This is a genomic window from Flavonifractor sp. An91 (genome assembly GCF_002159225.1).
Lineage (GTDB): Bacteria > Bacillota > Clostridia > Oscillospirales > Oscillospiraceae > Flavonifractor > Flavonifractor avicola.
On record NZ_NFHA01000010.1, the window covers coordinates 1 to 56860 of the forward strand.

The window sequence follows — 56860 nt, forward strand, 5'->3', positions numbered from 1 at the left end:
AACCGTTGACTAAGCCCGCCGCCCCTCCTGCCAGAGCGGGGCGGAGCCATGTTCCATGATTCTGACGCAAAAAACATCCCTCCGTTGGCCTTAGTTTGCCGGCGGAGGGATGTTTTTATACGGTTTGCAGACCGGACAGTGTGAGTACCACATCGCCGGCTATCATGAGCCCGGCTACGGGCGGTACCCAGGCTACGCTGCCGGGGACGGAGCGGCGGCCGGGGGGAGGAGCCTCATGCTGGGTGGCTGCCTTGGGTTCCTCCGGGGACCACAGCACCCGGTGGTGGTGGATGCCTCTGGCCCGCAGCTCCTTGCGGACCACCCGAGCCAAGGGACAGCCCTCGGTTTTGGAGATGTCCCCGATGCGGAACAGGGAGGGGTCCAGCTTGTTGCCGGTCCCAAGGGCAGAGAGAATGGGGATGTTTCGGGTGATGGCGGTCTCGATCAGGTCCAGTTTGCAGGACACCAGGTCGATACAATCCACAATGTAGTCGTACTTTGTGGAAAAGAAGGACTCCCGGTTCTGGGCCTCGTACTTTTCCACCCGGACCGTGGTGCGGCAGTGGGGATTGATGTCGGCGATGCGGTCTGCCATGGCCCGGGCCTTGGGCACGCCCAGGGTGGACAGGGTGGCCTCCACCTGACGGTTCAGGTTGGTGAGTCCCACCTCGTCATGGTCGATGAGAGTGAGGGCCCCCACGCCGGAGCGGGCCAGGGCCTCGGCGCACCAGCTGCCCACGCCGCCCAGGCCGAATACCGCCACATGGGCGGCGGTCAGGCGCTCCATAGCCTGGTCGCCCAGCAGCATTTGGGTGCGTAAGAATTTTTCGTCCATAAAGCCTCCGAAAAAAGGCGGACGGGGCTGGGCTCCGTCCGCCTTTTGGTCGTTAGTCGTTTACATACTTGATGCCGTCGCCCTGGACCGCTTCCAGACCTTCGGTCAGGCCGGTGAGCCAGGTGTTCATACCGTCCTGACGCAGGGCGCTGTCGGCGTCCAGCTTCCAGACGGGATCGTTGGCACCCTGGTAGTAGACCACACACCAGCCCTGCTGGCCGGAGTTGGTGTTCTCAATGAGGGTGGTGTCGCCGGGCTGGCGGCTCTCCTCGCCAAACAGCCAGCTGTCAAAGATGGTGAAGTAGCCCTTGTAGACCTTCTCGTACAGGCCGCCGTTGGTGTTGGAGCCGGGATCATCGGAGTTGGCCTCGGCCAGAGCGCCGAAGGACTCGGCGGTCTTGTCGCCGGCGTTCCACTCATCCAGCAGGGACTGGGCCTCGGCCTTGGCGGCGTCCAGAGCCTCCTGAGTGGGAACGGTGGACTCGTCCACATCCTCGGTGGCGGGATCATCCTCCTGGGTCAGCTCAGCCTTGATGAGGATGTGGCGAATGTCGGCAGTGGGAGTCTCGTCCAGGTAACGCTCCTGGAAGAGCACCACATAGTAGCCGGTATCATATTCCACCACGCCCACGTCGCCGGTGGTGCGGGAGGCATCCAGCATCCACTCGCCGTAGGTGCGGCTGGAGACGCTGGTGCCGGAGAGAGCGGTGGTCAGGGAGTAGTCAGGATCGCTCTCATACTTCTCCTTGCTGCTCTCAGACACATAGTTGGGAGCCAGCTCGGCAAAGGTGGCCTCCTTGTCCTCGGCAGCCTCCACGGCAGCGGCGAACTCGTCGGCCTTGGCCTTGGCGGCCTGCATGGCGGCGGCGGACTCCTCTTCGGTGGGCTCCACGGTGTTGCCCTCCTCGTCGGTGCCGCTGGGAGCGGTGCCGTCGATCTGGATGGAGCGGAAGGTGAAGCTGTCCAGATCATTCTTGTGCTCGTCATAGTAGGTCTGGATGGCGTCGCCGGTGATATCCAGACCGTCCATATAGGCGTTCTTATAGCTGGAAACCAGCACATCCCGACGGACACAGTCCTCATAGGCGCCCACGGTCATATACTTGCCATAGGTGCTTCTCAGGTAGCCCTCAAAGCTGCTGGCGCCCAGCTGGGCGGCATAGCTCTTCATATAGGCGATGGAATTGTCCACGGTGGCCTGATCCTCGTCGGTAAAGGTATACCCGGCCTCCTCAGCGGCATTCTCCACAGCGGCCACTTCGGTCAGGTCGGTAATGGCCTGCTCCAGGAAGTAGTCATAGTAGGTCTGGGTCTGCTCCTCGTCCACATACTGCTCACGCAGGTCGGTCTGAGGATCAAAGGAGGCGCCGTTGGAATAGGATTCAACCATGGCCGCGTAGAAATAGTATTCCACATCGTTGACATTATAATTCCGGCCGTCCACGGTGAGGGCGGTGGCGCCGCGCTGGAAAATACCGGAGTGCCACACCAGCAGAATGACTACCAGGATGGCGATGATCACGCCGATGGCGGTATACAATACCGTTTTCTGCTTGGCGGCCTTCTGCTCCCGGAGCTCAGCCCGCTGCTTTTGGGTCAAGCCCTGCTCGGGATCGCTCCGGCGCTGCTTTTTTTCTCTGGATGCGCTCATTTGTTGCTTCAGTCCTCTCGTCAATGTTCCTGCCGTCGGCAGGGGTGGCTGTACATCCAAATCTGTATAGACAAGCCTGTATTATACAGGAAAAGGGCCTGTCTTTCAAGCCTAAAAACCAGTTTTACACTTTGTTCAGATTTGCGGATATAAGAAAACCCCACGAAACCACAGTTTCGTGGGGGCCCCGCTCTGGCCGTGCGGATCCATTTAAAACCTGCACGAAATGGCAGGTGGGTCGCCTCCATGATGTTTCGTTGCTTCCAACTTCCAGCCGTCCCTCGAAGGGGCGCCGGGAGGCCTGCAGTCCGCACCATGAGGGGGCGTCCCGTTTAAGAGATGTGGGTTTAAATAAAACCCGTCACGCACCGAGCAGGAATCATGTTCAGGAATGTTCCTCGTCTTCGTCAGCGAAGAGAGCTTCCATAAACTGCTGATAGACCAGTTCCAGCTCCTCGTCGCTGTCCAGGGTGGAGAGCTGGTCCTCGCCGTCCACATGGACCACCTTCAGGATGATGAGGCCGTTTTCCTCGTCGTCCAGGTCCACCTCTTCCACGCCGTCCTCCTGTTCCTCGCCCTGAATGGCGGGGAAAAAGGCCATATAGGTCTGACCGTTGTAGTCCAGGGTATCAACGTGCTCCAGCTCAAACTCGTTGCCCTCTTCATCGGTAACGGTGATGAAATCAGGGCCAAATTCTTCACTCATAGATGGCACCATACCTTCCTTAGTGTCGTCTCTATTGTAGCTTGTAGTTGAGTAAAATGCAAGAGCAGGACGTGCTAAAATTTTTTTAGATCACGGAATGGATACAAAAAAGCCGGGAAAGAGGGTGGACAACAGGTGAGAACGTGATATAATAACATCGATTCTCTGTAAGCTTTAGTTGCAGATAGCAGTACCAAAAGCCTGCTTACCCAATACGGAGGTGTCATTTTGCCGTCAAGATCCAATCAAAGTCCCCGGCCGCCCAGGCGCCGGAGCGAAAAGACCTACAGTCCCGCGATGCATATCCTGGGAATCGTGGGCAAGGTGGTGGGGACCTTCCTGCTGGTCATGCTGATCACCGGGATCATCCTCGTCTGCTTCGCCATGGTCTATATCAAAACAGTCATCCTGCCTCAGGCCCATCTGGACGCCAATTTTGATATGAACCTGACCAGCACCATCTATTATATGAACCAGGAGACGGGAGAATACGAGGAACATCTTTCCCTTCACGGTACAGAGAACCGTAAGAAAGTGACCTACGATCAGATCCCGGAAAATCTGGTCAACGCCACCATTGCCATTGAGGATGAGCGATTTTTGACCCACAATGGCGTGGACTGGAAGCGTACCCTCAACGGCGTGCTGCTCATGTTCACCGGAAAGGATATCCAGGGCGGCTCCACCATTACCCAGCAGCTCATTAAGAACGCCACCCAGTATGACGACGTCACCGTCAAGCGTAAGATCCTGGAGATCTTTACCGCCCTTGACTTTGATGCCACCTACTCCAAGGAGCAGATCATGGAGTGGTATCTGAATCTGATCTATCTGGGCGACAACTGTTACGGTGTGGCAACCGCCGCCGAAAACTACTTTGGCAAGGACGTGTCCGAGCTGAGTCTGGCCGAGTGCGCCAGCCTCATCAGCATCACCAATAACCCCACCCTGTATGGCCCCAACTCCAACATTCGTATCACCAATGAGGAGACCGGCGAGGTCACCACCGGCCGGGAGCGCAACAAGCAGCGCCAGGAGCTGGTGCTGTGGAAGATGCTGGACCTGGGCATGATCTCCCAGGAGGAGTACGATGAAGCTGTGGCGGAGGAACTGGTGTTCACCCGCAGCGAAGATGAAAAGAAGCCCAGTACCATTTACAACTGGTACGACGAGCAGGTCATCACCGATGTGATCAACGACCTGATGGAGGAATATGGCTACTCCGAGCAGCTGGCGGAGAACATGGTGTACTCCGGCGGCCTGAAGATCTACACCTGTGTGGATACCCGCATCCAGTCCATTGTGGAATCGGTCTATTACGATCAGAACAGTCTGGTGCTTACCTCCTCCAAGGGACAGGATATCCAATCCTCCATTGTCATCATTGACCCCGAGGGCAATGTGGTGGGCCTGGCGGGCGCCCTAGGCGAAAAGACGGCCAACCGGGTGCTCAATATGGCCAGCGGCACTGTCCGTCAGCCCGGTTCCTCCATCAAGCCCCTGTCGGTCTATGCGCCGGCCATTGAGCTGGGTATGATTACGCCGGCCTCGGTCTATGCCGATGAACCGGTGCGTGTGCTCAACGGAAAGAACTGGCCTCTGAACAATCCTCAGACCTACCGCGGCGATATCACCGTAAATACCGCCGTGGAGGTGTCCTCCAACCCTGTGGCGGTGCGTATTCTGGAGGAGATGGGGGCGGAAACTTCCTTTGACTTTGTGGAGCAGAATTTCCACATTGACCTGGAGGAGTCCTATCTGAGCAACGGTGAGGTCAAGAATGACTACGGCTCCAGCCAGATGGCTCTGGGCGGTCTGACCCACGGTGTCAGCGTGATGGATATGGCGGCTGCCTACTCGGTGTTCCCCCGGGACGGCGTGTATATCGAGCCCCGGACCTACACCAAGGTTACCCGTGAGGTGGACGGTGTGGAAGAGGTGCTGCTGGATAACACGGAAACGGAAGAAGAAGTCATTCTCTCCACCAAGACCACCTATTATATGAATGAGATGCTCAAGAACGTGGTAAGCAACGGTACCGGTACCGCCGCCCGTATCTCGGGCATGACGGTGGCCGGTAAGACCGGTTCCACCACCGCCAACAACGACCGCTGGTTTGTGGGCTATACGCCCTATTATACTGCGGCTGTGTGGGTGGGTTATAAGACCCCTGAGCGGATCTATGCCAGCAATAACCCGGCGGCGGTGCTGTGGCAGAAGGTCATGAGTCAGGTCCATGAAGGCCTGGATAACAAGAACTTCACTCAGGCCAGCGGACTGACGCCGGTACAGCTGTGTAAGGACAGCGGGCTGCGGGCCACCGAGGCCTGTCTCAGCGATCCCAGAGGGGACCGGGTCTACCAGATGTACCTCTTCGCGGAGGATGTGCCGGTAGAGAACTGCGACCAGCACACGATGGTGGACGTCTGTACCGGCTCTCCCATTCTGGATGCCGACGGCAATCCCATCGAGGGCCTGTACCATCTGGCCGGCGACTATTGTCCCAGAGAGGCAAACGAGGCGCTGGGGATCACCGAGGGTACAGTGAAGTCTATCGGCGTACTGGCCAGCGGAGACAGCAGCAACCAGTATACCAAGGCGTATCTGGAGTCCCAGGGCAGCTGTACGGTCCACACCTCGGAGCCGGAGCCGCCGGAGCCGGATGAGTATGATCCCTCTACCTTCCGGTTGGAGGACCAATCTACCTGGCCTACCCAGGAGCAGTGGCCTGGCTTTGATCCCGCCAACCCGGCCACCTATCCCACGGTTCCGCCGGAGCCTACAGATTCGGGCGGGTCCGGTGGAGAGACGGCGGAGCCCAGCGTAACACCGTCTCCCGCGCCTACGCCGGAGACACCGCCGGAGGAACCATACGTTCCCGCCGGATGAGCCAATCAGTATGAAAGCGGAGGAGCTGCCTTTGGGTGGCTCCTCCTCTTTTAACATTGCGGTCTATCACAAAATCGTAAGAAATATGTCGGAGAAGGGCAAAGCCGTTGAGCCGCAACGATGTTAAAGCGCGCATCCGTATCATTGTGGAAGAAAAGGAAAATAGAGCAAAAAGAATCTTCCTGTTTCTCTGGACGGAACCTGAAAAATCTGATACACTGAAGCCAAATCACAGCAGGAGGGAACATTATGCTGATCCAACAGGTGGTCGCATTTTTATTGGCTGGGGCACTGATGACCGGCGGATCGTCCGGGGTCACCATTCAGGATGTTTCACAGGATCATTGGTCCTACCCCTATGTGTCCTATATGGTGGAACATGATGTGATGTACACCACCAAGACTGGAAACTTCCTGGGGGAGGTCCAGATCAATCGGGGTGACTTTGTGCTCAGCCTGTGGCGGGCGGCGGGAAGCCCGTCCGGAGCCACGCCCAATTTTACCGATGTGCGCCCGGAGGACGCCTGCTATCAGGCGGTGGGCTGGGCGGTAGAGCAGGGGATCTCTCAGGGTACCTCTGAGACGAAATTCTCCCCGGCGGCCTCATTGGACCGGGAGCAGGCCTTTACCTTCCTGTGGAGGGCCCTGCCGGTATTCGGTGTGGAGCAGAAAGAGGGCTTGTCAGGCGGACTGGCTGATTTCCAGGACGTGGACACGGTGAGCGACTGGGCCCTGGCGGCCATTGGTGATCTGTACGCCAGGGGGATCGTCAGCGGCACCGGGGACGGACTTCTGGCGCCCCACCAGCCGGTGACTCGCAGCGAGACCGCCACGCTCCTCTATAAAACACTGGATCTGGCCGGCAAGATCGAAGGGGGCGACACCCCCACGGTTTCCACGGCAGTACCTGAAGATGAGTGGGCCTGGTTTGACGACGTGGTCTTTGTAGGCGACTCGGTATCCCTGAAGCTGACCGGATATGTGACCAAGATGCGCCAGAGCGATCCGGACTATCTGGGCAAGGCCCAGTTCCTTACCGCCGGCAGCCTGGGCAGCGGAAATGCGCTGTGGGAGGTCAGCGACGAGTCGGTGCATCCCCTCTACCAGGGCACCAAGATGCGTCTGGAGGACTCGGTCCACGCCTGCGGCGCCAAGAAACTCTATATCCTGCTGGGTATGAATGATGTGGGCCTGTATGGCGTGGACGGCTCGGTGGCCAATATGGAGACGCTGCTCAAGCTTATCAAGGAAAAGACCCCCGATCTGCAGATCTTTGTCCAGTCGGCCACTCCCATCCACAAGGGCAATGAGAAAAAGGTGCTGAACAACGCCAACCTGCGGCTGTACAATGAGAAGCTGAAGGAGATGTGTGACCGCAACGGCTACTACTATGTGGACATCGCCTCGGTGCTTACCGACGCGGAAGGCTATCTGCCCGATTCCTATTGCAGCGATGCCTCCGGTATGGGGATGCACTTCACCGATGAGGCCTGCCGGATCTGGGTGGATTATTTGAAGCAGGATGCAGCCGCCCGTCAGAACAGCTGACCGGATGGAAAAACAGTGCGGTAGAAACCGCGGAAAGGTGATCGTATGAAAAAGAAAGTACGCAGCATACTGCTGCTGGCATTGGCTGTCATGATGGCGGTTAGCGCCGCTGGCTGCAGCGGCGGGACAAAGACCGCCGATATGGATGTGGCGAAAGTGATGGACGCCATGCTGGAGAAAGCCCCGATTGAGGGTGGCATTGAGCTGAGTCAGGACGATATGCTCAACTTCTACGGCATCCAGAGTGAGGATATGGAGGCTTTTGCCGCCAACCTTGCAGCAGATGGCATCACCGCCAAGGAGATCGTGCTGGTGAAGGCCAAGGACGAGGACAGCGCCAAGACGGTGGAGAGCAAGCTGCAGAGTCGGCTGGACGCCCGCCGCAACGAGTTCAACAACTATCTGCCCGATCAGTACGCCATCGTGGAAAAGAGCGAGGTCAAGCGGGACGGCGTGTATGTGCGGCTCATCATCTCTCCCCAGCAGGACGAGTTGGTGGAGCTGTACAACAGCTACCTGAACGGCTGATTTAGTTAGTAGTTAGAAAAACAAAAGCTCCGCTGCCATAGCAGCGGAGCTTTTGCGTTCTTATTTTTGATTGTGAGAACTATCGCGGAGTCGTTCGTGATCTTCCAGCAGGGCCTGAGCGGCCAAATCGAAGGCGGCAGCGTCTTCATAGCGGTTGACCAGCTCGCTCTCCTGCAGGTCGCTGTAGTCCTTTTCTTTGCCGCGGTAGACAAGCTTAAGCAAAATGGGGGTGAGGATGGTGGTTGCGATAACCATCAGTACCACGGGACCAAAGAAGTCATCGTTCATCAGCCCCGCCGCAATGCCGTTGTTGGCCACGATCAGGGCAACCTCGCCGCGGGAGATCATGCCCACGCCGATGCGGAGGGAATCCTGATTGGAGTAGCGGCACAGTTTGGCGCCCAGCCCGCAGCCCACCACCTTGGAGACTACAGCCAAGAGGATCAGCAGGACGGAGAAAAGAACGATGGAGCCGCTCATATCCGGCAGTACCACCTTCAGACCCAGGCTGGCGAAGAAGATGGGGGAGAGCAGCGTGTAAGACAGGGTATCGAAGCGATCCTGCAAGTAAGCTACCCGGGGGGTCTTGGCGAAGATCAGACCGGCGATATAGGCGCCGGTGATGTCGGCCACGCCGAATACTTCCTCGGCAAAGTAGGCGTACAGCAGGCAGAACGCAAAGGAAATGACAACAAACCGGCGTTTATCCCGGTCATATCGCTTGAACCACCACTCCACGATCCGGTGAAGCACGATCCATACCACCACGCTGATGGCGAAAAAGGCTGCGATCTTCAGCAGGACCATCAGCACATTGGCGCCGGTGCCCGACATACTGGTGATGATGGTGAGCGCCACGATGCCCAGCACATCGTCAATGATGGCGGCGCCCAGAATGGCGTTGCCCGAACGGGTGGACAGCTTCCCAATCTCCTTCAGAGTCTCTACCGTGATGCTGACGGAGGTGGCGGTCAGAATCACGCCGATAAAAACGTTTTGCAGGAAGGTGTCGGCGCCGGCATTAAAGAAGCAGGCCAGTGCGAAGCCGCCTGCCAGCGGGACCAGAACACCAATGAGGGCAATGATGAATGCAGATGCGCCTGCCTTCTTCAGTTCGCCCAGGTCAGTCTCCAGACCGGCGTTAAACATGAGGACAATAACACCCAATTCCGCCAGCTGGTCCATCAGCGTGGTTTCCTGAAGCACGCCCAGCATAGCGGGGCCCAGCAGCAGTCCGGCCAACAGTGCGCCGACGACCTGGGGCAGCGCAAACCGCTTGGTTACAATTCCCATGACCTTGGTGCTCAACAGGATGACCGCGATCTCAAATAAAAAGTGATAACTCGTATCCCACACCCCTCTCTCTAGTGTAGTAAAAATGCACTATAAATGGTAGTTTATTTTGGCCAAAAAATCAACTGGCAACCTGGATAGAATTTCAGGCTGCTGTCATAATTCAACTCAAAAAACTGACAAGAAAATTCCCTGGGAAGAACTGTCTGAGACAATTCCTACCGGGGTGATACATATATGGATAAATCAGGATGGCTGAGGGGGTGAGGAAAAACGCTGAGCCACCCGCCGGAATTCATCCTCCAGCAAAAAGCTGATGCGGGCAGCCAGTTCCGAGGGCTCCTCCTTCATGTCGTCGGCCAGCCAGCCCAGCATGGTACCGGCCAGGGCGTACATATAGAAATCAATGAGAAATTCCCGGTCTCTCTCCGCCAGGACAAGACCTTCGGCGGCAGTATCCAGCAGCTTGGCAGTCAAGGCGTGGGACATGGTGAAGAACTGGCAGTCCAGGTGCTCACGGCCGCTGGAGCGGTAGATGTGATAGATGATGACGTGGTTCTCCTGTATGTAGTGGAAGGTGGCCATCAAAGCCTCCTGCCAGGAGGTGCAGGGCTGCAGGACCTCGGCGGTCTCATGCTCCAGAAACCAGTGGAGCAGATCATAGATATCCTGGAAATGATAATAGAAGGTCTGCCGGTTGACTTCGCAGTCCTCTACGATCTCCTTGACGGTAATATCGTCCAAGAACTTCTTCTGCAGCAGTCGCCGCAAAGAATTGGCAAGCGCCAGTTTGGTGCTGGGAGCCAATGGGCACACCTCCTCTCATTCAGACTGGTGTAACAGGCGCAGCCTACCCTTTATAGCACAAAGGGCGGGTGTATAAATGTACAGCCGCGCATCTGCGGCTTTTGCGCTTATTATACCACAGTGGTATAAAGAATTGCAATCCTGTCCAAAGTATGGTATGATTTGCCCCGTTAAACGGGAACATCAAAGGAGAGAGAAATATGACCATTGATTATCATCCCAGGGGCGTTTGCTCCAACCGCATGGTGGTGGATGTGGAGAACGGTGTAATCCGCTCCCTGCAGGTCCAGGGCGGGTGCAACGGCAACCTTCAGGGGATCTCCCGTCTGGTGGAGGGCATGAAGGTGGAGGAGGCCATCCGGCGGCTGGAGGGAATCCGCTGCGGATTCAAAGCCACCTCCTGCCCGGACCAGCTGGCCCAGGCGCTGAAACAGGCAGCACAGGCTTGAATAAAAAAGCTGGGGCGTGCATATGCACGCCCCAGCTTTTTGGTACACACGGGAGTAAGCCTCAGGCAGCGGGCTCTTCGGCGGTCAGGGCGCCGAAATTGGACAGAACCTGAGCAAACTCCACCCGGGTCAGCTGACCGGCGGGCATCAGCTGGCCGGCCTCGTTGCCGGTCATGATGCCGGCGTAGTAGCAGAAGGTCATGCCGTCCAGAGACTCAGCGGGGATGGAGGCATAGTCGGGAGCCTTCTCCATGGAGCCGTCGGCGGCAGGGGCCTGGATGCCCTTGTACTCGGCATAGGCGGCGATCAGATCGGCGATCTCAGCGCGGGTGATAGTCTGATCCTCGCCGAAGGTGGTGCCTTCAAACAGACCCACGGAAGCGGCCCAGTTGATGCAGTCGGAGTACCACTTGCCCTCGGTGTCGGTAACAGTGGTCTTCTCCACGGCGGGAGCACCCTCCATGTTGTACAGCACCTGATACACGGTGGCGCGGCTCACCTGTCCGAAGGGAGTAAAGCTGAAGCCGTTGGTGGTGCTCATCATATCATTGTTCACCACATAGCGGACAGCCTCGCCGTACCAGGCGGAGAAGTCAGCATCGGCGTACAGAACGGTGATGCGGCCGTCGCCTCTGGGATTGGCGTACTGCTCGCCTACCACGCCGCCCAGCTCGTCCTTGATGTAGTTGATGAGGACCTCGTTGTCCACCATGACCTCATCCTTCAGGATCTTCACGTTGTCAGCGCCGAACATGGCATAGCCATCGCCGCCGTCCTTGAGCATATAGTTGTGGGAGGCCAGGGTGTAGGTGGCCTCGGGGTCAATGGCGGTGTACTCGCCGGTCTCGCTGTTCAGAACCTGAACATCCTTGACCCGGCGGTCGCCGGCCACCTTCACGAAGTTACCAGCGTCGTCCAGCTCCACGGAGGTGGGGATGGAGGTGTCCACGGTGTACTTGATGCCGGAGACCTGCAGGAAGCCGCCGCTCTCAGACACGCCGGCCTGCATGGAGCCCAGCTCCAGAGCATCCAGGATCTGCTGGCCGGAGACCTCAACCAGGCAGGCCAGGTTGCCGAAGGGATGGACGGCGATGATGTTGCCGTAGGTGATGTCGCCGGCAGCGATGTTGTCGCGGACGCCGCCGCCGTTGACAAAGCCGATGTCAGCGCCCAGCAGCACGCGGTAGGCGTCGGCGCACAGGTCGCCCAGGTTGGTCTCGGCGGAGCGGACAGCACGCTCACCGGTGTAGGGATCGTTGATGGTCAGGTCCACGGAGGAAGTAGCCACCACTTCTTCGGACATGGCCTTGTACTCAGCCTGGATACCCTCGATGAAGGTCTTGGCGGTGGTGTAGGCCTGAGAGGTGGTATCCACGTCAGCCAGGGCAACCAGCTCGGTGGTCATAGTGCCGTCGGGAGCGATGACCAGCTTGCCCACGGACTCGGCCTTGGTGCCGGTCTGGCTCAGGAGCACGTCCTCACCGTCGGCGTTCTTCACGGTCTTGGAGGGCTCGGTGGTGTGGGAGTGGCCGTCCAGCACCACGTCGATGCCGGTGGTATTGGCAATGACTTCGGTGGACATCCAGGGAGAGCTCTGGGCGTCCTCACCCAGGTGAGCCAGGGCCACCACATAGTCAGCGCCGGCCTTGCGGGCGGCATCCACAGTATCCTGGACCTGGTCGTACAGGGCCTTGCCGTCCTTATCCTGGCAGAAGCCGTAGATGTACTCGCCCTTGTCGTTCTGGAAGTAGGCGGGGGCGGACTTGGTCAGGGTCTCGGGAGTGGAGATACCCACATAGGCCACGTCCACGTCGCCGTAGGTGACCATGGTGTAGGGCTCCAGCACGGCCTTGCCGTCGGCGTCCACGAAGTTGCAGCTGACATAGGTGTACTCAGCCTGGTTCTTGGCGATGTCCAGGAAGGTATCCATGCCGAAATCGAACTCGTGGTTGCCGGGGATGGCAATGTCGTAGCCCACATTGTTCATGATGTCCACGATCCAGCTGCCCTTGGACAGGGAGCCCAGGATGCCGCCCTGGATGGCGTCGCCGTTGTCCACCAGGGTAACGTTGTCGGCGCCGTAGCTGGCTTCCATCTCGGCCTTATAGGCGGCGATGGCGGCATAGGACATACCGTCGTCGCTGGTGCAGTGGACGTCGTTGGTGTACAGCACCACAATACCGTCATCCGTAGCAGCGGTGGTGTCCCCCTCGGCAGCCATGGCGGGGATGCAGAAGCTGCTGGCCATGGACAGGGAGAGGAACAGGGACAGGAACTTGCGTGTGTGTTTTCTCATGAAACATTCCACCTTTCCTTCCGGGCCCTACCGGAGGGGACCTTTTCGGCTGGCTGGATGGAGCCTGAACGCATCCGCGGCACATAAAGATTTCCTCTGGATGTGGGCAAATCGGATATCATAATGGTAACAAAACGGAAACAAAAATACAAGGGGTCCGGTGTAGAAAGCAGGTAAATTTTATGTGGTTTTGGTAAAACAGGCAGAAAGGTGGAAAAGACAACAAGTCCCCGGAGAAACGCTCCGGGGACTTGCTTCAGCAGGGCAGGGTGACCCAGGTGGGAGTGCCGGACAGATCGGTAAAGAGAAGACCGTTGGGAGGCAGAAAGGTGAACAGAAGTGTGGCGATTCCCAGCACCAGTACCAGCAGGACCAGCACTTCCCGGAAGTTTTGCCAGAAGGGCTGGTGGAGCAGATAGGGCAGCAGGAAAAATACTGCCATCATCAACAGATAGAGGACGATATCAAAGATAAGGGAGTCCCCCTGAAAAGGAATGTGGTAAAGGTAGCCGATTCCCAGCATTCCGGCCGTGGCCGCCAGCAGGGCAAAGGCACGCTGTCCCAGCAGCTCAGGCTGCCGGCGGCGCAGAGCCAGCCCGGCAATGAGGCAGGGCCAGTAGAGCAGTTTGACGTGCTCCCACAGGCTCTCCCGCACCGGAGCCACCAGAGCGGTGGCAGGACAGGGAAGCAGGGTATAGAGGAAATGCAGACAGGCGCCGGCCACTGTGGCGGCAACAAAAGCGATCCACTCGGTCTTGCTCAGGCGCGGCATGGCGGACACATCCTTTCGTCTTATATGCCGTAACATATGCAAACAAAAGAAAAAATACCACAGAGCCTCCAGGTAAAAAGCAGGAAACAGGGGGAGAAAAGAACAGGGGCAAAGCGCCAACAATCTGCCGGGCGGCAGTTGGAAAAAAGTACCAAGCCAAAGGAACATTTCATTGCCAGCGTGGTTCGTCCATTTGAAAACCATATTAGTAACAGGCGTACAAAACGCCAATGATTTTGGGAAGGAGCGTGGACAGCGAAATGGGAAAAGAAGAACCAAAGATCAGGCCCTGGGTGGGCGCGGTGCTGACAGCAGTGCTGCTGCTTGCCTGGGCGGCCTGGTTCCAGCCCGTCAGGGCGGCGGAAACCAGAGAAGTGATCCCCATGGGCCGTACCGTAGGGATTAAACTGTTTTCCGACGGCGTGATGGTGGTTGGTTTTGGTGAGGTGACGGCGGCTGACGGCAGTCACACCCCGGCCCGGGACTGTGGGCTGAAGGAAGGGGATATCATCACCCACATCAACCGGGAAGAAGTGGACAGCATTGAAGAGGTCCAGGCCGTGCTGCAGCAGGTGGGGGACCAGACCATGAGCATCCGTGCGGTGCGGGACGACAAAGAGGTCCAGTTTACCGCCCAGGCGGTCCAGTGCAGTGCCGACGGGCAGTATAAACTGGGCGCCTGGATCAGAGACTCCATGGCAGGTATCGGCACCATGACCTTCTGCGATCCTGAGACTGGTACCTTCGGCGCTCTGGGCCACGGTATCAACGATGTGGATACGGCAAAGCTGATGCCTATGCAGTCTGGGTCCATCCTCTATTCCAAAGTCACCGATGTGCAGAAGGGCGTGAAGGGAACGCCGGGGGAACTCCACGGAGCCTTTCAGACCGACCGTGATCTGGGGGTACTGTGGTCCAACACCTGCAGCGGCGTCTTTGGCCAGATCAGTGATGAGACCATGACTGACGGCATGGAGCCGGTACCAGTGGCGGAACGCAGCCAGGTCCAGGTGGGCCCGGCGGTCATTTTGTCCAATGTGGCCGGCGATCAGGTGGAGGAGTATGAGGTGGAGATCACCCGTATTTTTCCCGAAAAAGAGGGAGATACCCGCAATCTGATGCTGAGAGTCACCGACGCCCGACTGCTGGATACCACCGGCGGCATTGTGCAGGGAATGAGCGGCTCGCCCATCCTCCAGAACGGCAGACTGGTGGGAGCCGTGACCCATGTACTGGTCAATGATCCCACCCAGGGCTACGGCATCCTGGCAGAGCATATGCTGGAGCAGGCGGAAACTGGGAAAACGGAAGTCTGATACGCCTAAAACGCCGGGAGCGGCTCGCCGCTCCCGGCGTCTCTTTTGGAGGAACGGCGGGGGATCTTGCAGAGAAAAGGAGGCCGCTGTCGGATTTCTGCGGAAAAGTCGAACGAAGTCGAAGAGAAATAACCATAAATTACCAGCAAAACCCTTGCGCTTGCTGTCTGATTATGGTAAATTATAGCCAACCGGTAATCAGTCTTGGCCAGGCGGCAAATGTGGAGCAGGAGGAGCCTGCTGGAAAGGGTGTCAATATTGGAACGGAGAATCAAAGTCCTGGTAGCGGATGCAAGCGAAGAATTTCGCCGTATTCTGGTGGAACAGCTGGAAGGGGAAGCGGGCATGCAGGTGGTGGGAGCCACAGGAGATGGAGAAGAGGCGCTTCAGCTTTCAGAGCGTCTGGCGCCGGATGTGCTGGTGATGGATCTGGTGCTGACCCAGATGGATGGGGTGGAGGTCTTGCAGGCGCTGTCCAAGGCCGAAGCCAGACCCCGGGTGCTGGTGCTCTCCGGATTTGCCCGGGGCAGCGTGGCTGAGCTGGCTGCATCCACCGGCGCGGATTACTATATGCTCAAGCCCTGCCGGCTGACGGCGGTGGCCGAGCGGGTCCGCCAGCTGGCCGCCCTTCAGGAGACGGAGGAAGGGGATGACGGCGAAGAGCGGGCCAGACGGCTGGAAAATGTGGTGACGGGAATCATCCATGAGATCGGTGTGCCCGCCCACATCAAGGGTTACCAGTATCTGCGGGAGGCTATTATCATCGCCGTGGGGGATATGGATGTGATCAACGCGGTCACAAAAATTCTCTACCCCGAGGTGGCCAAACGCTTTGGCACCACTGCCTCCCGGGTGGAGCGGGCCATCCGCCACGCCATCGAGGTGGCCTGGGACCGGGGCGATCTGGAGACACTGCAAAAATACTTCGGCTACACGGTCTCCAACGCCAAGGGAAAGCCTACGAATTCGGAATTTATTGCCATGATCGCCGATCGGCTCCAACTGCAGCAGAAGGAGCGGTGAAGGCTGTGATGTGCCCGGCAGACGGGGAACTCCCCGGAGCCGGGCGCGTTTTTCTCTACACAGCCGGACAAAAAAGGAGTATAACATAAGCAGACAGGATGCGCCCCGCTGCCGGGGCGTATCCCCTAGGAGGCGTGACCATCATGCTGGTGCAGCAATTACATTGGGCCAGAACCGAAGAGCGGGACCTGGAGGATCTGGCCATTGAACAGGAACAGCTTGTGGGACTGGATCTGTCCCACTTGGAGTATACCCGGATCCGGTTCTATAAATGCCGTTTTGAGCGGTGCGATTTTTCCAAAGCGGCTTTTTATCAGTCGGAATTTGACGGCTGTGATTTTTCCAACTGCAGCTTTCTGGATACGGTGTGGAACAAGTGCCGGGTGTCCGGGTGCAAGGGAGACGGCGTGAAGATGATCTCCAGCCGCTGGAAGGATTGCTCGGTGACCGACAGCAGCTTTCGCTATGGGAATTTTTCCAAATCCCTGTGGAACCGGGTTAGTCTGACCGGCTGCGATTTGCGGGAGGCTTCCATGGCGGAGGCCCGGGTAAGCGGCCTGGAGCCCCATGGGTCCAACTTTCAGAGGGTGGACTTTTTTCGGACTCCGCTGAAGGGTCTGGATCTGTCCGACTGCCAGATCCAGGGCATTACCGTGTCGGAGAGCCTGCAGGAGCTGCGGGGGCTGAAGATCAACCCAGCACAGGCGGTGGATCTGGCCCCTTTGCTGGGGGTACAACTGCTCTGAGCATTCCGGCTTCGGACAAGATACAGGCATGGAACCGCCCCTGTCCGCATACCTCTGGGACAAGGGGGTGGGGCTATGACCGGATTAGAGCGGCTGGCCGATCTGATCTGGAAGCCGTGGCTGCTGGGCCTGTTTCTGGTGACGGGCCTGTATCTGTCGGTGCGGACCGGTTTTTTTCAGGTAATTCATTGCAGGCTGTGGCTCAGGACCACGGCAGGGGCACTGGGCAAAAAAGCCAGAAAAGGTACCGGGCGGGGGCTGACTCAGCTTCAAGCCATGTCCACCGCTTTGGCGGCCACCATTGGCACAGGCTCCATCGCCGGAGTGGCCACCGCCATCTTTTACGGCGGGCCGGGAGCGGTATTCTGGATGTGGGTATCTGCTTTCCTGGGCATGATGACCGGCTGTGTGGAAAAGATCCTGGCGGTGCGCTACCGGGAAAAGGACGAGAAGGGCTGCTGGCAGGGCGGACCCATGTGCTACATGGAAAAGGGGCTTGGGAGCCCCGCCTTGGCCACCCTGTTTGCCCTGTGCTGTGTGGCCGCCTCCCTGGGGGGCGGCAATATGGTGCAGGCCAACTCCATCTCAGCTGCCCTTCATGCCGGTTTTGGGCTGGACCCGCTGGCAGTGGGCATCGTGGTGGCTCTGCTCACCGGGGCGGTGGTGGTAGGGGGCATTGGCCGCATCGGCAAGGTGAGCGAGACCCTGGTGCCCTGTATGGCCCTCCTCTTTGTGGGCGGCGGGATGGTGGTACTCTGCTGCCATGCCCAGGCCCTGCCCGGGGCGCTGAGGCAGATCGTGGAGGGGGCATTTACCCCCAAGGCGGCCCTGGGGGGCGGCGCGGGCTACTCCATGGCGGCGGCGCTGCGGTACGGTGTGGCCCGAGGGGTATTTACCAATGAGGCGGGCATGGGCTCCTCTTCCATTGCCCACGCCGCCGCCGACACCAGAGAACCGGCGGAGCAGGGGATGTGGGGCATTTTTGAGGTGTTTGTGGCCACCAGTGTGGTGTGCTCCATTACCGCGCTGGTGATCCTTACTACCGGAGTTTATCAACCGGAGGAGGCTTTGGCCGCCATCCAAAAGGGGCAGGTGACGCCGGAGATGCTGGGCGCCCCCCTGTCGGCGGCGGGGTTTTCCACCGTATTCGGTCCCTTTGGGGAAATTTTTGTGTCGGTATGCCTGCTGCTGTTCGCCTTCACCTCCCTCCTGGGGTGCTGCTACTATGGCGAGCGGGGGCTGGCCTACCTGAGCGGCTCCAACCGCTGGCGGTGGATCTACCGGCTGGTATTTTTGTGGGCGCTGGTGTGGGGCAGTGTAGCCGACGTAACAGCGGTGTGGCAGCTGGCGGATATTTTCAACGGGCTCATGGCACTGCCCAACCTGTTCGCCCTGCTGCTGCTGTCCCCGGAGGCTTTGGCCCTGCTGCGGGAGTGGAAAAACAAACAGAGATGAAAAAGCGCACGCTGCTGATGCAGCGTGCGCTTTTTGTAGAAATCTTATTCCGCCGGAGCAGGGGAGGGAGAAGCTTCCCCGGTATCGGTCTCCTCCTGGGGTGCGGGAGTGACGATTGGCGAGGGAGCGGGCTGGGCCGCTCCGTCCAGAGTGATGGTGGAACCATCCAGAATGGAGGAGGTCTCTCCATCGATAGCGGGGGTGTGCTGGATGGTCACCTGGTCGCCCACATTGAGAATGACAGCCAGGGGATTCTGAGCGGCAGAGATGGCGTAGTAGGTGGGATCGCCCTCCAGCTGAATGAAGTAGTAGGAGTTGCCCTCCATGACTGCCGAGCGGATGTCGCTGATCACGCCGGAGACCTCGGTGCGTGGGGTCTCATCCGGGGTGGTGATGCCCTTATTGTTGAGCAGCTTGATATACTCCTGCTCACAGGCCGATACGGTGGAGCCGGTGGCCACCACCTGATACTGGGCCACGTTGACCATGGCGTAGCTCTTCACCAGATTGGTGGCGTCCTTCAGGGGAATGAAATAGGTGGGCTCCCCGGCGATGTTAAGCAGCAGCGGGAAGGTGGCGGTGTACTTCAGGTCCTGGACCACACCTTCCGCGGAGGACATGGCCGCCGCTTCAGTGGCGCCGGGGGCGGAGTAGAACTTGGTCTCCTTGGTACGCTGATTGGACAGCAGGAAGCCCAGGTTGGACTGGTCGGCATTGGCGGAGGTAACGCCGGTGTACATATACACGTCGTCGTTGAGGGCAATATAGTTGGAGCCGCTGGTGGTGATGGTCACGTCCCGCTGGCCGAAGATGGAGTTGATGAAGCCGTTGACCAGGGTGCCATGATAGTCATACTGCTGCATGATCAGCTCAGGGGTAAACACGTTGTCCACCCAGCTGGGGATATCGGCCAGCTCATAGTAGGTGCATTCACCGGTGATGGCGTCCACCAGCACCGCACCCTGGATATCGTCACCGCCGAACAGGCCGATGGTCTTGACAATGCGGGGGGCGATCCAGTAGGGGTGGCCCTCCTCGTCGATCTCAAACTGAGGCGTGCCAAAGATAAAGGTAGGGTAGTTGAAGCGCAGGTGGCGCTCGATGTTGCGGTTAAGGGGCTCAGAGAAGGAGTATTTCATGCCCTCCTCCAGCCGGACCACCGTGGCCTCCTGGGTAACCATGTCCACCATCACATAGGCGGGCAGACCGGTACCTCGATTGGTAAACCATTTGAACAAGTCGGCGTAGGCGATGGGAGCCACACGGACGGGCCGGCCCTGGTAGTTGATCTGGGTGGAGTCAAAGGAATATTCAAACTGACTCACCATATCGCTGAGGGTACCCATCTGGCGGTCGCTGAGGTATTCGGCGGAGGACTCGTCCAGGGTGGGAATCTCGTTGAAGGAGATCTCGGCGATGTCGGTGGCAAAGTTGCCGTCCTCCACGGTGAGCAGATCCCGGTAGGCCCCGGCCCGGAAGATAGGCAGGGAAATGAGGGTGCCCACGATGCCGATGGCGATGAGAACCAGCAGCAGGATGCCGGCCGGCAGACAGCGGGATTTGATGAAGCGCAGGTAGTCCTTGGGCCCACTGCCGTCCCGGATCAGGTCCATGCCGGAGGTGAGAATGGAGGTGACCACAAATACGATACACAACACGGCGATAAAGACATAAAAATCGCCGGACTGGGGATTGATAGGGGGCAGAGCCACATAGAAATAGACCAAGCCGATCAAAATGGTGAGTACAATACAGAGCACCAGTTTTCCGGACTTGCTTTTGGGCCCGTGAGCCTTTTTGGCCGGTTGCTGTTCCATGAACGTTTCTCCTTTAGGCAATTTCGACATTTTTTTCAGTATCAGAAGGGACTGATAAAGGTAGTATAGCCCATAGTGGTGGAAAAGGCAACTGAACAGGCATTAAATTTCCATAAAATGAGTGGAAAAACCTGCCGGAGCAGAGGGAGAAAGGGAGCAAAACTTCGTACAAAATCCCATTGACGACAAACTTTACATTCGATATACTTAGACAGGACATTGTAAAGAAACTGAAAAAGAAATATAAAAAAGAGGAGAAAAAACGTGGGAAACATAAGCATCCTTCTGGGGCTGCTGGGCGGCCTGGCCTTGTTCCTCTACGGTATGCAGATGATGAGTTCCGGCCTGGAGGCCGCAGCTGGCAACCGTATGAAGCGCATCCTTGAGCGACTGACTTCCAACCGTTTCCTTGGCGTCCTGGTGGGCGCGGTGATCACTGCGGTGATCCAATCTTCTTCCGCCACAACAGTCATGGTGGTGGGCTTCGTTAACTCCGGCATGATGACCCTGCGGCAGGCCGTGTGGATCATTATGGGTGCCAATATCGGTACCACCATTACCGGCCAGCTCATCGCCCTGGACGTGGGCGCCATGGCACCCCTGTTTGCCTTTGTGGGTGTGGCCATGGTGGTGTTCCTGAAGAAACCCCAGATCCACCACTACGGCAACATCCTGGCCGGTCTGGGCGTACTCTTCATCGGCATGGAGATGATGAGCTCCTCCATGGAGCCCCTGCAGGAGTGGCCCGCCTTCGTGGATGTGGTCAGCACCTTCTCCAATCCCCTGATCGGTATTCTGGTGGGCACCCTCTTCACCGCCCTCATCCAGTCCTCCTCTGCTTCGGTGGGTATTCTGCAGGCCCTGGCGGTCAGCGGTGTGATTGGTCTGGACAGCGCGGTATTCGTCCTGTTCGGGCAGAACATCGGCACCTGCATCACCGCCGTGCTGGCCTCCATCGGCACCAGCCGCAACGCCAAGCGCACCACGGTGATCCACCTGATGTTCAATGTGTTTGGCACCATACTCTTTACCGCCGTCTGCATTCTTACCCCCCTGACCGATTTTATGGTGAGTCTGACCCCCAACTATCCGGCGGCCCAGATCGCCAATATGCACACACTCTTTAACGTTGTCACCACCATTCTGCTGTTGCCCCTCGGCAACGGGCTGGTGAAGCTGGCCATGTTCATCCTGCCCGACCGGAGTGAGAGCGGCGAGGAGGGAATGCACCTGGCCTATCTGGTGCCCAACCCCACCCACACCAAGCAGGAGCACCCCATCGGCTTCTCCGCCATGTATATCACCCAGCTGCGGCAGGAGCTGAACCGGATGCTGGGGATGGCCCGGGAAAACATCGCCACCTGCTTCCAGGCGGTGCTGGATGTGGACCCCAAGAAAATGGAAGGTGCCGAGGCCACCGAGGACTATCTGGACTACCTGAATAAGGAGATCTCCCAGTATATCTCCCAGGTTATCGTCCATGAGACCAACGAGCAGGATTCCACCGCCGTCAGCGCCTACTTCAAGATCACCGGCAACATTGAGCGCATCGGCGACCATGCCATGAACATCTGCGAGTATACCCAGATGATGCATGATAAGAACATCCAATTCTCTCCCGAGGCCCGGGAAGAGATTAAGCGGATGGAGCAGGTCAGCCTGGAGGCCCTGGATCTCCTGGGACAGGAGGTTACCGATCCCACTAAGTGGCTGACCAAGGTGTCCGCCCTGGAGCAGCGGATGGACGACATGACTGAGGAATACCGCCGCAACCAGCTCAAGCGGATGCGGAAGGGTTCTTGCTCCGACGAGGCCTGCATCATCTTCTCCGAGCTGCTCACCGACTTTGAGCGGATTGGCGATCACGCCCTGAACATTGCTCAGGAGCGGGCCTCCATTTCCTCCGACGCCACCGGCGTTTAAACCAAACCAAAACTCCCCCCGGTTCAACCTTTGAGCTGAACCGGGGGGAGTTTGTTTTATTAAGATAGTGGGGTGCGAAGAACCCTGCGGCTGGCGCCAAGAGCCAGAAAGAGGGTAAGCAGCTCTGTGACCGGGAAAGCCAGCCAGATCCCGGTGACGCCCAGCAGCCATGCCAGCAAAAGTACCAGCGCGGCAATGCCTACACCGCCCCGGAACAGGGACAGGAGAAAGGAGGCACGGGGCTGCTCCACAGCACCCAGGAAGGAGGCGGCAATGATGTTGGGCCCGGCAAAGAGAAAGCCCCAGAAATAGATCCGCAGCCCGCTTACTGCCAGCCGGGCCAGTTCCGGGTCGCCATCCCGGTTGAACAGGGATGCCAGGGGTTCGGCCCCGAATTGAGCGATGAGGGCCAAGGCCAGACCCACCAGACAGGAGACCAGCAGGGCCAGACGGCAAAGCTGACGGACGGTGTGATGGTCTCCCCGACCGTAGGACTGACTGATGAGAGGCTGGGCCCCCTGGGACAGGCCGGTAAACAGAGCCAGAGCCATGAGCGCCAGATTGGCCACCACGCCGTAGGCTGCCACCCCAACCGTACCGGCAGCCCGGAGCATCAGGGCGTTATAGAGAGCCAGCACCATGCAGGAGGTAAACTCATTGAGAAAGGCGGCGCTGCCCAGGCCTGCCACGTCGGCCAGGGACCGGGCCGGGTTGGCGGGCCGGCTCAGCCGGTACTGATTCCGACCAGTGAGGCTGTGGAGAGAGGAGAGACACAGCCCGATTACCGGAGCGGTGCCGGTGGCCAGAGCTGCCCCGAAAATACCCATATTTAAAGGATAGAGGAAGAGGTAGTCCAGGGCGATGTTGGCCAGACTGCCGGTGAGCATGGCGGTCATGGCCAGCTTGGGATTGCCGTCATTGCGGACAAAGCACACCATCACATGGTTAAGCAGAAAACAGGGAGAGAAGAGGAGTACCGTGCGCAGATAGACAGTGCACAGAGGCAGTGTGTCGGTATTAGCCCCCAGCAGCAGAGCGATGGGCCGGGCACAGAAGGCTCCCAGCAGAGCCAGGATGATCCCCAGCCCCAGCCCGGTGAGCAGGGACAAGGTAAAGGTGCGGTTGGCCCGATCTTTATCCCCCTGATACCGGCAGATGGAGTAGCGGGTGGCGCCCCCGATACCCAGCAGGATGCCCAGTCCGTTGATGAGCCCGAAAATGGGAATAGCCAGATTGAGGGCCGCCAGCCCGTCGGAGCCCAGCCGGTTGGCCACAAAAAAGGTGTCCGCCATAATGTAGCCGGACAGCCCAAGGGCTCCCAGCATATTTAAGGAGATGTACTTGAAAAAGGTCCGCCGCATATTCCGTCCTCCTGCGTGCAAATGAAAAACGTGCCTGAGTATATTCCTTCAAAGACCTACGGAATATACTCAGGCACGTTGCCTCGCCCATCCGGTGACGGGCGTCATGCACATGGTTTACTTGTGGATAAGAGCATACCAGAAGAGCGGAATCCTGTCAAGCTTGGGAAAGGTTACTGGGACAGCTTTTCCCGCAGCACCTGGTTGACCACCGCCGGGGCGGCCTGGCCCTTGAGCTGCCGCATGACCTGGCCCACCAGGAAGCCGAAGGCCTTCTCCTTGCCGGATTTGAAGTCCTCCACCGACTTCTGGTTGGCGGCCAGCACCTGTTCCACCACGGCGGTCACCAGCCCGGCGTCGGACACCTGGGCCAGACCATGTTCCTTAATATAAGCATCCACGTCGCCGTTGTCGGCAAAGACCGCTTCAAAGACCTTGACGGCGGTGTTGCGGTTGAGCTTGCCATCTTGAACCAGAGCGATGAGCTTGGCCAGAGTGGCGGGGGTTAGCTTCATGTCCTTGGCCTCCAGGCCGTGGGCGGACAGTTGGCCCATAACCTGACCCATGACCCAGTTGGAGGCCTGCTTGGCATCGGCTCCCAGGGCAACTACTTCTTCAAAAAAGTCAGCCAGAGCCTTCTGGGAGGTGAGCATCTCAGCGTCGTAGGCGGGCAGTCCCCAGTCGGCCTGATAGCGGGCCCGCTTGGCCTCGGCCAGCTCGGGCTGGGCGGCCCGGAGTCCTTCGATATATTTGTCGGACAGCTCCAGCGGCGGAATGTCCGGCTCGGGGAAGTAACGGTAATCCTGGGCGTTCTCCTTGGAGCGCATAGCGTAAGTGGCGTCCTTGTTCTCGTCCCAGCGGCGGGTCTCCTGGACCACCCGCTTGCCTTCCTCAATGAGCTCGATCTGCCGCCGGGCCTCGTAGGCGATGGCCCGGGAGATGGCCTTGAAGGAGTTCAGGTTCTTCATCTCGGTGCGGGTGCCGAACTCTGTGGACCCGGCGGGACGCACCGACAGGTTCACGTCGCACCGCAGGGAGCCCTCCTGCATCTTGCAGTCGGACACACCCAGGTATTGCAGGGTGGAGCGCAGCTTCTCCAGGTAGGCGATGACCTCCTCAGCCGAGCGAAAGTCGGGCTCGGTGACAATCTCAATGAGGGGCACGCCGCAGCGGTTGTAGTCCGCCCGGGTCTGGTCCAGCCAGGGGTCGTGGACCAGCTTGCCCGCGTCCTCTTCCATGTGTAGCTCGTGGATGCGGATGGTCTTGCCTTCCCCGATGTCCACTTTGCCGTCGTGGCAGATGGGCAGGTAGAGCTGGGAGATCTGGTAGGCCTTGGGCAGGTCGGGGTAGAAGTAGTTCTTCCGGTCAAACCGGCTGAAACGGCTGATCTCACAGTTCAGAGCCAGACCGGCCTTTACCGCAAACTCCAGTACCTTTTCGTTGAGCACCGGCAGTGTGCCCGGCATACCGGTACACACCGGGCAGCAGTGGGTGTTGGGCGCGCCGCCGAATTGGGTGGTGCAGGAGCAAAAGATCTTGGTCTTGGTGGCCAGCTCCACATGGGTCTCCAGACCGATCACGGTTTCCCAAGTCATTGGGCGTCACCTCCTTTGGGGCTTTTCTTGTGCCAGCCGGTGTCCAGCTGGAAGGCGTGGGCGGCGTTGAGCACCCCGCCGTCGCCCAGGGCGGGACCGATGAGCTGGGCGCCGATGGGCATACCCTTGCCGTCAAAGCCGCAGGGCATGGACAGGGCGGGCAGGCCCGCCAGGTTCACCGACACGGTGTAGATGTCGCTGAGGTACATCTTCAGCGGGTCGGTGAGGCTCTCCCCCAGCTTGGGAGCGGTGGTGGGGGCCACCGGTGTGAGCAGCAGATCGTATTTGGCAAAGGCCTCGTCGAAGGCCTTCTTGATGAGGGCCTTTACTTGAAGGGCCTTTTTGTAGTAGGCGTCGTAGTAGCCGGAGGACAGCACGAAGGTGCCCAGCAGGATGCGCCGCTTCACCTCGGAGCCGAAGCCCTGGGTGCGGGTCTTGCAGTAGAGGTCGGTGAGATCCCCGTAGTCCTCAGCCCGCCATCCGTACTTGACTCCGTCGAACCGGGACAGGTTGGAGCTGGCCTCGGCGCAGGCGATGATATAGTAGGTGGGCACCACATACTCCATCACCGGCAGGGCAAATTCTTCCACCTGGGCCCCACGGGCTTTCAATACCTCGGCGGCGGCCAGCACGGCGGAACGCACCTCACTATCCAGACCCTGGCCGAAGCAGTCTGCCGGCAGGCCGATTTTTTTGCCCCGCAGGTCGCCGGTGAGGGAGGAGAGCAGCCCACCGGCGGGGGCGTCCAGGCTGGTGCCGTCCCGGGGGTCCCTGCCCTGGATCAGGTCCAGCACCGCCGCGCAGTCGGCGGCGGACTTGGCGATGGGGCCCATCTGATCCAGGGAGGAGGCGTAGGCGATGAGGCCGTACCGGGACACGGTGCCATAGGTGGGCTTCATGCCGGTGACGCCGCAGTAGGCGGCGGGCTGGCGGATGGAGCCACCGGTGTCCGAGCCGATGGCGTACCACACCTCACCAGCTGCCACGGCGGCGGCAGCACCGCCGGAGGAGCCACCAGCCGCCCGGGTCAGATCCCAGGGATTTTTTACCGGGCCGCAGTGGGAGGTCTCAGAGGTGGAGCCCATGGCGAACTCATCCATGTTCAGCTTGCCCATGGACACCGCTCCGGCGGCGGAGAGCCGCTCCACCACAGTGGCGTCATAGCAGGGGACGAAGCCCTCCAGGATCTTGGAGGCGCAGGTGGTGGCCACGCCTTTGGTGCAGATGTTGTCCTTGTAGGCCATGGGCACCCCGGACAGAGGGGAGGCAGACAGGTCGGCCGCCGGGAAGACGGGGCCGTCCACCGTGACAAAGGCGTTGTTGTCCGGTTGGGCGGCGTGAATACGGGAGAGGGCGGCCTCCACCGCCTCCTGCTGGGTCACCTCGCCGGTGCGGAGCTTTTGGGCCAGCTCCAGGGCAGTCAGTTCATACAGTTCCATGTGTGCCACCTCACTCTACCGCCTTGGGGACCAGGAAGGTCTCGCCGTCCCCGGCGGGAGACCCGGCCAGCAGGGTCTCCCGGTCGTAGGACGGGACCACCTCGTCGGCGCGCAACACGTTTTTCAGGGGGAAAATGTGGCTCAGGGGCTCCACATCGGTGGTATCCAGGGTGTTGAGTACATCCATATAGGCCACGATGCGTTCCAGTTCCGCAGTCATGGCGGTTTTCTCCTCCGCCGGCAGCTGGAGCCGGGAGAGCTGGGAGATATAGTCGACCATATCTTCGGTGATTTTCATGTTCAATCCTCCTTACGGTTCCAGTCGGGTGCGGTCTCTGGGGAACAGACAGGCCCGGCGGACGTTGTCCAGGCCGCACAGCTGCATGGTCAGCCGCTCCAGGCCGATGCCCAGTCCGCCGTGGGGCGGCATACCGTACTTGTGGATCATGAGGTAGCTTTCAAACTCCGCCGCTTCCATGCCCCGAGCCTCCATCTTGGCCACCTGGGCGGCGTAGTCGTGGATACGTTGACCGCCGGTGGTTACCTCCAGACCCCGGAACAGCAGGTCGAAGGACAGGGTGAAGCGGGGATCATCAGGGTCGTCCATGGCGTAGAAGGGCCGCTTCTTGCTGGGGTAGTGGGTGACGAACACAAAATCGCTGCCCCACTCCTCCATGGCGTACTTGCCGATGGCGTGCTCCTCCTCCGGCTCCAGATCGAAGGGGTCCCGGATCTGATAGCCGTATTTTTCAGCCGCCAACCGCTTGATCTCGTCAAAGCGGACGGCTGGAATTTGGGAGGCGTCGGGCAGCTTCACCCCCAGCAGGGCCAGCTCGGCGGAATACTCCTGTTTCAGCAGCTCCATCAGGTGCTGAAGGAAGCCCTGCTCCATCTCCATGATCTCGGTGAAGGACTGGATATAGCCCATCTCGAAGTCCAGAGAGGTGTACTCGTTCAGGTGCCGCTGGGTGGAGTGCTTCTCCGCCCGGAACACAGGGGCCACCTCGTACACCCGCTCGAAGGCCCCCACCATGGTTTGCTTGTAGAACTGGGGAGACTGGGCCAGGAAAGCCTTTTTGCCAAAGTAGTCCAGACGGAAGATGTTGGACCCGCCCTCGGCACCGGCGTGGACGATCTTGGGAGTGTGGACCTCGGTAAAGCCCTCCCCCTGGAGGTAGTCCCGGAAGGCCCGGCCGATGGCGGCCTGGATGCGGAACACCGCCCGTTCCTTGGGGGCTCTCAGCACCACCGGCCGCAGACCCAGCTCGGTGTCCAGGTTCAGATCCAGCTTTTTCTTGGAAAGAGGCACCGGCAGGGGAGCGGCGGGGCGGGACAGGACGGTGAGGCTGGCGTCGGTCAGCTCTTTCCCGCCGGGAGCCCGGGGTTCGATGCGCCACATACCGGCGGCGGTGACGGCGCACTCCTCGGTGGCCCCGTCCAGGGCGTCCTTTTGGGTGCAGACACACTGGACCAGACCGGTGCGGGTGCGCAGGGTGACGAAGGTGATGCCGCCCATGTCCCGCAGGGCGTGGACCGCGCCGTGGATGGTGACGGGCTGGTTATTCCGGCCCTCCACCGCTTTGTCGATTTGTTTTGCCAGGAATACCATACCGTTCACAACCTTTCTTGTTTGAAAAAAATAAAAAAAGTCCCGAAGTCGATCAAAACGACTTCGGGACGGAAAAACTCCGCGGTACCACCCGTAGTTGCCCCATCACCCTTGATGGAGCCACTTGGAACTCTTAACGCGAGTAATACGGACGAACCTACCTCCCAAACGGGGCTCGGCACGCCAGCTCAAAAGTGTTGCGCCATCCCATCCTGCCGGACCGGGCTTTCAGTCGGTGACCCGGATTCTCTGTCGGCTCTCACGGGCGGCGGTCTTTGTCGCAGCCTTTATGGGCGTAGTATATGCGCTTTTGCGTGGAAAAGCAACTGTGAATTTTGACAAAATCTGCCCTAGGCAAGGAGGGCGGCCCTATGTTACAATGGGGAAAATCCTCGAAGAAAGGGGGCGGAGGACACGAAAAACTGGGATGAGCTCTATGCCGAATGTATGGACTGCCGCAAGTGCTCCCTGGCCGATACCCGGCACAACGTGGTCTTTGGCGAGGGCGCCCGGGACGCGGAGGTCATGTTCATCGGCGAGGGTCCCGGTGAGCAGGAGGACCTGACCGGACGGCCCTTTGTGGGTCGGGCGGGCCAGCTGCTGGACGATATGCTGGAGATGATCGACCTGCGCCGGGAGAAGGTGTTTATCGGCAATATGGTCAAGTGCCGTCCGCCGGGAAACCGGGACCCGCTGAACATTGAGCAGGAGGCCTGCATCGGTTACCTGCGCAATCAGGTGGCCCTGATCCGGCCCAAAATCATCGTCTGCCTGGGGCGCATCGCCGCCATTCGGCTGATGAAAGACGACTTCAAGATCACCCGGGAGCACGGACAGTGGATGGAGAAGGCCGGGGTGTGGATGATGGCCATGTTCCACCCTTCCGCTCTGCTGCGAGACCCCTCTAAACGGCCTGAAAGCTTTGTGGATCTAAAGACCCTCCAGGCCAAGATCCGGGAGATCTGCAACCATACCTACGACTGAAGAACGGGACCTGCCTGAGGCAGGTCCCAATTTTTTATTCGTTTTTTATCACAGAAGGCAAAGGGAGCGTTATGGTTCACTCCGCCTCCGGCACATATTCCAGAATATCCCCGGGCTGGCAGTCCAGGGCCTTGCAGATGGCCTCCAGGGTGGTAAAGCGGACTGCCCGGGCGTGATTGTTTTTCAAAATGGACAGGTTGGCCAGGGTGACATCCACCTTGGCGGACAGCTCATTGAGGCTCATCTTCCGCTTGGCCATCATCACATCCAGATTCACAACGATGGGCATGGGAACACCTCCTCAGATGGTCAGATCGTTTTCCGCCTTCATCTCCGCCGCCTGGCGGAAGAGGGCGGATATGACCAGACAGAGCAGCCCGGCCAGAAAGAAGAGCGGAACAAAGAGTGTATTATAGCTGAACAGAGGCGCGATGGATTGGGCATAGCAGATCCTCCAGATCACACGCACCAGGGCGGCCCCGGAAATCAGAAAGCAGAGGACCGCCGACCCCAAAAGGCTTTTGGCATTTTCCAGGCAGAAGGGAGTACCTTTGAGGACAGTGCCCAGCACCCGGCGGCCCTGCCACAGGATGGCCGCTGTACAGGCGCCGCAGAAGAGCAGAAAACCAGACAGAACATCCGCCTGGATGCCGTTGCGCCCCCACATGGACCAGCCGCCGATGAGCAGCATATGCAGGGTATCGTCGATGTCATAGTCCCACCACGCCGTGAGCCCCTGCTGTGAGCCGATGTGTACCAGCCCGGGCACCATGATAAGTGCAATGAGGTTGCATACAAAAGTGATGGTAACCAGTATTGTCAGCACATGGGCCAGTTTCTGCACGCCGGTTCTCTCCATAATCACGCCTCCTTTGGCATCACTGTACCACGGAACACATTGCTTGTAAATGCGTTTTTATCGTTTTTCAATATAACGACGGGGCTTGTAACGTTTTGCGGAGCAAAAACGTGTATCCTATAGGAACAGAGAAAGGAGAGTGGGCTATGGATCGGGAGGAAGCCGCCCGGCTGGTGGAGCGGTATAGTACAGCGGTGTACCGGCTGGCCTACGCCCGGACGGGCAGCAAGGAGGACGCGGAGGACATTACCCAGGAGACCTTCCTACGGCTGGTGTGGGCGGCCCCTGTTTTTCGGGACGGGGAGCATTGCAAGGACTGGCTGCTGCGGGTGGCTGCCAACTGCGCGGGGGACCTGCACCGCTCCTCCTGGCGTCGGCGGTCGGTGCCCCTGGAGGAGGCGGGGCAGGTGGCCGCGCCGGAGCTGCCGGAGGAGCAGGGCATGGAGGCGGCCATTCTGGCGCTGCCGGAGGACTACCGGGTGGTGGTCCATCTCTATTACTACGAGGAGTTAAGTACCGCGGAGATCGCCAAGGTGCTGGGCAAGCGGGAGGGGACCTCCGTACCCGCCTGAGCCGGGCGCGGGCTATGCTGCGGGAGGACTTACAGGAGGGAGAAACGCCATGCTGAAGCAGGATTATCAGACCTGGATGGACCAGGTAGAGCCGGATCAGGACTTTCAGGCCCGGCTGACGGAGGCCATGACATCAGAGCCGGTAAAAACCCCTAGACATACGTTCCGGGTGCTTGTGGCGGCGGCGGTGATGTGCGGTGCGCTTGTGGTGTCGGCGTTGGCGCTGTCCCCCGACCTGCGGCAGACCCTCAGCGGGATACTGGAGGGATACACCCCCCACAGCCAGACAGTGGAGGGGGTATCGGTTACTGACCAAGGGGTGAAGGTGGAAATAGTGGCCGCCCTCACCGACGCCGCCGGTGGCACCGCCTATCTGGAGGTCACCGACCTGGAGGGAGACCGGATCGGACCGGATACCACCCTGGCCGGCGGGGAAGAACCCCTGGCCTACGACAGCGAGAGCAGCACTGCCCTGTATGCCTGGGAACTGGACCGGGGGGGCCTTTGGGAGGACGGCACGGTGGAGGTGTCGCTGTCTGGGTTCTGGCCGGGCCAGGTGCGGCAGGGCGGCATTGAGCTGCCATGGGAAGAATTTGCCTCCTTTGAGACGCTGGCTTCCACCGCTGTGACTGGCGCAGACGGGACCGCCCTTACCGCTCTGGTACCAGAGCAGACCCATATGGCCCTGGAGGGCACCGACGATGTGTGGATCTCCTCAGTGGGCTATGATCGGGGCGGGCACTTCCACATCCAGTTCGGCCTGTCGGAGGCTGTGACCCATCTGGAGGAGGCGGAAATCCTGCCCGCCGACCTAACGGACATCCACTATGTGGTGCTGGAGGGTGGACGGTATATCGATTGGTACTGGAAGGAGAGCGGGGAGCTGGCCCTGGAGGAACTGCCGGAGATGATTTCTGCCTCCTACTGGACCGGGACGGCCATCTAGGATGACTGGACCCTTCGCTTTGAGCCGGAGTTGCTGCCCCAGCGCACGGTGGCCCTGAACCAAAGTCGGGAGGGCCTGCGCCTGGAGCAGGTGGAGCTGACCGCCATGTCCCTCAGCCTGCGGGTGGGCTTTGAGCACCCGGAGCTGGGCGTGGACGGCGGGGCCTGCCTGGGTACCCGTTCCATGCTGCTCCAGCTAAAGAACGGCGAACAGGTGGCCCTGGCCTTTGACCAGCGGTATCAGCTGTTCCAGAGCGAGGATGGCAGCCTGCACACCATTCTGGATCAGACCAGCCCCGGTGGGGAGCGGTATGGCGCCCTCTATGTCTGGACCTTACCGGAGGCTATCGAACCTGATCTGGTGGAGGGCTTGTGGTTGGGCGAGACGTATCTCCCGCTGCGTGAGGCTTGATTGGGACGTAAAAACCATCAGGCCCCGCCGTATTTTACGGTGGGGCCTGATGGTTTTTCTTGCATTGATGTTGTATTTCTAGTATAATATGCTGGATTATGGAGGCGGTGGATGCCGCCAGGATATGATACGAGGAAGTGCAGTCAATGAAGTACGATTTTGCTGCCATCGAGCCCAAGTGGCAGAAAAAATGGGCAGAGGAAAAAACCTTCCACTGTGAAAACCACAGTGATAAACCCAAGTTTTACGGCCTGGTGGAGTTCCCCTATCCCTCCGGACAGGGTCTGCACGTAGGCCACACCCGCCCCTATACCGCCATGGACGTGGTGGCCCGCAAGCGCCGTATGGACGGCTACAATGTGCTGTTCCCCATGGGCTATGACGCCTTCGGCCTGCCCACCGAGAACTACGCCATCAAGAACCACATTCACCCCGCCAAGGTGACCCACGACAACATCGAGAACTTCACCAAGCAGCTGCATATGCTGGGCTACTCCTTCGACTGGGACCGGGTCATCAACACCACTGATCCCAGCTATTACAAGTGGACTCAGTGGATCTTCCTGCAGCTCTGGAAGCACGGCCTGGCCTACAAGACCACTATGCCCGTGAACTGGTGTACCTCCTGCAAGTGCGTGCTGGCCAACGAGGAGGTTGTGGACGGCGTGTGTGAGCGCTGCGGCGCCCCCGTGGTCCGCAAGGAGAAGAGCCAGTGGATGCTCAAGATCACCGAGTATGCCCAGCGCCTCATCGATGACCTGGACGACCTGGACTTCATCGAGCGGGTCAAGACCCAGCAGAAGAACTGGATCGGCCGCTCCACCGGCGCCGAGGTCACCTTCAAGGCCACCACTGGCGAGGACATCGTGGTGTTCACCACCCGACCCGACACTCTGTTCGGCGCCACTTATATGGTCCTCTCTCCCGAGCACGCCCTGGTGAAGGGCTGGCTGGAGAGCGGCAAGCTGGCCAACGCCGACGATGTGCGTGCCTATCAGGCCGCCGCCGCCTCCAAGTCCGATCTGGAGCGCACCGAGCTGAACAAGGAAAAGACCGGCGTGTGTCTGGACGGCGTGAAGGGCATCAACCCGGTCAATGGCAAGGAGATCCCCATCTTTATCTCCGACTATGTGCTCTCCACCTACGGCACCGGCGCCATCATGGCCGTGCCCGCCCACGACGACCGCGACTGGGAGTTTGCCAAGAAGTTCGGCTGTGAGATCATCGAGGTGGTCTCCGGCGGCGAGGACGTGCAGAAGGCTGCCTTCACCGCCAAGGACGAGACCGGTATCCTGGTCAACTCCGAGTTCCTCAACGGTCTGACCGTAAAGGACGCCATCCCTGTCATCACCAAGTGGCTGGAGGAGAAGGGCATCGGCGAGGCCAAGGTCAACTACAAGCTGCGTGACTGGGTGTTCTCCCGTCAGCGTTACTGGGGCGAGCCCATCCCCATGGTGTACTGTGAGAAGTGTGGCTGGCAGCCCATTTCCGAGGACCAGCTGCCCCTGCTGCTTCCCGACGTGGACTCCTACGAGCCCACCGACGACGGCGAGTCCCCCATCTCCAAGATGACCGACTGGGTCAACACCACCTGCCCCCACTGTGGCGGCCCCGCCAAGCGGGAGACCGATACCATGCCCCAGTGGGCCGGTTCCTCCTGGTACTTCCTGCGCTATATGGACCCCCACAACGACAAGGCCCTGGCCTCCAAGGAGGCTCTGGAGTACTGGAGCCCTGTGGACTGGTACAACGGCGGCATGGAGCACACCACCCTGCACCTGCTGTACAGCCGGTTCTGGCATAAGTTCCTCTACGACATCGGCGTGGTGCCCACCAAGGAGCCCTACCAGAAGCGCACCTCCCACGGCATGATCCTGGGCGAGGGCGGCGAGAAGATGTCCAAGAGCCGCGGCAACGTGGTCAACCCCAACGACGTGATGGCTCAGTACGGCGCCGACACCATGCGCACCTATATCATGTTCATCGGCGACTTTGAGAAGGCTGCCTCCTGGAGCGACAACGCCGTTAAGGGCTGTAAGCGCTTCCTGGACCGTGTGTGGAACCTGTCCGAGAATCTGACCGATTCCATGGATTACTCCGCCGCCAATGAGAGCGCTGTCCACAAGACCATCAAGAAGGTGGCCGACGACATCGAGGCCATGAAGTTCAATACCGCCATTGCCGCCCTGATGGCTCTGGTCAACGACTTCTATGCCAACGGCTGCTCCAAGGGCGAGTACAAGACTCTGCTGCTGCTGCTCTCCCCCTTCGCTCCCCATATGGTGGAGGAGCTGTGGGAGACCCTGGGATTCAATGCCGACGGTATGGCCTGCCAGCAGGCCTGGCCCTCCTACGACGAGAGCAAGACCGTGGCCGCCGAGGTGCAGATGGCCGTTCAGGTGTGCGGCAAGCTGCGCGCCACCGTCACCGTCCCCATGGACAGCGACGAGGCTACCGTGGTGGCTGCCGCTCTGGCCGATCCCAAGGTGCAGAAGTTTACTGAGGGCAAGAACCTGGTCAAGACCATCCTGGTACCCAACAAGCTGGTCAACCTGATTGCCAAATGAGCATTAAAGGCGTGCATCATGTCTCCCTGAAAGCCCAGGGAGCGGAAGAATTCCAGCGGGTTCTGGATTTCTATCAGCAGGTGCTGGACTGCCCCCTGATCCGCCATTGGGGCCAGGGGGACAGCCAGGGCGCCATGCTGGATCTGGGTAATACCATTCTGGAAGTTACCTCCAATGGTATGGAGCGCTGTAAGGGCCTCTTTGCCCACTTGGCTTTTGCCACAGACGATGTGGACGGTATGGTGGAGCGGCTGCGGGCCGCAGGATGCCCGGTGCTGGTCCAGCCGGTGGATAAAAATCTGGGCGGGAACTACCCCATCCGCATCGCTTTTTGTGCCGGTCCCATTGGGGAAGAGCTGGAATTTTTCCAGGAACTGACCCAGGAAAAAAGAAAGGAATAAATCTGCACTTGACATTTGCTTGCGAATAGCATACAATGATTCTGTTAAAGCCATATCTATGTGTGGCCCTTTGGCGGTGGAACCCCGCCGCTTCGGAGGGAGGGGAAGTCAATGTCGGAAGTCCATGTGAAGGACGGCGAGTCCTTGGAGAATGCGCTGAAGCGTTTCAAGCGCAGCTGTGCCAAGTCTGGCGTTCTGGCCGAGGTTCGCAAGCGTGAGCACTACGAGAGCCCGAGCGTCAAGCGGCGCAAGAAGTCTGAGGCCGCCCGCAAGAACCGCAAGAAGTATTACTAATCCTACAGATTACAGGACCCCGCGCCTATGGCGCGGGGTCCTGTTGTATCTTTGCCTATCCTGCCAGAATATCCTCCAGCACATCCTCAATTTGTGGATAGGACAGCACCGCCTGCCGGATGCCCAGTCCCCGGGCCACCTGCAATTTTTTGCGGATGGACCCGGCGTCGTCAAAGAGAACGAAATGAGCGCCGTTCTCCCGGGACATATAAGTAAAGTAGTGGGCGCACAACTCAGTAGAGAAAAAGATGGAGGGACTGCGTTCGTCCATCAGCCGGCGCAGCTCCTCCTGGCTGAGAGGTTGCCCCTGACCGGAGGGGGAGGGGAGGTAGAAGTCCTCTGCCACCCGCTCTATGGCCAGGGCCACCCGGTCCTGGCCATACCGCTGCGCCGCCTCCGCCAGCCGCTGGGCCAGAGAGCCGCCGGACAGGGCGGAGGAGATGAGCACTTTGGCGCTGTCGGCATAGCCGCCGTAGGTCTCGGTCACATAGAGAGGCCAGCCCCGCTTTTGGGTGAGACCGGCCAGGGTACGGACGATTTCCGCCAGCAGGGGCATGGGACGGCCCTCAAAGTCACATAAGATGCCGTCATACCCCCGGGCGGAGCACTCCCGCAGAACCTCTTGACAGAAGGGCCCGGCCTCACCCCGGCCGTCAAAGCCCACGCAGTCCAGCGCCATGAGGCCGCCCCGGACGGATATGGGCATATTGGCCCGGAAGAGATGGGGGCCGCCCCCCACCCGATAGGCCGCATGGGCCACGGGAAGGCCAAACCGCAGAGCCGCCCGGCTGTGGGCGGGGGGTGCGGTGAGAATCAATGTGGAATTCAGCTGCATATCAGCTACCCCCTTGTCCAAGTTGTAAGAAGCGTGTATAATCAGCTTGTCGAAAAGGCTTTCCGACAAGCTGAAGCACGTTTTGAAACTTGAGCCAAGTTTCAAAACGTGTTTGATCGAACGCGAAAGACAACCCTGACGGTTTATCTCTGCGCCAAGTGCCGCCTTGCGGCGGTTGCGCTCCGAATCGCCCTGCGGGGCAGTCTTTCACACTATCTTTCCCTCAGAATCCTTTGCTCTGGAGGTTCTTTTCGATAGCCTGTACCATCCTATGCTGACCAGACAGCAAATAGACGAGGTGAAACCATGCTGACGGCCCACTGGTCAGGAAAGACCATTTACGACATCGATCCCGCCGCGCTGGCCGGGCGGGGTATCCGCCTGCTGCTGGCCGATCTGGACAATACCCTGGTGCCCTACGGGGTGCCGGAACCTACCCAGGCGGTGCGAGACTGGACGGCGGAACTTCAGAATCAGGGAATCACCCTGTTTGTGCTGTCCAACAACCGGCATCCCCAGCGGCCCGAGCGGTTCTGTAAGGCCCTGGGCGTTCCCTACATCGGCCACGCCGGGAAGCCCAAGCCGGGCTCCTTTATCAAGGCCATGGAGCAGATGGGCTGCACCCCGGAGCAGACCGCCATTGTGGGGGATCAGATCTTTACCGATATTCTGGGCGGCAGCCGGGCTGGTGTGACCACGCTGCTGGTGGAGCCTATCCGGCTGGCGGGTAATCCGGGGCGTTACCTGCGGTACGCCGCCGAGTGGCCCTTCCGCGCCCTGACAAAAAGGAGAGCAAAACCATTATGAGCGCTATCTTCGGACCGGCAGGTAATGCCGAGTCCTTTCCCTATAAATCCTCGGTGGACGCTCCCCGCTGGCTGGCGGGGCTGGGGCTGGACTGCTACGAGTACCAGTGCGGCAAGGGCGTCAACGTAGGGGAAGCCACGGCCAGAAAGGTGGGGGAGGCGGCCAGGGAGGCGGGCATTGCCCTATCCCTCCACGCTCCCTATTTCATCAATCTGGCCAATCCCGATCCCGACAGCCTGCAAAAGACCATCGGCTATATCACAGCGGCCTGCCAGGCGGCAGACTGGATGGGCGCCACCCGGGTGGTCATCCACTCGGGCGCCCTGATGAAGCGCACCCGGCGGGAGGCCCAGGACATCGCCCTGCACTCCCTGAAAGAGGTGGTCACCGCCTGCGACGCTGCCGGGTTTGGACACATCACCCTCTGCCCCGAGACCATGGGCAAGATCAACCAGCTGGGGAACCTGGACGAGGTTTTGGAGCTGTGTACTCTGGATGAGCGGCTTACCCCCTGCGTGGACTTCGGCCACCTGTACGCCCGTACTCTGGGAGAGCTGGAGGGCCATGAGGCCTGCGTGAAAATGCTGGACCGCATCAAAGAGGTGCTGGGAGAGGAACGGGCCTCCCGTTTCCACAGCCACTTCTCCAAGATCCAGTTCACCCCCAACGGGGGAGAGAAGATGCACCTGACCTTCGATCAGGCGGACTTCGGGCCCGACCCGGAGCCTCTGATGACCGAGGTGGCCCGCCGGGGCTGGAGCCCTACTTTTATCTGCGAAAGTGCGGGTACCCAGGCGGAGGATGCGCTGACTATGAAGAAGCTGTACCAAGGCAGTCTGACCTGAACTTTGGCGCACTTTCGCAGGGGCCCCGCAGAGCGGGGCGGCGCGTTTGCGCCGAGCCAAGCGTTTTGGGCTTTCGGCCCAAAACCTTGATGCCGGGCGAATTCAGTTCGCCCGAGCAGATAAAAAAATATGGGGCCCCCGGCGGACCGTGGTCCGCTGGGGCAAAGTGCCGGGACACAGGCCGAGGACGCTCTAACCATGAAAAAGCTGTACCAAAGCGCCCTTTAGGGCTGCTGCGGCGCGAGATAGAAAGGAAGTCTTTATCATGAATCATCTCAATCAGATCGCGGCCAAGCTGGACGAATACAAGCTGGACGCCATGCTCATCACCAGCGATCCCGGCGAGTACTATGCCATCGGGTTCCACGGCGAGGGCATGGTCATCGTGACCAAGAACGAGAGCCGCTATTTCACCGACTCCCGGTACATTGAGGCCGCCGGCAACCTGGTGACCGGCGCCCACATCACCATGACCGACCGGAACAAGAACTTCATGGTGCTGGCCGAGCAGGCTGTGCAGGAGCTGGGCATTCAGAAGATGGGCTTTGAGGACGGCTATGTGACTGTGGCCTCCTACAACCAGTATTCCAAGCTGCCCTGCGAGCTGGTGCCTGCCCAGAGCCTGGTGAACAACCTGCGGGCGGCCAAGGACGAGGAAGAGATCGCACTGATGAAGAAGGCCCAGGAGATCACCGACCAGGCCTTTGACGCCATTCTGAAGTTCATCCAGCCCGGCATGACCGAGCAGGAGATCGCTGCTCGCCTTCAGTATGAGATGCTGTGCCGGGGCGCTGAGAAGATGAGCTTTGACCCCATTGTGGTGTCCGGCCCCAACGGCTCCCTGCCCCACGGTATCCCCAGCGAGAAGAAGGTGCAGAAGGGCGAGTTTATCACCATGGATTTTGGCTGCAAGTACGGCGGCTACTGCTCCGACATGACCCGCACCATTGCCCTGGGCGAGCCCACCGAGGAGATGCGCAAGGTGTACGACACTGTGCTGAAGGCCCAGCTGGCCGGTATTGCCGCCGCCAAGGCGGGCGTACCCGGCAAGGAGATCCACAACGCCGCCGCCAAGGTGATTGAGGACGCCGGTTACGGGGCATACTTTGGTCATGGCTTCGGCCACAGCGTAGGCATCGAGATCCATGAGTCCCCCAATGCCAACGGCCGTGACGAGACCCCCATGCCTGTGGGTGCCGCTGTTTCTGCTGAGCCCGGTATCTACCTGCCCGGCAAGTTCGGTGTGCGTATTGAGGATGTGCTCATCTACACCGAGGAGGGCACAGTGAACCTCACCAAATCTCCCAAAGAGCTGATTATTCTGTAAAAAGCCTTGCAATGAGGGGAATAATAAGGTAAAATGACTTAGCTGATGATTTAAAAAACCTTTTGGAGGATGAATTTCAATGCCTACGATTTCTGCCAGTGATTTCCGCAACGGCGTGACCTTTGAGATGGACGGCCAGGTCATGCAGGTCGTCGAGTTCCAGCACGTCAAGCCCGGTAAGGGCGCCGCTTTCGTCCGCACCAAGATGAAGAACGTCATCACCGGCGGCGTGACCGAGACCTCTTTCAACCCCACCGCCAAGTTTGAGCAGGCCTATGTGGAGCGCAAGGACATGGAGTACAGCTACAACGACGGCGATCTGTACTACTTCATGGACCCCGAGACCTACGATCTGGTGCCCATCGGTTCCGAGCTGCTGGGTGACAACTTCCGCTTCGTGAAGGAGAACATGGTGTGCAAGATCAACTCCTACAAGGGCAAGATCTTCGCCGTGGAGCCCCCCACCTTCGTGGAGCTGGAGGTCAGCGAGACCGATCCCGGCTTCAAGGGCGACACCGCCACCAACGTGACCAAGCCCGCCACCCTGGAGACCGGCGCCGAGATCAAGGTGCCCCTGTTCATCAACCCCGGCGACAAGATCAAGATCGACACCCGTACCGGCGAGTACCTGGAGCGCTGCAAGGGTTAAGAAAGTATCTGGATAAGGCCCTTCGTGGCTGACTGATGAAGAAAAGGAGACGCATTATGACGATTTCTGAGAAGGTCGCGTACCTGAAGGGCCTGGCTGAGGGCCTGAATATCGACACCGAGAAGTCCAAGGAGGGCAAGCTCCTCAACGTGATCATCGGCATCCTGGAGGAGATCGGGATGTCCATTGAGGATCTGGAGGAGAACACCGTGGCTCTGGGCGAGGAGATCGACGCCATCTCCGACGACCTGGCCGACGTGGAGAAGGCCGTCTATGAGGACGAGGACGACGAGGATGACGACGACGATTGCTGCTGCGATGACGACGACTTCTTCGAGACCGAGTGCCCCAACTGCGGCGAGACTCTGGTGATCGACGAGTCCGTTCTGGACGAGGGCGTGATCCAGTGCCCCAGCTGCAAGCAGAAGTTCGCTCTGGACCTGTCTGACGACTGCTGCTGCGGCGATGAGGACGAGGACGACTGCGGCTGTGGCTGCGGCTGTGAGGACCACGACCACGAGGACTAAGTTCCAAGGTATATCGGGAGCGCTGCGGAGATTCCGCGGCGCTCCTTTTTTGCCTTTGTTCGATGTTTTCTCTTATGGCCACAAAACCAGTGGGATTTTGGTGAAAATGGCGGGGGAAGTCTCTTGCGTCTGCCGCTGCCAGCGTAGTATAATGGGCACGGAATTAGATTAGATTAACTCTGAGAACTGCGGATGGGATAAGATGAAACTACAAGAGACACAGACACATAAGACTCTGGAGGAAGTCCAGCCCGGGGAAAAGGGCATCATTCTCCAGGTAGGCAATGACCGGGGGCCGGTGAAGCGCCGCCTGGTTGACATGGGCCTGACCCCCGGTACCCAGGTCATGGTGCGCAAGGTGGCCCCCTTCGGCGACCCGGTGGAGCTCAACCTGCGGGGCTACGAGCTGTCCCTGCGGAAGGCCGACGCCGCCCAGATCCTCATCGCCACCGGCGAGGAGGGAGAGCGGAAGGCCCAGGCCAGAAAAAAGCGCATGGGTATGGTGCAGCACTTGCCCGACGAGGAGACCATCCGGCGGATGGATGCCGACCACGCCCATGAGGCTGCGGCCCACGGTGGTGTGCCGGATTACGCCAGCCACGATACCCGGGAGATGAAGCTGGCTCTGGTTGGCAACCCCAACTGCGGCAAGACCACCCTCTTTAATGCCCTTACCGGCTCCAACCAGTATGTGGGCAACTGGCCCGGCGTGACGGTGGAGAAGAAGGAGGGCAGGGCGGAGGTAGATGGGAAATCCGTCACCGTGGTGGATCTGCCCGGCATTTACTCCCTCTCCCCCTACTCCATGGAGGAGATCGTGGCCCGGGATTTTATCGTGGGAGAGCGGCCCGACGCCATCATCGACATCATTGACGCCACCAACATTGAGCGCAACCTCTATCTGACTGCTCAGCTGTTGGAGCTGGAGAGGCCTATGGTCATTGCCCTCAATTTTATGGACGAGGTGGAAAAGCACGGGGACAAGATCGACGTGGACCGGCTGTCCGAGGAACTGGGCGTACCGGTGATCCCCATCACCGCCCGGTCGGGCAAAAACATCCAGAAGCTGCTGGAGGTGGCCCACCACCAGATGCACGTTGGGGTCACCGTGGAGCCGGACGACCTGTATGACGACTTCACCCACCAGATCCACCACAAGATGGGCGAGCTCATCCACGACAAGGCCTATGCCGCCCACATTCCCGCCCACTGGGCTTCCATCAAGCTCATTGAGGGGGACGATCTGGTGGAGAAGGCCCTGGGCCTGAATGGGGTGGAGAAGGCCGCCCTGGAACGGGTCTGTCAGGAGTATGAGAGCGCCTATGAGCTGGGCGACCGGGAGACCCTCATCGCCGACGCCCGGTATCAGTTTATCCAGAAGGTGGTGGACAGCTGTGTGCACCGGGGCCGTCCCCTGGGCACCCCCACCCTGTCCGATCGGATCGACGCCATCGTCACCCACAAGGTGTTTGCCATTCCTGTGTTCCTGCTGATGATGCTGGCTATGTTCGCCCTCACCTTTGGCCCCGGCCAGATGCTGGCTGACGGGGTGGATACCCTCATCGGCGGCTACTTTGCCGACTGGGTGCGGGGTGTGCTGGTTACCGCCGGTACCGCCCCCTGGGTGGAGGCTCTGTTGGTGGACGGTGTCATTGCCGGTGTAGGCGGCGTGTTGACCTTCCTGCCCCAGATCGCCATTCTGTTCCTCTTCCTGTCCTTCCTGGAGGACTCGGGCTATATGGCCCGGGCCGCCTTCATCATGGACCGGCTGCTGCGGCGCTTCGGCCTCAGCGGCAAAGCCTTTATCCCCATGCTGATGGGCTTTGGCTGTACGGTGCCCGCCGTTATGGGCGCCCGCACCATGGAGAATGAGAAGGACCGCCGCATGACCATCATGCTGGTGCCTTTCATGTCCTGCTCCGCCCGGCTGCCGGTGTACGGCCTGCTTACCGCCGCCTTCTTCCCCCGGTACGGCGGCCTGGTGGTGTTTTCCCTCTACTTCCTGGGCCTGATCTTCGCCATTCTCTCCGGCATCCTGCTGAAGAAGCTGGTGTTCAAGGGGGAGCCCGCCGCCTTTGTGCTGGAGCTGCCCCCCTACCGCCTGCCCACCCTGAAGAACATCGCCCTCCATGTGTGGGAGAAGGTGAAGGGCTTCCTCATCAAGGCGGGCACTCTGATCCTGGCCATGAGCGTGCTGCTGTGGTTCCTCCAGACCTTCGGCTTTGAGGGCGGCGCCTTCGGTATGGTGTCCAACGAGGAATATTCCATCCTGGGTGCCATCGGGTCCTTCCTGGCCCCCCTCTTCGCGCCGCTGGGCTTCGGTACCTGGCAGGCGGCGGTGGCCCTCCTCTCCGGCCTGGTCGCCAAGGAGATGGTGGTGTCCTCCATGAGTATGTTCTATGGCTTCTCCGTCACCGCCAGCGGCACCGCCATTGCCGCGGCCCTGGGCGGCACGTTCCAGAGCCCCCTGGCGGCCTACTCCTTCCTGGTGTTCGTGCTGCTCTATGTGCCCTGTGTGGCCGCGGTGTCCACCATCCGCAAGGAGATGAACTCCGCCAAGTGGACTCTGGCCTCCATCTGCTGGCAGCTGGGGGCGGCCTGGCTGGGTTCCTTCCTGGTCTACCAGATCGGCTCTCTGTTTTTGAGGTAACGCTATGTTGAAATACCTGATCTACGCCGGGGTGGCCGTCCTCATTATTTGGGCGGCGGTCTACCTGATCTATCGCTTCCATCAGAATCTGAAGGGCAAGCGGGGGTGCGACTGCGGCGGCTGCTCCAGCTGCCCCCACACCTACTGCCGCCACCGGAAAGCGCCGTAAGGAGGGGCTTGGTATGGATCAAAAACTGGAACAGCTCCAGAAATGGATCGATGAGAGTGAGAATATCGTCTTTTTCGGCGGGGCGGGCGTGTCCACCGAGAGCGGCATCCCTGATTTCCGCAGCGTGGACGGCCTGTACAACCAGCAATACCAGTATCCCCCGGAGACCATTCTGAGCCACACCTTCTTCCAGAAGAATCCGGAGGAGTTCTACCGCTTCTACCACAACAAGATGCTCTTTCCCGACGCCAAGCCCAATGTTGCCCATCTGAAGCTGGCGGAGCTGGAGCAGGCGGGCAAGCTCAAGGCCGTGGTGACCCAGAACATCGATGGGCTCCACCAGGCGGCGGGCAGCGTCAACGTCTACGAGCTCCACGGCTCGGTCCACCGCAACTACTGCATGAAGTGCCGTCAGTTTTACGACCTGGACTTTATGATGGAGCAGAAGGGCGTGCCCCACTGCCCGGTGTGCGGCGGCATGATCAAGCCTGATGTGGTGCTCTATGAGGAGTCCCTGGACCAGGAGACCATCGAGGCCGCTGTGCTGGCCATCTCCCGGGCGGATATGCTCATCATCGGCGGCACCTCTCTGGCGGTGTATCCGGCGGCGGGTCTCATCCGCTACTACCGGGGGAACAAGCTGACCCTCATCAACAAGAGCCCCACCCCCTACGACAAGGAGGCCGACCTGGTGATTGCCGGACCCATTGGGGAGATTTTGGGCGCTGTTACCGTATAACCCATAAAAGGGACCTGTCCACGGACAGGCCCCTTTTTTCCTTGTCAACGGCCATCCTTCCCGGTATAATGAAGGCACTACGAAAGGGGAGGCAGGCCCTATGTTCGACTTCACACAGATTAGCCGCTATCGGGAGAACAACCGCCTGGAGGCCAAGCTGGCCACCGGCGGCCTGCCCCACAGCATCTGGGAGACCTACTCCGCCTTTGCCAATAGCTACGGCGGGGTGATCCTGCTCGGGGTGGAGGAGCTGCCCGACCACAGCCTGCGGGTACAGGGCCTGCTGGACCCCCAGGGCATGGTGGAGGAGTTCATTGCCGGGCTGGACGATCCGGCAGTGGTGAGCCTCAACATCCTCCAGGAGGAGGACATCCAGATCCTCCATGTGGACGGCGGGGATATTGTGGCCATTACCGTGCCTATGGCGGAACAGGATCAGCGGCCGGTGTATATCGGGGGCAATCTCCGCAGAGGGTCCTACCGCCGCAGCGGAGACGGGGATTATCACTGTACCCAGGCGGAGCTGAACGCCATGCTGGGCGGCCGGTCCCACTGAGCACTTTTTGAGGGCAAAAAGCCTGATGCAACCGGAAGTTTACAGGAAAAAACCCAAACGCAACTGCAAATTGGTTTCAGTTGCGCTTGGGTTTTGATATGTTATAGCCACCTTGAGAGGAGGCAGAAACCATGAGTTTTGGGACGAACTTACAATTTCTGCGGGACCGGGCCGGGATGACCCAGGAGGGACTGGCCGAGGCCCTTCAGGTGTCCCGGCAGTCGGTGAGCAAGTGGGAGTCGGATACCAGTTTTCCAGAAATGGAAAAATTACTGGTGCTGTGTGAGCTGTTCCACACCGACCTGGACACCCTGCTGCGGGGGGATGTGCGGGCCAATTATCAGACCGACACCGTTGGATACGACCGTTTTATGAACTGGTTCTCCAATTGGATCGCCATGGCGACAGGGCTTATCATCCTGTCGGTGGGGGGCGCGTTGGCCCTCTATGGTGCAGTGGGTATGCCGGAGAATTGGATGGCGGCGGTGCTCATCTCGGGCATCGCGGTGGCGGTGGCCATCCTGGTGGTGGCCGGCATCCGCTACGACCGCTTCGAGAAGGAGCATCCGGTCCTTCAGGACTTTTATACCAAAGAGCAGCGGGACCGGTTTCTGAATCGCTATCCCTTTTTGATCGCCCTGCCCATCGTGCTCTTTTTCCTGGCGGTGGTGTGGCTCATCCTGCTGGGGGAGCGCGCAGAGCAGCTGGGCGAGCGGGCGGAGGCCATTCTGGTGGGGGTCTTTCTGACCGCGGTGGCTCTGGGCGTGGCAGTGTTGGTATGGGCTGCCCTGCGGAAGGGTAAGTATGATATTGCTCAGTGGAACAAGCAGCACGACCCCAGCCCGGAGGCGGTAGCTCAACGGAAGAAAGTGGGCAAGGTGTGCGGGGCCATCATGCTGGCCGCCACCGTGGTCTACATGATCCTGGGCTTTGGTTCCATGGCCCTGGAAGGGGACTACGGCGGAAGCTGGGGCTGGGCTTGGGGCTGGATCGTCTATCCCATTGCCGGTGTGATCTGTGCGCTGGCTTCCCATCTGCTGGGAGAAGAGGATGAGTGAGAATAAGTGCCTGTCTCTGGTGAGATGGGCACTTTTTCTTGCGCCAAAAATAGCTGTTGACAGATGACCATCTATGGAGTATGATCTACACATCGAAAAAAATCGATTGATTGGAGGGGAGACCATGGACCGCCATGCTGAGGACGCCAGAATATTTAAAGCCTTTTGCGACCCCAACCGGCTGAAAATTCTGGAGTTGCTCCGTGGAGGAGAGAAGTGCGCCTGCGTGCTGCTGGAAGACCTGGAGATCAGCCAATCCACCCTTTCCTACCATATGAAGATCCTTTGTGATTCCGGTGTGGTGGTAGGGCATCCAGAGGGAAAGTGGATGCACTATGCCATCAGTGAGGAGGGCGCCCAGCGGGCCCGGGGGCGGCTTCAGGCTCTTACCAACAGCGGGGACGCTTCTGATACAGGGTGTGTTTGCCGAAAATAAAGCCATCGTTCGGACGGTGGCTTTTCTTATGAACGTCATATCGATATATTTAGAACTATGAATGTATCTGCTGGAAAGGGGATAGTCAGATGGATTTTTTAAGCGCTTTTGGCCGGTTTCTCCAGGACCAAGTCCTGGGTATGCAGTGGCTCAGCGGGTGGATCGGCGCCATACTGGAGGCGATTGGTCTGGAGCTGGACAGCACACTGGGCGGCTGCCTGCACTTTTTCATTTACGATACCATCAAAATTTTTATTCTGCTGTCGGTGTTGATTTTTGGCATATCTTATCTGCAAAGCTACTTCCCGCCTGAACGGACCAAGCGCATCCTGGGACGGCTTCACGGGCTTGGGGCCAATACGGTGGCAGCCCTTTTGGGCACGGTGACCCCCTTTTGTTCCTGCTCTTCCATTCCGATTTTTATGGGATTTACCAGTGCCGGACTGCCTGTAGGGGTGACCTTTTCCTTCCTCATCTCCTCGCCCATGGTGGATCTGGGCTCGCTGGTACTGTTGATGAGCATTTTTGGCGCCCGTGTGGCGGTGGTGTATGTGGTGCTGGGCCTGGTGGTGGCGGTGATTGGAGGCACGCTGCTGGAAAAACTGGGAATGGACCGGTATGTGGAGGACTTCATCAAAAATGCACCCAATATTGAGTTGGAAAGGGAGAAGCTGACGCGCCGTGACCGGGCGGCCTACGCCAAAGAGCAGCTGCTCAGCACCATCCGAAAGGTGACGCCCTATATTTTGATCGGGGTGGCCATCGGCGCAGTGATCCACAATATGATCCCCCAGACCTGGGTGGAAACGGCATTGGGCAGCCGTAATCCAGCGGCGGTAATTCTGGCTACCCTGGTGGGGGTACCCATGTACGCCGATATATTTGGTACCATCCCGGTGGCGGAGAGCCTGCTGTTTAAGGGCGCCAGCCTGGGGACCATCCTGTCCTTCATGATGGCGGTGACCACCCTGAGCCTGCCTTCGCTTATCATGCTGAAAAAGGCGGTGAAGCCCCGGTTGCTGGCGGCTTTTATTGGAATCTGTACGGCAGGTATCATCCTGGTAGGTTATTTCTTCAATTTCTTTCAGCATTTTTTCATTCTCTAAAGACCACATGAAATCACATATGGAGGTAAATTGTAATGGGACTGTTTGGATTCGGCAAGAAGGAAAAGAACAGCTGCTGCTGTGCCTGCGGCTGCGGCGGCAGCGCCGCGCCTGAGCAGGCGGAGGCATCCATCCTCATCCTGGGTTCCGGCTGCCAGAACTGCCGGACGCTGGAGGCAAATACCCGGGCGGCGCTGGAGCGGATGGGAGACACACAGTCTACCATCGGCCATGTCACCGACTTCACCCAGATCGCTCAGTACGGGATCATGACTACGCCCGGCCTGGTGGTGGATGGAAAAGTGGTGTCCTATGGTAAGGTGCTCAAGCCGGAGGAAATTGAGGCTCTGCTGAAAAAGGTGCGGGGCTGATCGGCACAACAAAAGGGCTGCCGCCAGATTTGGCGGCAGCCCTTTTGCTGCACGAATGAGATTACAGGTTGGCATCCAGCACGGCGGTGTAGGCCTGGGGAGGCATGACACCCACCTTGCGGTCGAACTCCTTGCCGTCCTTCAGGAAAATGACGGTGGGGATACTCATGACGCCGAAGCGCATGGCCAGGTCGGGCTCGTCGTCCACGTTGACCTTGCCCACCAGGGCTTTGCCCTCGTACTTGCCCGCCAGATCCTCCATCACGGGGGAGAGCATCTTGCAGGGGCCGCACCAGGAAGCCCAGAAATCCACCATGGAGATACCATTGGAAACCGCCTTGTCAAAAGCCTCATTGGTCAGATGAATGATAGACATAGATAACATCCTTTCTCTGTATCAAATCAATTTGAATTACTCATGTGGTCTACGTATTCCGCAGCCCGCAGGCCGGCCACCAGACCTTCGCCCACGGCTTTGGATACCTGGAGCGGGAGGCCAGTGCAATCGCCGGCGGCAAAGACGCCGGGTACACTGGTAGCCATGTTCCGGTCTACCTGGATATATCCGCCCTCCAGTGCCAGGCCGGGGAGCAGATCGGCGGGAGCCACCGAGGGCCGGAGGATGAACACACCCTCGCAGGGAATGGTGGTGCTGCCGGCCCGGAGGGCCTCCACCTTGGCCCCGCCGGTGATCTCCACCTTGGGAGCCTTCACATAGGGAATGTCGGGCCGCAGGCCGTCGGGGGCCTTGTCGCTGACGTAGGTGACCTTGCATCCCAGCTCCTGGAGGTAGTTGGCCTCCTGAGGCGCGTCGGCGGCTTTGCCCACCACAACGACCTCCTTGCCCCGGTAGAGCATTCCGTCACAGGTGGCGCAGTAGCTGACGCCACGGCCCAGATACTCCGCCTCGCCGGGGTACTTGCTGGCCCACACCACGCCGGTAGCCAGAATGATCGCCCGGGCCTGTTCCATCTCAGAACCGATGCTGAGATAGAATGTGTCGCCCATGGGCATGATATTCAGAACACGGCCCTCTTTTCGTTCGGCTCCCATTTCACGAGCGTGGGCGTGGAACCGATCCAGCAGTTCCTGTCCGCTGGCTTGGGGAAAGCCCAGGTAGTTTTCGATGCGTGGAGTTTTATAGAGGGGATTATCCCGGTCGTCACCGCCCACCACCAGCACCGATTTATTTCGAACCCGTGCCTGGACGGCGGCCGACAGGCCGGCAGGGCCGCTGCCGATTACTGCGATGTCGTACAATGGTATTCCTCCTCACACTCTCCGAACAGAGCGGCAATCACAGCCGCTGTCTGAGGATCGGAGACCTCGTAATAGACCTCGTTGCCCGAACGGGCCGCCTTTACGATACCAGCGGCCTTCAGGCGCATCAGGTGCTGGGAGATGCAGGACTGGGACTGGCCGGTATTGGCCTCCATACAGCCCACGTTGCGGCAGCCGCAGTGGAGCAGGCCCCGGACGATCCGCAGTCGGACGGGATGGGACAGGGCCTTCAGCAGCTCCGCCTTCTCCAGATAGATGGAATCCGTACCTTCCATGGGATCACCTCCCTGTCTTGATCTGTATATTATTATATTCAAATATTCTAATATGTCAACCCCTTTTTTCCTACTTTTTTTCCGGGACTTTTCGACAGGGGAGGTTGACATGACTAACTACTGGTGCTATACTACACCCCAGGGGGGTGTCTGACATGATGGCAGACCAGAAAACAGTCCTCCGGCTGCTGCGTACCGCCCGGGGACAGATTGACGGAATTATAAAAATGGTGGAAGAGAATCGATATTGTATCGATATCTCCCAGCAGCTTATGGCTACGGAAGCTATTTTGAACCGTACCAATAAAGAGATCCTGGCAGCCCATCTCAAGCACTGCGTTCAGGAGGCGGAAACGCCGGAGGAGCGCAGCCAGAAGGTGGATGAGTTTATCGGCACGCTGGGCAAGATTTTAAAGTAGAAAGACGATATGGTGAGACCATGAAGCAAAAGTTCGATGTACAAGGCATGACCTGCGCGGCGTGTTCGGCTCATGTGGAAAAGGCCGTGTGCAAAGTGGCCGGCGTGGACGGGGTCAATGTGAGTCTGCTGGGCAACTCCATGGTGGTGGACTACGACGAGGGTGCCACCGACGCCGGGCAGATCATCCACGCGGTGGAGGAGGCGGGCTACGGCGCCTCCCTCCCGGCAGTCAAAGGAGTGACGGTCCAGCCTAAGCAGGTCAATAGGATGGAGGAAGAGGCCGCCGGTATGAAGCGGCGGTTTTTGACCTCCCTCATTTTCCTGGTGCCTCTCTTCTATATCGCCATGGGCCACATGATGGGCTGGCCTCTGCCCGCCTTTTTCCACGATCCGGGCAACGTGTTTGTGGTGGCTCTGATTCAGTTCCTGCTTACCCTGCCCATTATGTATATCAACGACAAATACTATAAGGTGGGCTTTAAAACCATGTGGCACCGCTCACCCAACATGGACTCCCTCATCGCGCTGGGGTCCTCCGCTGCCGTGATCTACGGCGTGGCCGCCCTGTTCCAGATCGCTTGGGGCCTGGGCCACGGAGATCAGGCCCGGGTGGACAAGTGGTCCATGGATCTGTACTTTGAGTCAGCCGGTATGATCCTCACGCTGATCACCCTGGGCAAGTGGCTGGAGACCCGGTCCAAAGGCAAGACCAGTCAGGCCATTACCCGGCTGATGGATCTGGCCCCTAAAACTGCCGCGGTTCTGCGGAATGGGGCAGAGGTGGAGATCCCGGTGGAAGAGGTAACGATGGGCGACCTGGTGGTGGTGCGTCCCGGCGGCCGCATCCCGGTGGACGGGATCGTGGTGGAAGGGAACTCCTCGGTGGACGAGTCCGCCCTCACCGGCGAGTCCCTGCCGGTGGAGAAAGGGGTCGGCGACCAGGTAGCCGCCGCTACCATCAATAAATCCGGTTACTTTGTGTTCCGAGCCACCCGGGTAGGGGAGGACACCACCCTGGCCCAGATGATCAAATTGGTGGAGGAGGCCTCTGCCTCCAAGGCTCCCATTGCCAAACTGGCCGACAAGGTGGCCGGGGTCTTTGTGCCGGTGGTGATTGGCATCGCCCTGGTGACGGCGGTGGTGTGGTTTGTCCTCACCCGGTCCATCGAGTCTGCCCTCACCGCCGGAGTGGCGGTGCTGGTGATCTCCTGCCCCTGCGCCCTGGGCCTGGCCACTCCGGTGGCTATCATGGTGGGTACCGGCAAAGGGGCGGAAAACGGCATCCTCATCAAATCCGCCGAGGCCCTGGAAACCCTCCACACGGTCCGTACTGTGGTGGTGGACAAGACGGGTACACTAACCCAAGGAAAACCGGCGGTCACCGACTGTATCCCGGCGGAAGGGGTGACGGAGGAGGAACTTCTATGCGTAGCGGCCTCTTTGGAGAAGCCCTCCGAACATCCGTTGGCCGATGCCATTTTGACCGAGGCAGAGGAGCGGAACATTCCTCTGGCTCCCATCCAGAACTTTGAAGCTCTGTCCGGACGGGGGGTCCGGGGCACGCTCCACGGTGTTCCCGTGCTGGCGGGCAACCGGGCCATGCTGGAGGAGGCGGGCATTTCTCTGGAAAGCTTTGGAGACAGGGGAGAAGCTCTGGCCCAAGGCGGCAAGACCCCGCTGTACTTTGCCGAGCATGGTAAGATATTGGGTGTGGTGGCGGTGGCCGATCCCCCCAAGCCCACCAGCGCCGCAGCCGTCCGAGGCTTCCGGGAGCTGGGCATCGACGTGGTTATGCTTACCGGCGACAACCGGCGTACCGCTGAGGCGGTAGGCCGGGAGCTGGGGGTAACCCAGGTCATTGCCGAGGTTCTGCCCCAGGATAAGGAGAAGGTCGTGGCCGATCTCCAGGCCCAGGGGAAGCGGGTGGCCATGATCGGCGACGGTATCAACGACGCCCCCGCGCTGGCCCGGGCCGATGTGGGTATGGCCATCGGGGCGGGCACCGATGTGGCCATCGAGTCGGCCGACGTGGTGCTGATGAAGAGCGACCTGCTGGACGCGGTCACCGCCGTGCGCCTGTCCAAAAAGGTGATTCGCAATATCAAGGAGAACCTGTTCTGGGCCTTTATTTATAACATCATCGGCATCCCGCTGGCCGCTGGGGTATGGTTCCCCATCACCGGCTGGCAGCTCTCTCCCATGTTCGGCGCCGCTGCTATGAGCCTCAGCTCGGTGTGTGTGGTGTCCAACGCCCTGCGTCTGAAGCTTTTCCGGCCCCTCCATCAGGAGGTACCGGCGGAGCAAATTGAAACAAAGAAAGGAACGAGTACCATGACCAAGACTATGACCATCAACGGAATGATGTGCGCTCACTGCCAGGCCCATGTGGAGAAGGCCCTTAACGCCATCGACGGTGTGACCGCCACTGTGGATCTGGCCGCCAAGACCGCCACCGTTACTCTGAGTAAGGATGTGGCAGATGAGGTATTGAAGAACGCTGTTACGGAAGCAGGCTACGAAGTGGTCTCCATTCAGTGACAAATTATGGCAAAGGAGCGGCGGAAGGCCGCTCCTTTGCCGTTTTTACTGGGAGAGGTAGGAAAACAGCGTTGAGAATTTGTAAAAATTGAATGGTTTGTGTAAATTGTAGGTTGCCCTTTTTTCGGGAACAGAGTATAATAAGACCAAGCTCAGGGAGGAGAAACAACGCCGTTGCAGACCGACCTGGGCGATTTGTGTGATATGAAAGGAAGGTAGATCACATTGAAGAAGTCTAAGAAGCTCCTTGCGCTGCTGCTCTCTCTTGCGATGATCGTGGGCCTGGCAGCCTGTGGCGGTGGTGGCGGTACCACCGAGACCCCCAGCGGCAACAGTGAGACTCCCGGCAACGTGGAGACTACCCCCGGCAACAGCGAGACCCCCGGCGGCGAGGCTGCCACCGATCCCGACTCCATTTCCGACACCATGACCTCTGAGGACGGCAAGTTCCAGGTGGCCTTCGTCACCGACGTGGGCCAGCTGAAGGACAAGTCCTTCAACCAGGGCACCTTCGACGGCGTGAAGCTGTATGCCGCCGCCAACGGCCTGTCCTACAAGTACTATCAGCCCGCCAACGCCAACGAGGCTACCGACGATGACCGCTACGACGCCATGAAGGCTGCCGTGGACGGCGGCGCCGAAGTGGTCGTGTGCGCCGGCTTCCTGCAGGAGGCCGCCCTGCGCAAGGCCGCCATTGACTTCCCCGAAGTTCCCTTCGTGTTCATCGACGGCTATCCTCTGACCGAGGATCCCGAGAATCCCGACAGCCCCATCCTGACCAACGTGGCCGCTATTGCCTTTAAGGAAGAGCAGGCTGGTTACCTGGCCGGCTACGCCGCTGTGAAGGACGGCTTCACCAAGCTGGGCTTCTCCGGCGGCGGCGGCGGCACCAACCCTGCCTGTTGCCGTTTCGGCTACGGCTATGTCCAGGGCGCCAATGACGCCGCCAAGGAACTGGGCACCACTGTTGAGATGAACTACTCCTGGCAGTACGGCGCTACCTTCTCCGGCTCCACCGAGCTGCAGACCATGATCAGCGGCTGGTATGCCAACGGTACTGAGATTGTCTTTGCCTGCGGCGGCTCCATGTTCCAGTCCATCGCCGCTGCCGCCTCCGCTAATGACAAGTACGTCATCGGCGTGGACGTGGATCAGTCCGGCGAGTCTGATTACGTTGTTACCTCCGCCATGAAGGGCCTGTCCGACGCTGTGCAGTGGGCCGTGGGCCACGTCTATGACGGCACCTTCAGCGAGATCGGCGGCGTTGCCACTTCTCTGGGCGTGGAGAACAACTCTGTGGCTCTGCCCACCGCTGACAGCTCCTGGCGGTTCGAGACCTTCACCGTTGAGGAGTACGAGGCTCTGTATCAGCAGATGCTGGACGGCTCTCTGGTTGTGGACGCCGACTATGAGAAGCTGGAGTCCACCGAGTGGAGCAACCTGACTCTGAACGTCATCTGATTATCAGTCCATCCGGAGGGCGCCCTGCGGAATTCCGCAGGGCGCTCTTTCTTTTTCCGCAGAAGGAGACTCAGAAATTGGAGAATAGAACAAATTTCTTGAGTTTCTCCTACCGATATTGTATAATAAAAACAACCAACTCACGGAGGAGGGCGGGATAAGGATTATGGAGACTGAGAACATCATTGAGATGCTCCACATTACCAAGGAATTTCCTGGTATCATCGCCAACGACGACATCACCCTCCAGCTGCGCAGAGGAGAGATCCATGCGCTGCTGGGCGAAAACGGCGCGGGAAAATCGACTCTGATGAGCGTGCTTTTCGGCCTGTATCAGCCGGAGGCAGGCGAGATCCGCAAAAATGGCGAGAAAGTAAAGATCAATAACCCCAACGACGCTACGGCGTTGGGCATCGGCATGGTGCACCAGCACTTCAAGCTGATCGACGTATTTACGGTGCTGGACAATATCATTCTGGGGGCGGAGACCACCAAACTGGGCTTCCTGCAGAAGAAAGAGGCCCGGAAAAAGGTGGAGGAGATCTCCAAGAAATACGGCCTGAGCGTGGATCTGGACGCCAAGGTGGAGGATATCACGGTCGGTATGCAGCAGCGGGTAGAGATTCTGAAAATGCTCTACCGGGACAATGAGATCCTCATTTTTGACGAGCCTACCGCCGTGCTGACTCCCCAGGAGATCGACGAGCTGATGGCCACCATGCGTGAGTTTGCCAAGGAGGGGAAGAGCATCCTCTTCATCTCCCACAAGCTGAACGAGATCATGGCGGTGGCCGATCGGGTCACCGTACTGCGCAAGGGCAAGTATGTGGGCACGGTGAATACCAAAGACACCGACAAGCAGTCCCTGTCCAATATGATGGTGGGCCGGCCGGTTCAGCTTCAGGTGGAAAAGACGCCTGCCACGCCCGGCGAGGTGGTGCTTTCTGTCGAGGGGATGACGGTGCCCTCTCATACCCATAAGCGCAATGCGGTCAATGACGTATCTTTCCAGGTCCGCAAGGGTGAAATCGTATGTATTGCGGGCATCGACGGCAACGGCCAGAGCGAACTGGTATACGGCCTTGCCGGTTTGGAGAAGTGCAGCGGCGGTTCCATCCAGCTGTGCGGAAAGGAAATCAGTCACTGCTCCATTCATCAGCGCGGGGAGAACATGAGCCACATTCCTGAGGACCGACATAAGCACGGCCTGGTTCTGGACTTTACCCTGGAGCAGAACATGGTACTTCAGCGATTCCGGGAGCCCAGATTCCAGCACCTGGGATTTATCAAGAGAGGCGAGGTACGCAAGTATGCCGAGGCCCTGATCGAGCAATATGACGTGCGTTCCGGCCAGGGACCGGTGACCATTGCACGGTCTATGTCGGGCGGTAACCAGCAGAAGGCCATCATTGCCCGGGAAGTGGATCGGGACAAGCCCCTGCTGATTGCGGTGCAGCCCACCCGCGGCCTGGACGTGGGCGCCATCGAGTATATCCACAAGCAGCTGGTGGCTGAGCGGGACAAGGGCCGTGCTGTGTTGTTGGTCTCCCTGGAGCTGGACGAGGTTATGAGTCTTTCCGACCGCATCCTGGTTATGTACGAGGGTGAGATCGTGGGTGAGCTTGACCCGAAGATCATCACCGTCCAGGAGCTGGGCCTCTATATGGCCGGCGCCAAGCGGACAGAGAAGGAGGGGAAAGGCGCGTGAAAGAGAGAGGTTCCACCTTACTACAAAAAGAGGGTACCAAATCGGTGCTGGCTTCGCTGATCGCCATCCTCATCGGCCTGGCAGTGGGCGCCATCATCATCCTGATCGTCGGTATCTTCAACCCCAGCTTGGGGATTAAGGGTGCGCTGGAGGGCGTTCAGCTGGTATTCGGCGGCCTGTTCAGCACCGGACGCAGCGCGGCTGGTGCCCTTACGTTCGGATTTAACTCCACCAACATGGGCAATATGCTCTTCCGGGCTACGCCTCTGATCCTCACCGGTCTCTCGGTGGCAGTGGCCTTCAAGACCGGCCTGTTCAACATCGGTGCACCCGGTCAGTATCTGATGGGTACGGCGGCCACTTTGATCCTGGCCCTATCTATCCCCACCAGCGTGGTGCCTGCTCCCCTGGTGTGGGTGATCGCTTTTGTGGGCGGATGCCTGGCTGGCGCCATCTGGGGTTGTATCCCCGGCCTGGTCAAGGCCTTCCTCAACATCAATGAGGTGCTGGCCTGTATCATGACCAACTGGATCGCCGCCAACCTGGTAACCTGGCTGTTTGACAACGGCAGCCTGTTTGCCAACCTCCAGAACCATGTGGAGAACACCAAGACGGCCTATATCTATAAGACTTCGTTCAACGGTGTGCAGACGGCCAAGTTGGGGCTGGACAAGATCTTCCCTGGCTCCCAGGTCAACGGCGGCATTGTGGTGGCGATCATCATTGCCATCCTGATCTTTATCCTGATGACCAAGACCACCCTGGGCTATCAGCTGAAGGCCTGTGGCGCCAACCGCCATGCCGCCCGGTATGCAGGTATTGCGGACAAGCGCAATATCGTGCTGTCTATGGCCATTGCCGGCGCTTTGTCTGGTGCTGCTGCCTCCCTGTACTACCTGTCCGGCAACACCGAGTTCTACTGGACTTCGGCCTATCAGTCCCTGCCTGCCATTGGCTTTAACGGTATCCCCGTGGCCCTGCTGGCGGCCAGCCATCCCATCGGCGTGATTTTTGCCGGCTGCTTCATGTCCATGCTGGATATCGTGGGCCTGCAGCTGACCAACCTGACCGCCTACAACGAGTATATCACCGATGTAATCATTGCCATCATCGTCTACCTCAGCGCTTTCTCTCTGGTGATCCGGATGCTCATCAGCGGCCATAAGAAGCGTAAGAATGCCAAGGTGCAGACGGTGGCCGCAACCACAGAGCCGCTTCCGGCGGATACACCGCCGGGCACGCCGCCGGATACGCCCCCGGACAGCGCCGCTGTGGAGGAAGGAGGCGGTGAAGCATGACGTTCCTCATTCAGCAGACTTTGATCTATGCCGTGCCTCTGATGATCGTGGCACTGGCCGGCGTATTCGCCGAGCGCAGTGGTATCATCAACCTGGCCCTTGAAGGTATTATGATCTTCGGTGCCTTTGCTGGCGTACTGTTTGTGCGGCTGATGCAGCAGGCTGGCTTCTATGTAGATGCCAAGGCTGCCGGTGACTGGGTAGCCCTCCAGGGCTTTATGATCCTGGCTATGGTAGTTGCCGCGGTGCTGGGCGCCATTTTCTCCCTGCTGCTCTCCTTCGCATCTGTGAATCTGAAGGCAGACCAGACCATCGGCGGTACCGCTCTGAACCTGCTGGCTCCCGCCCTGGTGCTCTTCTTCATCCGCATCGTGGCCAACCAGAACACCCTGCAGATGGCGGAGGGCGACGCGGCCAGCTACTTCATGATCAAAAAGAGCTTCTTTGGATACGGACGCAGCGAGGAGATGGGCTTCTTCGGCTCCACCTTCATTGATAAGACCTATCTGGCCACTTATATCTGCATCATCCTGTTTGTCATCCTGTCCATTCTGCTCTACAAGACCCGCTTTGGTCTGCGGCTGCGCTCCTGCGGTGAAAATCCCCAGGCTGCCGACTCTCTGGGCATCAATGTGTACAAGATGCGCTATGCTGGTACCACCATCTCCGGTGCCCTGGCCGGTATGGGCGGCTTTGTCTACGCCCTTACCA

General features: G+C 59.3%; 55 protein-coding genes and 1 other RNA gene (1 of these 56 cut by a window edge). 36 read left to right on the top strand and 20 right to left on the bottom strand.

From position 1 onward, the window contains the following. Positions 1-115 precede the first annotated feature (115 nt). From B5G42_RS07670 to B5G42_RS07685, 4 genes are all read right to left on the bottom strand, one after another. A complete protein-coding gene (locus B5G42_RS07670; protein WP_087268665.1) occupies positions 116-835 on the bottom strand; it encodes a tRNA threonylcarbamoyladenosine dehydratase in 720 nt (239 codons plus the stop codon). Positions 836-887: 52 nt separating this feature from the next. Continuing rightward, a complete protein-coding gene (locus B5G42_RS07675) occupies positions 888-2486 on the bottom strand; it encodes a peptidylprolyl isomerase (RefSeq protein ID WP_087268669.1) in 1599 nt (532 codons plus the stop codon). Between the two features lie 180 nt (positions 2487-2666). Continuing rightward, positions 2667-2868: non-coding RNA, 6S RNA (gene ssrS, locus B5G42_RS07680), on the bottom strand. A gap of 3 nt (positions 2869-2871) precedes the next feature. Then, on the bottom strand, positions 2872-3192 hold the full coding sequence (locus tag B5G42_RS07685; protein WP_242958817.1) for a DUF1292 domain-containing protein: 321 nt from the start codon (positions 3190-3192) through the stop codon (positions 2872-2874). A 297-nt stretch (positions 3193-3489) separates the two neighbouring features. On the opposite strand from B5G42_RS07685, the gene B5G42_RS07690 reads away from it, so the two are divergent. From B5G42_RS07690 to B5G42_RS07700, 3 genes are all read left to right on the top strand, one after another. Beyond that, complete coding sequence (locus tag B5G42_RS07690) at positions 3490-6081, top strand: transglycosylase domain-containing protein (RefSeq protein ID WP_087268675.1); 2592 nt, start codon at positions 3490-3492, stop codon at positions 6079-6081. 249 nt (positions 6082-6330) lie between these two features. Continuing rightward, positions 6331-7629: an S-layer homology domain-containing protein gene (locus tag B5G42_RS07695; RefSeq protein WP_087268678.1), complete on the top strand. Its 1299-nt coding sequence runs from the start codon at positions 6331-6333 to the stop codon at positions 7627-7629. A gap of 45 nt (positions 7630-7674) precedes the next feature. Next, a complete protein-coding gene (locus B5G42_RS07700; protein WP_087268681.1) occupies positions 7675-8157 on the top strand; it encodes a DUF4358 domain-containing protein in 483 nt (160 codons plus the stop codon). 60 nt (positions 8158-8217) lie between these two features. Here the strand turns inward: B5G42_RS07700 and B5G42_RS07705 are convergent, their stop codons facing one another. Then, the gene (locus B5G42_RS07705) at positions 8218-9513 is read right to left on the bottom strand and encodes a cation:proton antiporter (protein WP_275532436.1); all 1296 of its coding nucleotides are present in this window, start codon (positions 9511-9513) and stop codon (positions 8218-8220) included. Positions 9514-9696: 183 nt separating this feature from the next. Beyond that, a complete protein-coding gene (locus tag B5G42_RS07710; protein WP_242961163.1) occupies positions 9697-10257 on the bottom strand; it encodes a TetR/AcrR family transcriptional regulator in 561 nt (186 codons plus the stop codon). Between the two features lie 200 nt (positions 10258-10457). Here B5G42_RS07710 and B5G42_RS07715 point away from each other — a divergent pair, with 200 nt between their 5' ends. Continuing rightward, positions 10458-10706, top strand: coding sequence for a TIGR03905 family TSCPD domain-containing protein (locus B5G42_RS07715; protein WP_087268687.1), 249 nt, complete (start codon positions 10458-10460; stop codon positions 10704-10706). Positions 10707-10767: 61 nt separating this feature from the next. On the opposite strand, the gene B5G42_RS07720 is transcribed toward B5G42_RS07715, so the two are convergent. Together B5G42_RS07720 and B5G42_RS07725 are read right to left on the bottom strand one after the other, a co-directional pair. Then, positions 10768-13002: a bifunctional metallophosphatase/5'-nucleotidase gene (locus B5G42_RS07720; protein WP_206406170.1), complete on the bottom strand. Its 2235-nt coding sequence runs from the start codon at positions 13000-13002 to the stop codon at positions 10768-10770. Positions 13003-13258: 256 nt separating this feature from the next. Continuing rightward, positions 13259-13774: a DUF6512 family protein gene (locus tag B5G42_RS07725; protein ID WP_087268693.1), complete on the bottom strand. Its 516-nt coding sequence runs from the start codon at positions 13772-13774 to the stop codon at positions 13259-13261. A 36-nt stretch (positions 13775-13810) separates the two neighbouring features. Between B5G42_RS07725 and B5G42_RS18120 the strand changes: the two genes are divergently transcribed. The 5 genes from B5G42_RS18120 (at position 13811) to B5G42_RS07745 (ending at position 18314) form a co-directional block, all read left to right on the top strand. After that, positions 13811-14008: a hypothetical protein gene (locus B5G42_RS18120; RefSeq protein ID WP_162611064.1), complete on the top strand. Its 198-nt coding sequence runs from the start codon at positions 13811-13813 to the stop codon at positions 14006-14008. After that, positions 14005-15090, top strand: coding sequence for a SpoIVB peptidase (gene spoIVB, locus B5G42_RS07730; protein ID WP_242961164.1), 1086 nt, complete (start codon positions 14005-14007; stop codon positions 15088-15090). Before B5G42_RS18120 ends, spoIVB begins: the two co-directional genes overlap by 4 nt. A 249-nt stretch (positions 15091-15339) precedes the next feature. Further along, a complete protein-coding gene (gene spo0A, locus B5G42_RS07735; protein WP_343286694.1) occupies positions 15340-16113 on the top strand; it encodes a sporulation transcription factor Spo0A in 774 nt (257 codons plus the stop codon). A gap of 143 nt (positions 16114-16256) precedes the next feature. Beyond that, positions 16257-16859, top strand: a complete 603-nt coding sequence (locus B5G42_RS07740) for a pentapeptide repeat-containing protein (RefSeq protein WP_087268702.1) — start codon at positions 16257-16259, stop codon at positions 16857-16859. Positions 16860-16934: 75 nt separating this feature from the next. Further along, a complete protein-coding gene (locus tag B5G42_RS07745) occupies positions 16935-18314 on the top strand; it encodes an alanine/glycine:cation symporter family protein (protein ID WP_087268704.1) in 1380 nt (459 codons plus the stop codon). Between the two features lie 44 nt (positions 18315-18358). Here the strand turns inward: B5G42_RS07745 and B5G42_RS07750 are convergent, their stop codons facing one another. Continuing rightward, a complete protein-coding gene (locus tag B5G42_RS07750) occupies positions 18359-20131 on the bottom strand; it encodes a CvpA family protein (RefSeq protein WP_242961166.1) in 1773 nt (590 codons plus the stop codon). Between the two features lie 264 nt (positions 20132-20395). Here B5G42_RS07750 and B5G42_RS07755 point away from each other — a divergent pair, with 264 nt between their 5' ends. Beyond that, positions 20396-22054, top strand: a complete 1659-nt coding sequence (locus B5G42_RS07755) for a Na/Pi cotransporter family protein (protein ID WP_275532437.1) — start codon at positions 20396-20398, stop codon at positions 22052-22054. Between the two features lie 59 nt (positions 22055-22113). Here the strand turns inward: B5G42_RS07755 and B5G42_RS07760 are convergent, their stop codons facing one another. The 5 genes from B5G42_RS07760 to aspS form a co-directional block, all read right to left on the bottom strand. Further along, a complete protein-coding gene (locus B5G42_RS07760) occupies positions 22114-23415 on the bottom strand; it encodes an MATE family efflux transporter (protein ID WP_087268710.1) in 1302 nt (433 codons plus the stop codon). Positions 23416-23588: 173 nt separating this feature from the next. Beyond that, a complete protein-coding gene (gatB, locus tag B5G42_RS07765; protein ID WP_087268714.1) occupies positions 23589-25010 on the bottom strand; it encodes an Asp-tRNA(Asn)/Glu-tRNA(Gln) amidotransferase subunit GatB in 1422 nt (473 codons plus the stop codon). Next, the gene (gatA, locus tag B5G42_RS07770) at positions 25007-26449 is read right to left on the bottom strand and encodes an Asp-tRNA(Asn)/Glu-tRNA(Gln) amidotransferase subunit GatA (RefSeq protein WP_087268717.1); all 1443 of its coding nucleotides are present in this window, start codon (positions 26447-26449) and stop codon (positions 25007-25009) included. Before gatA ends, gatB begins: the two co-directional genes overlap by 4 nt. A 10-nt stretch (positions 26450-26459) precedes the next feature. Continuing rightward, positions 26460-26747, bottom strand: coding sequence for an Asp-tRNA(Asn)/Glu-tRNA(Gln) amidotransferase subunit GatC (gatC, locus tag B5G42_RS07775; protein ID WP_087268720.1), 288 nt, complete (start codon positions 26745-26747; stop codon positions 26460-26462). Between the two features lie 12 nt (positions 26748-26759). Continuing rightward, on the bottom strand, positions 26760-28058 hold the full coding sequence (gene aspS, locus B5G42_RS07780) for an aspartate--tRNA(Asn) ligase (protein WP_087268723.1): 1299 nt from the start codon (positions 28056-28058) through the stop codon (positions 26760-26762). 447 nt (positions 28059-28505) lie between these two features. Here aspS and B5G42_RS07785 point away from each other — a divergent pair, with 447 nt between their 5' ends. Beyond that, positions 28506-29042: a uracil-DNA glycosylase gene (locus tag B5G42_RS07785; protein ID WP_087268725.1), complete on the top strand. Its 537-nt coding sequence runs from the start codon at positions 28506-28508 to the stop codon at positions 29040-29042. A gap of 76 nt (positions 29043-29118) precedes the next feature. Here the strand turns inward: B5G42_RS07785 and B5G42_RS07790 are convergent, their stop codons facing one another. Together B5G42_RS07790 and B5G42_RS07795 are read right to left on the bottom strand one after the other, a co-directional pair. Continuing rightward, positions 29119-29331, bottom strand: coding sequence for a helix-turn-helix domain-containing protein (locus B5G42_RS07790; RefSeq protein ID WP_087268728.1), 213 nt, complete (start codon positions 29329-29331; stop codon positions 29119-29121). A 12-nt stretch (positions 29332-29343) separates the two neighbouring features. Then, positions 29344-29901 carry a DUF2975 domain-containing protein gene (locus B5G42_RS07795; protein WP_087268731.1) on the bottom strand — a complete coding sequence of 186 codons (558 nt, stop codon included), beginning with the start codon at positions 29899-29901 and terminating at the stop codon, positions 29344-29346. 146 nt (positions 29902-30047) lie between these two features. Between B5G42_RS07795 and B5G42_RS07800 the strand changes: the two genes are divergently transcribed. The 6 genes from B5G42_RS07800 to rpsU all read left to right on the top strand — a co-directional run bounded on the left by B5G42_RS07800 (position 30048) and on the right by rpsU (position 35092). After that, entirely contained in the window at positions 30048-30473 is a 426-nt protein-coding gene (locus B5G42_RS07800; RefSeq protein WP_242961167.1) for an RNA polymerase sigma factor, read from the top strand. 49 nt (positions 30474-30522) lie between these two features. After that, positions 30523-31419 (top strand): DUF4179 domain-containing protein, encoded by an 897-nt coding sequence (locus B5G42_RS07805; protein WP_087268734.1) that lies wholly within the window; start codon positions 30523-30525, stop codon positions 31417-31419. Positions 31420-31449: 30 nt separating this feature from the next. After that, positions 31450-31830 (top strand): hypothetical protein, encoded by a 381-nt coding sequence (locus B5G42_RS07810; RefSeq protein ID WP_087268737.1) that lies wholly within the window; start codon positions 31450-31452, stop codon positions 31828-31830. Positions 31831-31976: 146 nt separating this feature from the next. Next, complete coding sequence (leuS, locus tag B5G42_RS07815) at positions 31977-34397, top strand: leucine--tRNA ligase (RefSeq protein WP_087268739.1); 2421 nt, start codon at positions 31977-31979, stop codon at positions 34395-34397. Then, the gene (locus tag B5G42_RS07820) at positions 34394-34798 is read left to right on the top strand and encodes a VOC family protein (protein ID WP_087268741.1); all 405 of its coding nucleotides are present in this window, start codon (positions 34394-34396) and stop codon (positions 34796-34798) included. The genes leuS and B5G42_RS07820 overlap by 4 nt, the downstream gene beginning before the upstream one ends. 111 nt (positions 34799-34909) lie before the next feature. Then, entirely contained in the window at positions 34910-35092 is a 183-nt protein-coding gene (gene rpsU, locus B5G42_RS07825) for a 30S ribosomal protein S21 (RefSeq protein WP_009259223.1), read from the top strand. A gap of 55 nt (positions 35093-35147) precedes the next feature. Here rpsU and B5G42_RS07830 read toward each other — a convergent pair whose 3' ends face one another. Beyond that, positions 35148-35927: a hypothetical protein gene (locus B5G42_RS07830; RefSeq protein ID WP_087268743.1), complete on the bottom strand. Its 780-nt coding sequence runs from the start codon at positions 35925-35927 to the stop codon at positions 35148-35150. A 306-nt stretch (positions 35928-36233) separates the two neighbouring features. Here B5G42_RS07830 and B5G42_RS07835 point away from each other — a divergent pair, with 306 nt between their 5' ends. The 13 genes from B5G42_RS07835 to B5G42_RS07895 all read left to right on the top strand — a co-directional run bounded on the left by B5G42_RS07835 (position 36234) and on the right by B5G42_RS07895 (position 47167). After that, positions 36234-36734, top strand: a complete 501-nt coding sequence (locus B5G42_RS07835; protein ID WP_087268746.1) for a YqeG family HAD IIIA-type phosphatase — start codon at positions 36234-36236, stop codon at positions 36732-36734. Then, positions 36731-37579 carry a TIM barrel protein gene (locus B5G42_RS07840; protein ID WP_087268749.1) on the top strand — a complete coding sequence of 283 codons (849 nt, stop codon included), beginning with the start codon at positions 36731-36733 and terminating at the stop codon, positions 37577-37579. Before B5G42_RS07835 ends, B5G42_RS07840 begins: the two co-directional genes overlap by 4 nt. A gap of 265 nt (positions 37580-37844) precedes the next feature. After that, positions 37845-38906 (top strand): M24 family metallopeptidase, encoded by a 1062-nt coding sequence (locus B5G42_RS07845; protein ID WP_087268752.1) that lies wholly within the window; start codon positions 37845-37847, stop codon positions 38904-38906. Between the two features lie 79 nt (positions 38907-38985). Then, positions 38986-39555: an elongation factor P gene (gene efp, locus B5G42_RS07850; protein ID WP_087188553.1), complete on the top strand. Its 570-nt coding sequence runs from the start codon at positions 38986-38988 to the stop codon at positions 39553-39555. A gap of 56 nt (positions 39556-39611) precedes the next feature. Further along, complete coding sequence (locus B5G42_RS07855; RefSeq protein ID WP_087188552.1) at positions 39612-40082, top strand: CD1247 N-terminal domain-containing protein; 471 nt, start codon at positions 39612-39614, stop codon at positions 40080-40082. Between the two features lie 202 nt (positions 40083-40284). Next, positions 40285-42732 carry a ferrous iron transport protein B gene (gene feoB, locus B5G42_RS07860; protein WP_087268755.1) on the top strand — a complete coding sequence of 816 codons (2448 nt, stop codon included), beginning with the start codon at positions 40285-40287 and terminating at the stop codon, positions 42730-42732. A gap of 4 nt (positions 42733-42736) precedes the next feature. Next, positions 42737-42901, top strand: a complete 165-nt coding sequence (locus B5G42_RS07865) for a FeoB-associated Cys-rich membrane protein (RefSeq protein ID WP_087188550.1) — start codon at positions 42737-42739, stop codon at positions 42899-42901. Positions 42902-42914: 13 nt separating this feature from the next. Continuing rightward, entirely contained in the window at positions 42915-43640 is a 726-nt protein-coding gene (locus tag B5G42_RS07870) for an NAD-dependent protein deacylase (RefSeq protein ID WP_087268758.1), read from the top strand. Between the two features lie 100 nt (positions 43641-43740). After that, positions 43741-44196, top strand: a complete 456-nt coding sequence (locus B5G42_RS07875) for an AlbA family DNA-binding domain-containing protein (protein WP_087268761.1) — start codon at positions 43741-43743, stop codon at positions 44194-44196. Positions 44197-44327: 131 nt separating this feature from the next. Then, on the top strand, positions 44328-45254 hold the full coding sequence (locus B5G42_RS07880; RefSeq protein WP_087268764.1) for a helix-turn-helix domain-containing protein: 927 nt from the start codon (positions 44328-44330) through the stop codon (positions 45252-45254). Positions 45255-45378: 124 nt separating this feature from the next. Further along, complete coding sequence (locus B5G42_RS07885; RefSeq protein ID WP_087268767.1) at positions 45379-45690, top strand: ArsR/SmtB family transcription factor; 312 nt, start codon at positions 45379-45381, stop codon at positions 45688-45690. An 89-nt stretch (positions 45691-45779) separates the two neighbouring features. Next, entirely contained in the window at positions 45780-46796 is a 1017-nt protein-coding gene (locus tag B5G42_RS07890) for a permease (protein ID WP_087268770.1), read from the top strand. Between the two features lie 35 nt (positions 46797-46831). Then, a complete protein-coding gene (locus B5G42_RS07895) occupies positions 46832-47167 on the top strand; it encodes a thioredoxin family protein (protein WP_087188544.1) in 336 nt (111 codons plus the stop codon). Positions 47168-47228: 61 nt separating this feature from the next. On the opposite strand, the gene trxA is transcribed toward B5G42_RS07895, so the two are convergent. Genes trxA through B5G42_RS07910 form a run of 3 tightly spaced genes read right to left on the bottom strand, consistent with a single transcriptional unit; the run spans position 47229 to position 48723 of the window. Further along, positions 47229-47543: a thioredoxin gene (gene trxA, locus B5G42_RS07900; RefSeq protein WP_087268774.1), complete on the bottom strand. Its 315-nt coding sequence runs from the start codon at positions 47541-47543 to the stop codon at positions 47229-47231. A 26-nt stretch (positions 47544-47569) separates the two neighbouring features. Then, the gene (locus B5G42_RS07905) at positions 47570-48427 is read right to left on the bottom strand and encodes an NAD(P)/FAD-dependent oxidoreductase (RefSeq protein WP_087268777.1); all 858 of its coding nucleotides are present in this window, start codon (positions 48425-48427) and stop codon (positions 47570-47572) included. Continuing rightward, complete coding sequence (locus B5G42_RS07910; RefSeq protein ID WP_087188541.1) at positions 48409-48723, bottom strand: ArsR/SmtB family transcription factor; 315 nt, start codon at positions 48721-48723, stop codon at positions 48409-48411. The genes B5G42_RS07905 and B5G42_RS07910 overlap by 19 nt, the downstream gene beginning before the upstream one ends. A 155-nt stretch (positions 48724-48878) precedes the next feature. Between B5G42_RS07910 and B5G42_RS07915 the strand changes: the two genes are divergently transcribed. The 6 genes from B5G42_RS07915 to B5G42_RS07940 form a co-directional block, all read left to right on the top strand. After that, a complete protein-coding gene (locus B5G42_RS07915) occupies positions 48879-49142 on the top strand; it encodes a metal-sensing transcriptional repressor (RefSeq protein ID WP_087188540.1) in 264 nt (87 codons plus the stop codon). Positions 49143-49162: 20 nt separating this feature from the next. Continuing rightward, positions 49163-51682 (top strand): heavy metal translocating P-type ATPase, encoded by a 2520-nt coding sequence (locus B5G42_RS07920; protein WP_087268780.1) that lies wholly within the window; start codon positions 49163-49165, stop codon positions 51680-51682. A 225-nt stretch (positions 51683-51907) separates the two neighbouring features. Continuing rightward, on the top strand, positions 51908-53143 hold the full coding sequence (locus B5G42_RS07925; protein WP_087268783.1) for a BMP family lipoprotein: 1236 nt from the start codon (positions 51908-51910) through the stop codon (positions 53141-53143). Between the two features lie 166 nt (positions 53144-53309). Next, positions 53310-54851: an ABC transporter ATP-binding protein gene (locus B5G42_RS07930; RefSeq protein WP_087268786.1), complete on the top strand. Its 1542-nt coding sequence runs from the start codon at positions 53310-53312 to the stop codon at positions 54849-54851. Beyond that, the gene (locus B5G42_RS07935; RefSeq protein ID WP_087268789.1) at positions 54848-56149 is read left to right on the top strand and encodes an ABC transporter permease; all 1302 of its coding nucleotides are present in this window, start codon (positions 54848-54850) and stop codon (positions 56147-56149) included. Before B5G42_RS07930 ends, B5G42_RS07935 begins: the two co-directional genes overlap by 4 nt. Next, on the top strand, positions 56146-56860 hold the 5' portion of the coding sequence (locus B5G42_RS07940; protein ID WP_087188535.1) for an ABC transporter permease. The gene runs 317 nt beyond the window's last position; the window shows 715 of its 1032 coding nt (coding positions 1-715); the start codon lies at positions 56146-56148; its stop codon lies beyond the right edge, outside the window. Before B5G42_RS07935 ends, B5G42_RS07940 begins: the two co-directional genes overlap by 4 nt.

Coding starts and splice junctions, on each gene's coding strand:
- B5G42_RS07670 (WP_087268665.1), bottom strand. CDS start 835: ATGGACGAAAAATTCTTACGCACCCAAATGCTGCTGGGCGACCAGGCT.
- B5G42_RS07675 (WP_087268669.1), bottom strand. CDS start 2,486: ATGAGCGCATCCAGAGAAAAAAAGCAGCGCCGGAGCGATCCCGAGCAG.
- B5G42_RS07685 (WP_242958817.1), bottom strand. CDS start 3,192: ATGAGTGAAGAATTTGGCCCTGATTTCATCACCGTTACCGATGAAGAG.
- B5G42_RS07690 (WP_087268675.1), top strand. CDS start 3,490: ATGCATATCCTGGGAATCGTGGGCAAGGTGGTGGGGACCTTCCTGCTG.
- B5G42_RS07695 (WP_087268678.1), top strand. CDS start 6,331: ATGCTGATCCAACAGGTGGTCGCATTTTTATTGGCTGGGGCACTGATG.
- B5G42_RS07700 (WP_087268681.1), top strand. CDS start 7,675: ATGAAAAAGAAAGTACGCAGCATACTGCTGCTGGCATTGGCTGTCATG.
- B5G42_RS07715 (WP_087268687.1), top strand. CDS start 10,458: ATGACCATTGATTATCATCCCAGGGGCGTTTGCTCCAACCGCATGGTG.
- B5G42_RS07720 (WP_206406170.1), bottom strand. CDS start 13,002: ATGAGAAAACACACACGCAAGTTCCTGTCCCTGTTCCTCTCCCTGTCC.
- B5G42_RS07725 (WP_087268693.1), bottom strand. CDS start 13,774: ATGCCGCGCCTGAGCAAGACCGAGTGGATCGCTTTTGTTGCCGCCACA.
- B5G42_RS18120 (WP_162611064.1), top strand. CDS start 13,811: ATGCAAACAAAAGAAAAAATACCACAGAGCCTCCAGGTAAAAAGCAGG.
- spoIVB (WP_242961164.1), top strand. CDS start 14,005: ATGATTTTGGGAAGGAGCGTGGACAGCGAAATGGGAAAAGAAGAACCA.
- B5G42_RS07740 (WP_087268702.1), top strand. CDS start 16,257: ATGCTGGTGCAGCAATTACATTGGGCCAGAACCGAAGAGCGGGACCTG.
- B5G42_RS07745 (WP_087268704.1), top strand. CDS start 16,935: ATGACCGGATTAGAGCGGCTGGCCGATCTGATCTGGAAGCCGTGGCTG.
- B5G42_RS07750 (WP_242961166.1), bottom strand. CDS start 20,131: ATGGAACAGCAACCGGCCAAAAAGGCTCACGGGCCCAAAAGCAAGTCC.
- B5G42_RS07760 (WP_087268710.1), bottom strand. CDS start 23,415: ATGCGGCGGACCTTTTTCAAGTACATCTCCTTAAATATGCTGGGAGCC.
- gatB (WP_087268714.1), bottom strand. CDS start 25,010: ATGACTTGGGAAACCGTGATCGGTCTGGAGACCCATGTGGAGCTGGCC.
- gatA (WP_087268717.1), bottom strand. CDS start 26,449: ATGGAACTGTATGAACTGACTGCCCTGGAGCTGGCCCAAAAGCTCCGC.
- gatC (WP_087268720.1), bottom strand. CDS start 26,747: ATGAAAATCACCGAAGATATGGTCGACTATATCTCCCAGCTCTCCCGG.
- aspS (WP_087268723.1), bottom strand. CDS start 28,058: ATGGTATTCCTGGCAAAACAAATCGACAAAGCGGTGGAGGGCCGGAAT.
- B5G42_RS07785 (WP_087268725.1), top strand. CDS start 28,506: ATGGACTGCCGCAAGTGCTCCCTGGCCGATACCCGGCACAACGTGGTC.
- B5G42_RS07790 (WP_087268728.1), bottom strand. CDS start 29,331: ATGCCCATCGTTGTGAATCTGGATGTGATGATGGCCAAGCGGAAGATG.
- B5G42_RS07795 (WP_087268731.1), bottom strand. CDS start 29,901: ATGGAGAGAACCGGCGTGCAGAAACTGGCCCATGTGCTGACAATACTG.
- B5G42_RS07800 (WP_242961167.1), top strand. CDS start 30,048: ATGGATCGGGAGGAAGCCGCCCGGCTGGTGGAGCGGTATAGTACAGCG.
- B5G42_RS07805 (WP_087268734.1), top strand. CDS start 30,523: ATGCTGAAGCAGGATTATCAGACCTGGATGGACCAGGTAGAGCCGGAT.
- leuS (WP_087268739.1), top strand. CDS start 31,977: ATGAAGTACGATTTTGCTGCCATCGAGCCCAAGTGGCAGAAAAAATGG.
- B5G42_RS07820 (WP_087268741.1), top strand. CDS start 34,394: ATGAGCATTAAAGGCGTGCATCATGTCTCCCTGAAAGCCCAGGGAGCG.
- rpsU (WP_009259223.1), top strand. CDS start 34,910: ATGTCGGAAGTCCATGTGAAGGACGGCGAGTCCTTGGAGAATGCGCTG.
- B5G42_RS07830 (WP_087268743.1), bottom strand. CDS start 35,927: ATGCAGCTGAATTCCACATTGATTCTCACCGCACCCCCCGCCCACAGC.
- B5G42_RS07835 (WP_087268746.1), top strand. CDS start 36,234: ATGCTGACGGCCCACTGGTCAGGAAAGACCATTTACGACATCGATCCC.
- B5G42_RS07840 (WP_087268749.1), top strand. CDS start 36,731: ATGAGCGCTATCTTCGGACCGGCAGGTAATGCCGAGTCCTTTCCCTAT.
- B5G42_RS07845 (WP_087268752.1), top strand. CDS start 37,845: ATGAATCATCTCAATCAGATCGCGGCCAAGCTGGACGAATACAAGCTG.
- efp (WP_087188553.1), top strand. CDS start 38,986: ATGCCTACGATTTCTGCCAGTGATTTCCGCAACGGCGTGACCTTTGAG.
- B5G42_RS07855 (WP_087188552.1), top strand. CDS start 39,612: ATGACGATTTCTGAGAAGGTCGCGTACCTGAAGGGCCTGGCTGAGGGC.
- feoB (WP_087268755.1), top strand. CDS start 40,285: ATGAAACTACAAGAGACACAGACACATAAGACTCTGGAGGAAGTCCAG.
- B5G42_RS07865 (WP_087188550.1), top strand. CDS start 42,737: ATGTTGAAATACCTGATCTACGCCGGGGTGGCCGTCCTCATTATTTGG.
- B5G42_RS07870 (WP_087268758.1), top strand. CDS start 42,915: ATGGATCAAAAACTGGAACAGCTCCAGAAATGGATCGATGAGAGTGAG.
- B5G42_RS07875 (WP_087268761.1), top strand. CDS start 43,741: ATGTTCGACTTCACACAGATTAGCCGCTATCGGGAGAACAACCGCCTG.
- B5G42_RS07880 (WP_087268764.1), top strand. CDS start 44,328: ATGAGTTTTGGGACGAACTTACAATTTCTGCGGGACCGGGCCGGGATG.
- B5G42_RS07885 (WP_087268767.1), top strand. CDS start 45,379: ATGGACCGCCATGCTGAGGACGCCAGAATATTTAAAGCCTTTTGCGAC.
- B5G42_RS07890 (WP_087268770.1), top strand. CDS start 45,780: ATGGATTTTTTAAGCGCTTTTGGCCGGTTTCTCCAGGACCAAGTCCTG.
- B5G42_RS07895 (WP_087188544.1), top strand. CDS start 46,832: ATGGGACTGTTTGGATTCGGCAAGAAGGAAAAGAACAGCTGCTGCTGT.
- trxA (WP_087268774.1), bottom strand. CDS start 47,543: ATGTCTATCATTCATCTGACCAATGAGGCTTTTGACAAGGCGGTTTCC.
- B5G42_RS07910 (WP_087188541.1), bottom strand. CDS start 48,723: ATGGAAGGTACGGATTCCATCTATCTGGAGAAGGCGGAGCTGCTGAAG.
- B5G42_RS07915 (WP_087188540.1), top strand. CDS start 48,879: ATGATGGCAGACCAGAAAACAGTCCTCCGGCTGCTGCGTACCGCCCGG.
- B5G42_RS07920 (WP_087268780.1), top strand. CDS start 49,163: ATGAAGCAAAAGTTCGATGTACAAGGCATGACCTGCGCGGCGTGTTCG.
- B5G42_RS07930 (WP_087268786.1), top strand. CDS start 53,310: ATGGAGACTGAGAACATCATTGAGATGCTCCACATTACCAAGGAATTT.